This is a genomic window from Burkholderia sp. CpTa8-5, assembly GCF_017815045.1.
GTDB classification, from domain to species: Bacteria; Pseudomonadota; Gammaproteobacteria; order Burkholderiales; family Burkholderiaceae; genus Burkholderia; species Burkholderia sola.
This window is the reverse complement of sequence record NZ_JAGIQD010000001.1, coordinates 227031-284701: the sequence shown is the minus strand read 5'-3', so window position 1 is coordinate 284701 and position 57671 is coordinate 227031. Positions and strand designations below refer to the sequence as shown.

Below are 57671 nucleotides of genomic sequence, written 5' to 3'. Positions count from 1 at the left end.
GCACCGGCGCAATACCTTCCGTTGCTGAAGGGCACGCACCTGCTCGACGAAGCGGCCGCGAAGCGTGCGTTCCGCAAGGGAGACGGGCTCGATTCGATCTACGGCTCGACGCGAAATGCGAATGCATTCAACGTGCGTAACGCCGTGTACAAGCAGTCGCAGGACGTCGATGCGTATATCGATTCGCGGTTTATTGACGTGCATTGACGGCAGCATGCCCGCCGGCGCGGCGATGTACCGCGTCGCGCCGGTGGGCAACGCGCGTCGGCCGCATGCTTCGTACAGGAGTGACGTTCCGCCATGTGCCCGGTTGAATGGCTGCGACGCTGAATGACTATTGCGGCGAGGTGCGAACGGTAGCTTACGAGCCGTTGCCGACGCGGAAAGAAGGCGGCGTCGATGACCGCTGCCGACCCGAAGCGGACTTTCGCATTGCCGCTAGTGCAACGACTGCTTTCACGATGAAACTGCCGTCCGCACCATCAAGCGGGTAGGCGAGTCATCGATGCTTTTCGACCATTCGCTTTTAGCGAAACAGTCACTTAAAAACTCCCGATTCATCGGTTGACAATCCTGTTTGTCTACCTAATATGAATCGAGCGCGGCACGCTCGTGATCGCTGATTCGATAAAGACTCAGATTGTCGATTGGCCAACTGAGTCGTGTGAACCGAAGACTTCGATCGATTATCCGAAGTAGATTGCGAATTGCTCGGGATGCGCATTCAATGTGCGTATCGAGTGAAGCGACACGATGTGCATTGAAAGGACGGGGGCGTTTGAGTCGTTCGCAAACGCATAGTCAACGAAGCGTGGCCTACTGATGTCGGCGAAGAAAAATGAATACGCCTGGTCAGCCGTGGATGTTGGTGAAACACATTCTCGTTGGTGATCGAGAGCTCGGCGCCGCGCGTGCATATTGCCAGTCTCTGCTCGACGCGCCCGTGCATCGCCTGCCGCTGATCGCGTATCGGGAGGATAGTGCCCAAGGCCGGCGTCTCGTACGTATCGAGCGCTTTGTGGAAGATTTCGCCGAGCGGACCGGGATCGATCTGCATGCGCGCTGCAATGCGCTCGCGCGAGCGCTGTTCGAGCGTCCCTGCCTGCTATTCAAGGACAAGATCAATTTCCGCTACCCGGCCTCGCCAGGCTTTAGGGCGCATCAGGACGCCGCCGCGGGCTGGAATCGCTATGCGTCGCACTACGCGACCGTTGCTGTGCTGATTGAGGCGTCGCAGCCTGACAGCGGTGGCTTTGAATTCGCGACCGGGGCGTCGCCCGGCTTTCTTTATCCGAATCTGAACGGTCAACTCGACGACGCATTCTTCGCGTCGCTTTGCCCGCAATCACTCGATGTAGACGCAGGCGACGGACTGCTATTTGACGGCTATGCGGCGCATCGGACATATGCAAACCGAACGGGACATGTTGTCCCACATCTTTTTCTCACGTTCAATTGCGCCGACGAGGGCGATTTTCGCGACCGCTATTACGCGGAAAAGATCGCGGGCATGGCATCGCACGGCGACGGCTACGCGTTCCGACTGTTCGATTTCGGTCCCGAAGGAGCCATGCGATGACACGCTTCGTCGGCAACATCAGGGTCGAGTTTCTTGACCCCGCGCAACGGTCGGACGTTGTCTACCGGGGCCTCGAAACCGCGCTGTCGGCGAAGGATTCCCGACGTTTTCAGCGTGTGATGCTGGTGTCCCCCGGGGCGATCCTGTACCGTGGCGACCTGCCTCGCTGCACCTATCCATTGGGACTGGGCTATCTCGGTGCGATGCTCGAGCGCAATGGCTATGACGTACGGCTGCTAGACTGCCTGGTTGAGGGCTACGATCAGATTGAACCCGTCGACAACGCGGGCGAGTTCGTTCGCTACGGTCTCGGTGCCCGGTCGATCCGCGACGCGTTGCGCCGGTGGGAGCCGGACGTGATCGGCGTGTCCAGCATTTTCTCGAACCAGTCCGACATCATCGAGGAAATCTTCCGTATCGCGCGCGATACGGTTCCCGACGCGCTTCTGATCACGGGGGGTGCCCACGCACGGTATTTTCCGGAGCAGTATCTCGAGTCGCTTGACGCCGACGCGGTTTTTCTCGGCGAATCGGAAAACACGATCGTGGAATTCCTCGACTGGGCGAACGGCGCACGACCACTCGAGAGCCTGCAAGGCATCGTCGTGCGGCAGCGCAGCGTCAACCGGATCTTCTCGAACAAGTCGATGCCGCTCATCAAGGTTGCGCGAGCATGTTCGAGCGACCCGATCGCCGACCTCGACGTCATTCCCTATCCGGCCTGGCACCTATACAACATGGAGCGTTACTTCGAAATCGGCGCCTATCAGTCGCCCTATACGGTCGGATCGCGTGTGGCTCAGCTCTACACTAGCCGAGGATGTACCGCGAAATGCTCGTTCTGCACGACGACCAACTTCTGGGGCGGCAAGCTGCGCCGTCGCAGTCCGGAGAACGTGACGAATGAAATCCGTTCGCTCGTCGAGCACTACGGAATTGACGAATATCACATACAGGACGACAACATCACGAACGACAAAGAGCATGCGCGCATGTTGTTTCGTGCGCTGGCCGACATCAAGCTTCCGTGGTGCACGCCGCAAGGAACCGCGCTTTGGCGCATGGATGAAGGCCTGCTCGATCTGATGCGCGACGCGGGATGTTACCAAATCACGTTCGCGATCGAAAGCGGCGTGCAGCGCGTGCTGACCGAGCTGATCCGTAAGCCGCTCGATCTCGCGCGCACGCGTCATCTCGTGAGATACGCACGAGATATCGGGCTCGACGTACATGGCTTCTTCATCATCGGCATGCCGCCGATGTTCGGTTGCGATGGCGAAACGATCGACGAAATGCGCGAAACCTATCGCTTCGCATGCAACGCGGGCTTCACCAGCGCATCGTTTTTCACGGCAACGCCGATAGTCGGTTCGGAACTGCTGACGGAATGCTTGCGCCAAGGATTCGTTGCCCCGGACACACCGCTTTATAGAATGTCGTACAAGCAGGGGTTGATCGAAGTTCCCGGACTTTGGACCGGCACCGAGATCGCCGCACTCGCACACGAATTCAACACGTTGTTCAACAGAGGGAGTGTCAAGCATGGACGCCGATTCTGGAGCGAGCAGCAATACTGAATGTAATGGCGAAGGTACGCGGCCGCGGCCGGTCGTCTATGTCGCGATGTGCGCGGACGTGTTCCATGATGGTCACGTGAACGTGCTGCATCATGCGTCGACTTACGGCGACGTGATCGTGGGATTGATGACCGACGAGGCAATTGCGAGCTACAAGCGGATGCCGCTCTTCTCGTTCGAGCAGCGGCGTGCGGTCGTCGCGAGCAGTGTCTGGGTCAAGGATGTCGTGCCGCAGACGACACTCGACTTCCGCCCCAATCTACGCGAGCTTCGGCCCGAATTCGTTGTACATGGCGATGACTGGCGAGAAGGCGCACAGCGCGATACGCGTGCACAAGTTGTCGAGGTGTTGCGTGAGTGGAGCGGCACACTGATCGAAATACCCTATACGCACGGCGTATCGTCGACCTATGCCCAGCAACGCATCCGCCGAAACGGTATTGCACCGAGCGCGCGGCAAGCGCGTTTGCGCCACGCACTGCGCGTACGCCCGTTGATTCGCGTGCTCGAGGCCCATAGTCCGCTCGCTGCGCTGATCGTCGAGCGCGCGCAGGTTCGAGACGGTGGAGGCGTTCGCGAATTCGACGCGATCTGGTCGAGTAGCCTGACGGACTCGACAGTGCGCGGCAAGCCGGACATCGAAGTCGTGGATCTGTCGATGCGGTTGCAAACGATCAACGAAATGTTTGACGTGACGACGAAGCCACTCGTTTATGATGCGGACAGCGGAGGTCTGCCCGAGCATTTCGTGTTCACGGTGCGTGCGCTCGAGCGTGTCGGCGTGTCGGCCGTCGTGATCGAAGACAAGGTTGGCCTCAAGCGCAATTCCTTGTCGTCCGGCGTATCCGCCCAGAGCCAGAGCGACATCGCGGAATTTTGCGAGAAGATTGCCGCCGGCAAGGATGCGCAGGTTGACGACGCGTTCATGATCGTGGCACGGATCGAAAGCTTCATCCTGGGCGCGGGGATTGATGATGCACTTCAACGCGCGCATGCGTATGCGCAGGCGGGCGCCGACGCGGTATTGATCCACAGCCGCAACCACCAACCCGTCGAGGTACTGGACTTCTGTCGTGCGTTCCGGCTCGCCGATGCGCGGACGCCGATCTTTGCGATCCCGTCAACTTATGACATCGTCAGCGAGCACGACCTCGAGGTTGCCGGCGTAAACGGCGTGATTTACGCCAATCACCTGCTGCGCGCTGCGTATCCAGCAATGACGGCCGCCGCCGAGTCCATATTGCGCCATGGACGCGCGCACGAATGCGCGCGTGCGGGCGCGAGCCTGCACGACATTTTGTCCGTGGTGGCCGGCAATGTGGCCGATGCCGGCGCGCGGGCCGATGCGACGCCAAGAACCGGCGAAACCGTGTAAAGAGGTGGAACGACATGTCCGTACACCTGTCGCTCGTATTCCCGGGCGCCGCCGCGCACGTTCCGCAGCTTGTTCGCGAACTTGTCGCACGGCGGATCGCGGTGCTTCGCGGCCCTCGCTCGTTCGATCTGAGCGATGCGCAGGCATTGCTGCATCTCGGGGCCATGACGTGCGATCGCGTCGACTACGTCGTCGCCGACGCTTCCCCCACGCTGGAATCGATCGAGATGGCCGGCGCGTTCTTTGCGGCGAGCGGCGCGGACGCGATTCTTGCGATAGGCGGCGGGGCTGTCATCGATACGGCGAAAGGTGTCAGACGGATCGCCGCATGTCCGCACTTGTGCGCCGCCGATGCGCTACGTATGCGCGGCGGGTCTACCCGACGGCTTCCTGCTTGCATCGCGGTGCCAACCACGGCCGGGACGGGAAGCGAAGTCACGCCATTCGCGACGTTCTATGTCGGAGGCATCAAGCATTCGGTCGACCATCAGGACGCCATGCCGGACCGCGCCGTGGTCGATGCGCGATTGACGGGAAGCCTCGACGCACGCCAGACGGCCTGCTCCGGTGTCGACGCAATCTGCCACGGCATCGAGTCGATGTGGTCGAACGCGGCGACGGCGGAAAGCATCACGTATGCGAGCGATGCGCTGACGCTCTGTGGCAGGCATCTAGGCGACGCGATTCGCAAGGGAGACGCCAACGCACGTGCCGCCGTCATGTACGCTGCGCATCTGTCCGGCCGCGCGATCGCGATCACCCGCACAACCGCGGCACATGCGTTGTCGTACGCTCTGACGGCGCGGTTCGGTATCCCCCACGGTCATGCGGTCGGCCTGTTCATGGGGCCGGTGCTCGCCGAACACGCGCGTGCGGTTCATCGCGGCAAGGGCATTGCCGAATATCAGGAGACGATCCTGGCACGCCTCGCGTTGCCGAATGCACGCACGCCACGGCAGCGATGGGAGGCGCAGTTGCGTGAATGGGCGCTGCCCGCGACGCTCGCAGAGGCCGGCGTCCCGCGCTCGGCATACGCGGAACTCGTTGCGGAGGTGAATCTCGAACGGCTCGCCAATCATCCGGTACGCCTCGATCTGCAACATTTGCTCGATGCGTTGTAAGTACGGACCGCTGATCGATTTCAATCCAGATAATCGGCCCGCAACGCGGCATTTGCCCCCGACGCGTTGATCAGCGGACCACTTTACGGGGGCATGGAGAGCAAGTGATGAGCAAGCAACCCGAAGTGGTACATGCGAATTTCGATTTGTTCCAGAAGGAGGCGTCGACCCTGATCGGGTCGTTCTCGGAGGCGATCGCGCGCGTCGGCAGGGGGCCCGCGCCCAATCAGGCAGTGCTCAAGCAGGTGCTCGAGGCCTCGCTCGCGAACACACTGGCGTCACTCGCGGCGTCATTGGCGACGTCGATCTCCCACGTGTCGCGTGCCGATTCGTTCGCGAACAACGTAGGCCGTTTGCGTGAGCGTGTGCAGTCGCAAAGCAATTTGTTGATCAAGGCAAGCGAGATCAAGTGAAAGATGCGGCCTGGTTGAAACTAGGCCGCACTTGTGAGAGCACGCTCATCATGACCTCCGATTCGGGCACTTTTCAGGCGTTCTTGCGTCAGCAGATCGAACGGGAGCAGGCGCCCGTCTACAAGCCGATTCGCAGGCTGTCGACGCGCCTGTCGTGGCGCCTCGCGAAAGCGAACGTCCACCCCAACCTGCTGACGTTTCTCGGGGCGCTCGCGGCGCTCGCCGCCGCGACCCTGATGTCGTACGGGCAGCGTGGCGCGATGATGGCGGCAGCGGCGCTTATCGCGGTCGCGTATCTGTTCGACTGCATGGATGGTGAGGTTGCGCGAGCCGGCGGCCGGGCGTCCGCGTTCGGCGGACAGCTCGATCAGCTTTCGAATTGGGTGACGCTCGTCGCACTGCAGATCGGGCTGGCACTCGGCGCCTCCGTGCAGTCCGGCAACCCGTCGATGGCGACGTGGGGAATGTTTGCCTTGGCCGGCTGGTGCACGTTCTACTACCTGTACCTGCAACTCGCGAGCTGGGTGCCAGGCGACGGCCCGTTTGCGCTGCTGCGCAAGTTGTCGCGCATTCTCTTCGCGGCGATGCCGCTCGACGAGAATCTCGTGCTGCTTGCGGCGATCACGGGCCATGCGAAGATCGGTATCGTGGTATCGGCGATGCTGTCGCTGGCGCTGTCGGCGGTAGTTTGCGCGACTTACATCGCAGGCATGATCGCATCGATGCGCGAGACGCGCCAGGCGGATGCGGCATCAACGGCCCCCCCCTCCTGACGCGGCAATCCGGGCGACAGAAGGGATTTCCGGGATCGGCATCGACGTGGCAGGTTCACCGCACATGATTACCCGCATCTTGTGCCTACTACCCGTTCGCAACGGCGCGGAGCACCTGCAGGCATACTTCGATAACGTGCGGCGCTTCGCGTCCGGCATCGTCGCGCTGGACGATGGAAGTACGGACCAGACGCTCGACCTGCTGCGCCGGGAGGCACTTGTTCTTCAGGTGCTGCGCAATCCGCGACGATGGTCCTGTGCAGGATGGAACGACGCAGAGAACCGTCAAAGGTTGCTAGACGCTAGCGCCGTCCACGCACCCGACTGGATCGTCTGGCTCGACGCCGATGAACTCATCGCGGAACCCGACCTGCCTCTTCTGCGAACGCTGATCTCCGAAATCGCAAATCCGGGGCACGCTTATGCGTTCGAGGTTCTCAGAATGATCGGGGACTTGGCTCATTTCGACCAGCACCGACTTTGGGTGTATCGAATGTTCGGCTTCCGGGCCGGACAGCGTTTGCCTGCGGCGCGCCTGCACTTCCAGCCGATTCCGGACGACATCTCCCGGGAGCACATGCACCGGACCATCATTCGCATTCTGCACAAGGGCGGCATGACCCCGCAGGCAAGGCGCGCCAGATTTCTGAAATATCGAGAGGCCGATCCCGGGAAACTCTGGCAGGCGACGTATGCCAATCTCCTAGCAGGTCCGGGACATCTGTGGAGCCTGCGCGCGCATCCGAAAGACGCAGACATCGTCATCGAATGATCCCGCCTCTGGATTGCATCGATTTCCGTGACGGACCTAGCGAACGCTGCGGGACGCGACGATCGTTTCCGCGACCACATCCAGCGTATCCATCAACGGCTCCAGTTCTGCCGTCAACGCCGGGGTAATCATCAGTTGCTGTCCATCGGGTGAAAGCACAGCGAAGATACCTCGCTCGAGCAGTGACTGGATGATTTTTTTTGATCGGGACGCGTGCGCAAATTCGGGATCGCCTCCCCCGAGGTTGACCGCCATCGATAGCCCTACGCCATGGATGTCGAAGTGCCCCCCCAATTTTCGGCCGTTGGATTCGAATATCGCGGTCACGGCACTCGCCAGTTCGAGCGCACGGCTACCCAGGTCGGCGGCCTGGTGGAATGCAAGGGTCGACAACGCCGCTGCACAGCCCGCCGGCGACCCACCGTAAGTGGAAGCGAAAGAAGCTTCGTCCAAAAAGGATCGCAAATCGTTTGCCACGAGCGCGAGAGATAACGGGTAGAGCCCGTTTGTGAGTGCCTTTCCGCAAGTAATGACGTGCGGGCGAATGGGGCGGCCTTGGAATGACCATGGATGCCCCGTTCTGTTCATACCCGTCCCGATTTCATCACAGACCAACAGAAAGCCAAATTCGTCCGAAAGGCGCTGAAGCAGATTCAGGAATGCGTCCGGTACGACACGGCACCCGGCGTTGGTGAGGACGGTTTCGAACACGACCGCTCCTATGCTGTCTTCTCGCGTGAGTAACGCTTCGATCGTTGCAAGGTCCGCGTCCGAAACAGGAGCGGGCAGCGCGAAACGTCGATTATCGAGCCCCAGCGCATCAATGTGGTCGACAGGATATCCCGCGGCGAGCGCCGCGCCGAGCGTGCTTCCGTGATAGGCGTCGCCGACGCACGCGATTCCCCCTCTGCCGGTTATGACGCGGGCGACCTTGAGCGCGTTGTCGATCGCCTCACTGCCGCTGCATGACAGGATCGGAATGTATCCGGGAAAGATGCTGCCGAGCTGTTCCTTGAACCGCTCCTGGTTCGGATCCGTGCACCACGAGGGTCTGAAAGGGAGGGCTCTGGCGGCCTCGATCCAGTCCGTGAAGATCGCTTCGTTGTTCCAGCCGGCATTGGTGACGTTCCAACCGGAAGTCAGGTCGTAGTAGACACGCCCGTCGATGCCGATCAGTCGATCGTTCTTCGCGCCATGGAGCGCCAGCAGTTGTTCTCGGCCCATCTTTCGTCCTCGCTCACCATCGCCATTAGTCGTCTATCGCGCCCTCGGTCTTGTAGCAGTTGCGGCAGTGCGGCACGACCCGGCGCCCTGACGAGACGAGACTGGACCGGAACGCCTGACCTCGGCGCAGGATGTCGTCGACCTCTTCGCTGAAAATGTTTCCAATGACGCCACTCCGATCGAACGAGAGCATGCAGACATGCACATCGCCGGTTACCGTGATGCACATCGCGTTGCCTGCCCAGAAACAGGCTCCTTGAGGAAGGACGTCGGCCGCAAAGGGTATTTCCCGTCCTTCTCTGTCAATAGGGCAGACTCTGGTCCATGCGTCGCACCTGCGGGACAGGACGACAAGCTCACGATCGTAGATCGCGCCGCGCAGATAGGTGATCTCGTAGATTCCGACGCTCAAATGCGGCTCGCCTGCGGCATCTCGCGCATCCAGCAGCCTTTCCAAGCCGCGCAGCGTTGGTAACCACGGGCCGGGCCCCCGGTTGGCTTCGTGCAGGACTCGTCCACCCCCGTCTATGGACACGTATGCGAGATCTCCTTCGCGTGTTTGCCGAACAATCTCGGCACACGTGTCGTGCGAAAGCAGGAGCCCGTTAGTGTGGAACTCGAGTGGAACGCCAGGAGCGGTCGTATTGCGGATGCGAAGAAATTCGCCAAATCGCTTGTTTGTCAGCGGTTCACCGCGCCAGTTCAGATGGAGTTTCTCGATCGTGACGCCGGCGGCATTCAATTTTTCGAGCACGAGCGCGAAGTGATCCGTCGAGAGCAGGCGCGATGTATGGACATGCTTGGTATAGCAGTCGCGGCACGCCAGATTGCATGCCGCGGACAGATCCATCCAGATCCATAGGGGAACGGATCCTCGTTCCATTATCGGATTGCCCCCAAGGCACGCCAGTCGACCATGCGCAGGGTACTTCGCCGCCCGTCCAGCGCCCCCTCAATTTCACGCCATTGACGGTCCCAAATCGAAGTCGATCGAGGATCGACCCGGATGACCTTGCCTGCCGACGTAGACGCCCAGATCCACGATCCGTCCGGCAGGCACGCCGCGGCATGTTCGTGGATTCCGTCTTCGTCCCAGTCGAAAAAAGCCAACAGGCAGCGCTGCGCCGATACCATCTCCGTGGCTTGTACAGTAACGCCTTGGCGGCCTCTCGCCATTTGATCCGCAGTCATCCATGGAAGCTGCGCAACCGTGAGCCGCAGGCTCTTGCGAATGGCACGCATCAACAGACTCGAACAATCGATGCCGGTCGGCCCGCGGCCGCCGAACTTGTACGGGGCGCCAACCGAAGCCGCCAACCAGTGAGCGAGTCGAATCTCGTACCTGGCAATCGAGGCGATCATTCGAACGGCTGAACGCCCGAAACAAGAATGATTTTGTGGGCGAGCCGTGGGCTTCTGAGCGACGACGACGCCCCCACGACCATCGTTCCTGTAATGAGATCGTGCTGGTATTTGACGCTCGGCCACCATGGCGGGATATAAAGGATGGCTTCCACGCCGTCCTGGACAAGCAACCCGTCAGCGCCGGCTTCGGTAATGCTGACGACAGCCGGACTGCCGGGCTTGATCTTGCCAGCAACCGCCAGGCTTTCGCCCCCGATGTGCAGCTCGCCGCCAATGCCGGTCCGATTAGCCGTTTGCACCACTAATTGTGCGTCGCCGACCCGTAGCGGCGTTGATTTGATGTCGTCGGTGTGAACCGACAATGACAGATACCACGTTCCCCGGATTCGGACTGCCGCCATCGTTGCCCCCTTATGCGATAAGTGTGGTGGCTACTCGATAGAAACACGCAAAGAGCGTATCCATGTAGCGTTGCGTTGTCTACTATTAGATGCACCATCAACTCCGACCTGAGCAGGTGATGCATGGCACCGCGACCCTGCGACTTGCGTCGACAGGAGTGCGTTCGATGAAATCCGTCTCATCTGGCCAGACCCCAAACGAGTTACATCGATTCACCGGGACGCCCTCCCACCCCCTCCTCTGGGCCGTTCGTTGCTCTGGCGAAGTCTTCCGTGTCACGGCGACGGGAAAAATCACCGAGTCGTCCCTTCCGAAGGGATGGCATGCCGAGGAGGTCACGGTTGCCGCGCAGGGTAGGACCTGGGTCATGGCACGAAACGAATGTCACGCGAGATGGGGAGTCTGGCTGCGCGTTGCTGGCGGGGCTTCCTGGAAGCTGGTGATCGAGTTGGAACAGCATGCTGCGATTGCTGCAGCAAGGTCAGGCGTATGGGTGCTGGCAGGACACCGGCTGGACTTGATTGGCGACGACGGTCGTATTCTGCAATCCAATGGTCTCGAATTCGACGCGGTTGGCGTCTGTGAAGGTCCCGATGAGTCGCTGTGGTTGTTGGGGGGCCTTGCACGCTTGGGGGGAAAGCCGATTCGGAGACGAGGCGCAGGGGCGACGTGTTGGCACGAGATGCCAGAACCCATCGCGGCGACACAAATTGCTTGCGCACCGGACGGATGCGCGTGGACGGTCAACTCGCGAGGAGACCTTTGGCGGCTTCACCCGGACGGCCCCGGTCACTTCGCCGAGTGCCGTCAATCGGCAAACTGCCGCAACTGCCTGAAATCGCCTCGCGCCGGCATGGTCATCCGCGTCTGTGTCGGAACCGACGGTCAGGTCTGGTGTTTGACCCCAAAAACGGTACCAGGAGGATATTGCATCGCCAGACTGGCGCCCGGAAGCCGCCGCATGACTGAACTTCCCGGCCAGGTTGGCGCGATCAGCATCGCCGCTGCCACCGGTTGGCCTGACGGCGAGTAAGTGTCCAAAGCAGCATATCGGCGTCGGGCCGATGTTCCGCACCAATGTCAGCCCGGAAGCAATTCAGCCGATGGCGCTCTAGTGAAGCGGACATGCGACCTGGTCGATTTTTGGCGGAGACGAGTTAATCCGCTTTGGGCGACCGCACGACGCGCATCATTGGTACGCGAGCGGCCGGTAAGTCCTTGAAAAGCCGACACCCGAATGTCAGATCCCCTTACGCGAAGAATGGCGCTTCCTCGCCGATAGCGGCCTCTCGCCACACCGCCAACCGCAAGCCCGGCGAATCATTCCCCTGCCCGCGCTCCCCGCCTCATATGCCCCTCGGCAACCGCACCGTAAAAACGGTTTCCGTCTGATCCGACCGCGCATCAATCCGGCCGCGATGCGCCTTGGCGATTTCGTTGGCGATAAACAACCCGAGCCCTAGACCGGCATCATCCCCCGTCCGTCGCGAACGATCAGCCTCCCCGCGCTCGAGCGGATCGAAAATACGGTCGAGCGTGCGCGGATCGATCGCCGGCCCGCTGTTGCCGACCTCGACGACCACGTCGGCGCCCGTCGTCGCGGCCACCACCCGCACCGGTGTATCGCGCGCACCGTACTTGACGGCATTGCTCACCAGATTGCTCAGCAACTGCTGCATGCGCTGGTCGTCCCACTCGCCCCGGAGATCCCCACGCATATCGACGGTGATTTCGCGATCCGGATGACCTGCCCGCAGCTCGTCCACCACATTGACGAGCACATGCGCGAGGTCGATAGGACCGGGAACGACGTTGATGCCCAGCCCGAGCTGGGTTCGATTGAAATCGCAGAGATCATCGAGAAGGCCCTGCATGCGACCACCGCTTCTGATCAGCCGAGCGGCGGCCTCCGATACCTCCTCACCCGCATTGAGCGCGGCAAGATACGACGCCGTGAGCTGGATCGTCTGCAGCGGCGTGCGCATGTCATGGCTCAGCATGCCGAGAAACAAGTTACGAGCCTGTTCGACCTGTTCGGTAAAAAACGAGACGGATTCCGCCAGCGCCTGATCGATCGCTTCGTTGAAGCGAATCATGTCGTCCATGTCGACCGGGCCCGGCTGACACGCGTCGATCCACAGGCGCAGCACGCTGGCACGCAGCGCCCGATACTCGGCCGCCAACTGGTTGATGTTGAAACCCCGCTGGGCGCGCAAAACGGCATGCGTCTGCGCGGCCGTCTCGCTGGCGTTCGCCGGCTCGGGTGCGCGCCCCAGCGATTTTTCGTGTTGCGCTTTCCTCGTCTGCGGGGTCGCGATGTCCTTGGCGACGGCGATCAGGATCTCGCGCGCGTGGTCGCGTAGTCCGTGCGAGGTCATGTGCCTCGCGGCCGGTAACAGCGTGGCAGCAAACGCTTCCCACTGCACCAGGATCGGTTCCATGTTCCGTACGATGAAATCGGAAAGACGCATGTCGCCCCTCACAACGGAATGAACGGTGGACGCTTCTGTCGAACCGCAAGATATCACGTGAATGACGGCGAGGCCCGAAGCGGGCTTCGATTCGCACGCCCGTCACGTCGGGCGGCCACTATCGTCGATAATCGATCCGCGTCATTCCGGTTCCGCAGGGCGCCACACCTTTCAATTGCCGCGACGCCGGCAGCACGAACCTTGCTTCGCGCCCGTTCGACCTCCATCCGACGGTGGGATCGGCCGCCTCTTCCTGTCACGGCCGGCCGCCGGCACGAGATTGCACATGCCCAGGAAAAAATCCAGCCTCTGGTTGCGACATCTTGAACTGTTTTCCGCGGCGGCCGGCGCACGTCCGAAGAAGCGCGCCGGCAAGCCGCGGCCGGCCGCCAAAAAACCCGCCACCAAGCTCACTCAACGGCCCGCCAAGCCGGCCGCCCCCGCCCGCGCCGCCAAACGGACGGGTATCGCACGCGCGCCGTCGGCCCGGCCGCCCGGCACCTGGCTCCGCTCGTTTCATTCGGCCGGCCCGAGCGCCGGCCGGCTCGTGAACCATCTGGCGTACGCGTTGTATCTTCCCGCGGCACCGGCCGCAACCGCGGGCATGCCGGCCGTCGTCATGCTGCATGGCTGCAAGCAAACCGCCGAATCGTTCGCCGCGGGCACGCGCATCTGCCGTCTCGCGGAGCGCTCGGGGTTCGCCGTGCTGTTCCCCGAGCAGGCCAAGACGGCCCATGCGCACCGTTGCTGGCACTGGCATGGCGACGCGACCCAGTCGGAAGCCGCGTCCGTCGCGTCGCTGGTCGACGCCATCGCGCAGCGCCACGGCTTCGATCGCGACCGGATCTACGTGGCCGGCCTATCCGCCGGCGCGGGGCTCGCCGCGGCGCTGGCGCTCCGGTATCCCGACCGCTTCGCGGCCATCGGCCTGCACTCCGGGCCGGCCATCGCGCCGCCGTCGTCGACGATGGCCGCGATGAGCCTGATGCGTCGCGGCCTCCGCGACGATCCGATTCACGCGCTCGACGCGTGCGCCGACGTCGCGTCCTATCCCGGCATGCCGGCCTTGGTCATCCATGGTCGGCTCGATACGGTCGTGACCGACCGGAACGCGACGCAGCTCGGCATCGCGTTCGCGCGGCTCAACCGGCTCGTCGACGAACACGGTGCGATCCGCGTCGGCGAACAACGCAGCTACGCGCACGACGATGCAGACTACGTCGACTATTTGAAGGGTGGACGGCTGGTCGTCAGGGTGTGCATCGTCCGCGGGCTGCCGCATGCATGGAGCGGCGGCGATCCGGGCGAGCCGTTCCATTCCGCCACCGGCCCGGACGCGACCGCGATGTTCTGGCATTTCTTTCGTCGTCAGCGCCGCAAGCGACTGGCGTGACGCGCGACGCTCGCGCCCGTCGCCATCGCGTCGTCATGCCCGTTGCTCCAACGCCGCCGCGTTCGCACGATCGCCGGCACGCCGAACCGGCAACCGTATCCGGAAGGTCGTGCCGCGTCCCGGCTCGCTGGTCACGTCGATGGTGCCGCGATGACGCTCGACGATGCCGTGCGATACCGACAGCCCGAGCCCCGTGCCCTGCCCGACCGGTTTCGTGGTGAAGAACGGATCGAAGATCCGCCGGACGACGTCGGGCGTCATGCCGGCGCCGGTGTCGCTGATCGCGATCGATACCTGGTCGCCGTCGCTCGACGTACGGATCGTGATCACGCCGCGCTCCGGAATCGCCTGCGCCGCGTTGACCAGCAGGTTCATGAACACCTGGTTCAACTGCGACGGCAAGCATTCGACGTGCGGGACGTCGCCGTAATCGCGCACGATGTCGGCCTTGTACTTGAGCTCGTTGTGGACGACGTTGAGCGTGCTCTCGAGGCCCGCATGCAGATCGACCACGCTCCATTCGTCGCTGGCCGGGCGCGAGAAATCGCGCAAATCCTGCACGATGCGCCGCACGCGCAGCGCGCCGTCGATCGATTCGTCGATCAGCATCGCGATCTCGTCGCGGACGTAGTCGAGATCCGCGACACGGTGCACGGCCGTCAGCGCGTCACGGGTGGCCGGATCGAGCTGCGGCAGCGTGGCCTCATGCGCCGCGACCACGTCGAGCAGGCTGCGCACCCACGTCTTCAGCGTATTGAGGTTCGCGCTGACGAAGCCGATCGGATTGTTGATCTCGTGCGCGACACCGGCCGCGAGCTGCCCGATCGACGCGAGCTTTTCCGACTGCAGCAATTGCTCGTGCGTTTCCTCGAGCGCATGCAGCAGGCGCCGCTGTTCGTCCTTCTCCTGTTCGAGCAGCGCGTGCGCGGCCTTGCGTTCGTCGATCTCGGTCGCCATGTTCTCGCGCGTACGTTGCAGCATCTGCGTCGTCTGCTCGTAGCGATGCAGTGCGCGTTCAAGTTCGCCGGTTCGCAACCGCACGAGTCGCTCCAGCGTGTCGGTCATCCCGCGCAGGAACGTTGTGCGCGCATCGAAACGGCACACCAGCAGCGTGACGACCAGCGTCGCCATCGTGAACAACGCGACCGTCGTCGCGAGCCACGGTGCGTCGACGTCGTTCGCGGCGCCGCACCGCGCATCCGGCGCGAAATGCGCGGCCGCCATCGCCGTGTAGTGCATGCCGGTAATCGCCATGCCCATGATGACGGCCGCGCCGATGCGCTGCGCGGTCGCGTAGCGTGCCTGCTGCATGCGCAACGCCTGCGCGATCCACAGCGCGGCCGTCGACGCGATCACCGCGATGCCGATCGACGCGGCGAACAGCAACGCATCGTAGCGAATGCCGGGCTGCATGTGCATCGCGGCCATCCCGGTGTAATGCATGCCGGCGATCCCGCCGCCCATCAGCACGCCGCCCGCGCACAGCCGCCGCCAGCCCAGCCGTGCGCGCGTGACGACGTTCAGCGCGAAATACGACACCAGCACCGCGATCGCCAGCGAGGCGCCGGTTTCCTGCCATGCATAGCCGAGCGGCACCGGCAACGAAAACGCGAGCATGCCGACGAAATGCATCGACCAGATGCCGGTGCCCATCGCCGCCGCGCCACCGCCCAGCCACGCGCGCTTGAGCTTCGGATTGTCGAGCAGCGAAATGAACGCGGCGAGGTCGAGCGTCGTATAGGAGGCCAGCGTCGCGATCGCGAGCGACAGCAGGACGAGCGGAACGTTGTAGATGCCATGCATGATCGGACGCCCGGAACGGGTTGATTGCATCGCCGCGGTGCGGGCGCTCGCGCGCACCGCGGCCATCAGGCCGCCGTTCGACGTCAGGCAGGCGGCGCGCCTGGGTGGGGGGCGTGCGCGTGCCCCGCCGGACGGGCCAGCACGAGAATGTCGAACGGCGTGCCCTCCCGCGTTTCGAAGCGGCGCACGAGTTCGATCTGGTGCGCGGACATCACGCTGCCCTTCGTCATCAACAACACGCCGCGATGCGTGCGCAGATCGTCGGCGAGTTCCATTCCTTCGCGCAGTTGAGCCGACTGGATTTCCGCGACGGACGCCGCGATGCCGAGGCTCGCCGGATCCCGCATCAACTCGACGAAGCGTGCGACCAGTTGCGGGTCGTAACGCACGCCTGCTTGCGAGTGCAACACGTCGATCGCCTGCTCGATCGAATGCGGCGCCCCGATTTCGCCGTGGCGCAGCCCTTCGAAATCGCGCGCGATCGCGACGATCCGCGACCCGACCGGGATCGCGTCGCCGACCAGCCCATCCGGCGTGCCGCGGCCGTTGAAGCGCTCGTACTGGTGCAGCACGATCGACGCGACCTTGTGCAACTGGGCGACCGGCGTCAGCACCATCTGCGCGCGCAGCGGATGCTCCTGGAACACCCGGTGCTCGTCCGTCGTCATCCGCGTGAGCGGCTTGTGCAGCAATTCGTCCGGCAGCGACAGCTTGCCGATGCCGTGCAACAGCCCCGCGAAATAGACGTCCTGCGCATGCAGTTCGCTCATCCCGTCGGCGAGCGCGAGCCGGCGCGCGATCTCGCCGACGCGCATCGCATGCCCGCTCGCGGCCCCGCAGCGCAGCTCGATCATGCTTGCGCACACCTGAACCATCGCCGTGAAGCTGCTTTTCAGGTCCCGCTGCGCCGCTTCGAGGAACATCACCGTCTGGCCGAGCTCCTCGGTTCGCGCGCGAACCTGCGTTTCGAGATCCGTGTTGAAACGGCGCAGCGCTTCGTTCTGCGCTTCCGTCAGCGCCGCCAGCCGGGCCGCTTCGCCGCGCAAACGGCGCTGCTCCAGCGCGTGCTCGATCGTCAGCAGCAGGTCGTGATCGTCCCACGGCTTGTTCAGGTAGCGATACACGCCGCCTTCGTTGACGGCCTGCATGACCGACGCGATCTCCGCATAACCGGTCAGCAGAATGCGCATCGTGTCCGGGTACAGCGCCCGCGCGCGCGCCAGGAATTCCGCGCCGCTCATGCGCGGCATCCGCATGTCGGACACGATCAGGTCGATTTCCGTCGACGCCAGGATCTCGAGCGCGGCCTCGCCGCTGTCGGCGGTCACGATGTCGTAGCCGGTGGGCCGGAACACGCGCCTGAGCGCGGACAGCACGTTCGGTTCGTCGTCGACCAGCAGGATCGACGGTACGCGCGCCGCGTCGCCGGATGCCGCGGCGGTGTCGGACGTTTCGGGCGGCACGGCATTCACGCCGTTTGTTGCAGATGTCGTCATAATCGGCCTCGGATCCATTATTTACGCCCTCTCTGCAACATCGGCCGGTGCCGCGTTTTCCACATTGGTGAAAACGCTAATGCGTGCGTGTCGATTTCGACCGGAATGCATCACGCGAGTGCTACGTCGTTGCCGCGCCCGGTTCGCGGCGGTAGGTGATGTCCCATTCCGCTTCGTCGGTTCGCACGAAGCCGTGCCGTTCGTAGAAGCGGTTCGAATCGCTGCCGCGCAAAGCGCCGACGCGAACGGTCATTCGATGTTCGTCGGCGTCGGCCAGGATCGCGCGCAGCACGGCGGCGCCGATGCCTTTGCGCTGATGCGCGGGCACGGGCCACCGGACATCGAGGACGCGTGATCGCTTCAGCGCGCCTCGATGCCTTGCGCTTGCATGAACTGACTCCGGACATCTTCGCTCAACACGGACTTCGGCGGCACACCTCTCGTCGATCGGCGAGCGCGAAGCAAGCGAGCCGATGCGATCGGCTCAAGGAATAAAAAACGCTGGCCAGTAAGCTGGCCAGCAAAAGGTTCTGGCGATCCGAGGTTGAGTGTGCCAGAACCGCATACATTGACCGGCGTACGTGTACAAACGGACGGAGACGGCAAACGACCTGCCCCAAAGATCGGGACGCCCGGCCCGACCCCGCGCAACAATCTGTGATCGCAGTTTAGGCCAAGCTCACGGATGCTGCCACGCGAGCGTTCACGCCCGCAAGCTCGAACGCATCGTCGGCATTCGGCCCTTCCCATGTCGCGATCATCGCATCGGTCGGCAGATAGTCGGGATCGGCCGACGCGACGCCGGCCCACAGTCCTTGAGACACCTGTCTGCCATGGAGATAAAAGTGCAGCTCCCGGCCAGCGCGCTCGCAAGTACACCGGATTCTCTCCACCGATTGGCCCAGCCCTCTGATCTGTGCGACCTGGTTGCGATCCAGCTCGAACATGGCGCTCACCACCCCGTCGCAATCGACAATGCCGATCATGTTGCTGTCATCGGTGAATGTCCACGACGGATGCGGCGTGCCCAAACGCAGCATGAAAAAATCTGCGGATTCTGAACCAATCATCATGTTTCTCCTGCAACGATACGCCGTTCTACTAACTGTAACTCGATAAAGACACGCGCTCATCCAATGCCCTATCCTCGCCGTGCCTGGATGCGCGAGTGGCGGTACGCCAGCGCGTTGCAACAGGCGGGCGCAACATGGAAACGCGCACCGCCCGTCGCTTCCGGAGCCCCTACACGCTTGCCCGGCCCGCCACGGTTTCCGCGGCCGTACTCTCCGAACCGGAAAGCTTCACCGCCACGGCCGCGGCCGCCGTGCTCCCGTAGACGTTGAGCGCGGTTCTTCCCATGTCGAAAAACGCGTCGACGCCCAACAGCAGCAGCACCGCATCGGCCGGCAATCCGATCGACGTGAGAACGATGGTGATCGCGACGATCGCGCCGGACGGCACGTTGGCTGCTCCGTCGATGGTGACGATCGTCAAGATCAGAATCGTGATCACCAGCGGCCAGGACCAGACGAGGTGATAGGCGTCGGCCAGATACCCGACCGCGAGGGCCGTGTAGAGCACCGCGCCGTCGCGATTGAAAATATAGGCGAGCGGCAAGATCGTGGACGCCACGCCATAGGGCACGCCCAGTTCAACCAGCTTCTTCAGGTGCAACGGATAGGTAATTTCGGACGAACGCGTCGTGAACCCCAGGATCAGCGGCTCCTTCACCTTCCTGAGCACGGCGAGCGGCGACTGACCGGCGACGCGAATGACGATGGTCAGCACGACCGCCAGAATCGCCATGCCGAGATAGGCCACGCCCAGCAGCTCGATGAGCGAGTGCGCGCCCGTGAAGCCCTTGGCTGCCAACAACTGCGCGATCGCGGCGAAGATCGCGAGCGGCGACCATGCGATCACCCACTGGATCATCTTGAACAGCCCCGACAGCAGCGCCTCGAAAACGGCAATCGCAGGCTCGGCCCGCTCCGGGGCGGCCGACAATGCGGCGCCGAAAATGACGCCGAAAACGAGCACCGGGAGCGAATTCCCCGCAGCAAGCGCAGCGACGATGTTGGCGGGGATCAAATCGACGAGGAATTTCGTCCAGTCGATGCTGGAAGCAAGCGCGGCGGGCATCGATCCGGAGTGAGTCAGGCTCGCGCCGAGACCCGGTCGAAATGCAAAGTTGAGCAGCAGGCCGCACGATGCAGCCAGGCCCGTCATCAAAATGAAGAAGGCGATACTGGACAGGGCGACCTTGCCAAGCCGCTCGCGAAGCCGGCCCGCACGGAAGACCCCGACCGTGACCGACAGGAAGATCAACGGCATGACGACCATCTTGATCGCGTGGCCGAATATCGTGCCGAGAAAGCCCAGCTTCGCGGCGAAGCCCGGCGCAAACACGCCGCAAGCGACGCCCAGCACCAGTCCGCCAAACATTTGCATCGGGAGGGAAAGCCCTTTATTTTTCGTGTTCATGCCGTGCCTTTAGCAGTTTTATCCGTGCCGGCGTGCCGTCAACGATGTGATTCCACATATGCTGACGCGCAAGCTCGCCGTCGTTCGCTTCGATTGCGTGAAAGATGTGCAGGTGCTCGATCGTGCCGCGCCGAACGGTTTCCGCGTCGCCACGCGGGAGTTCGTTCAGGGCCAGGGTCTGGGCCCGCAATAAACCATACGCCGACGAGATCCGGACGTTCCGTGCGGCAGCAAACAACTCTTGATGAAACACCCAACCGATACGTTGCTCGAGCATGATGTCCGCGACGTCCCGGTCGATCAGTTCCCGCATTTTTGCCGCGGCCTCGCGAAGGCCTGCCGTTACGCCGGACTTCGCTGCGAGAAACGCTGCGGTACTCTCGAGGGCCAGCCGCATTTCAAAAATTTCGCGAAGATCGCTGGTCGTCGGCGACGCGACATAGGTGCCGCTCTTTTCGATCACGACGACCAGCCCTTCGGATTCGAGCAAATGCAATGCGCTGCGCACCGGCATCTGGCCGAAACCCAGTTCGTCCGACAGGCCTCGGTGAGATACTTTCTGCCCAGGCGCAAGACGGCCGTCAAAGATCCGCGATCGGATCTCGTCGTAGGCCAGTTCTGCATCTGTCGATACTTTCAACGTCATCTGTGATCGCAGTTAGCGTATGATTCAAAAAACAAAACAGGTAGGAAATTACCCTTACTCGCCATGCCCGGCAACTGCTAATTTTGCGAGTGGGTATGTCGAAAGAGAATTGGAAGAAAATCCGCGTTACGAAGAGAGCCGATAATTATATGATTTCACAAGATGTGCGCTTTACCATCTGTGCCGTCCGTGCGGAAGAAACCTATCCCCTCAGGGCCGCCATCCTGATGGCGGGAGATGAAGAGGGAAGCGCGCTACACGGAGATCACGCCCCAACGACGATGCACTTTGCCGTTCGTGACAACGACAGGATCGTTGCGGTGGCATCGGTGTGTAAAGAAGCACAATCCGGCGCTTTGAACACTGAAATGTGGCGCCTTCGCGGCATGGCCGTCGATCCGTCGGTACGCGGCCTGGGATTCGGACGCCTGCTGGTCAATCTGTCCATTCGCCATGTGCGCGAACAGCGCGGCGTGCTGCTCTGGTGCACGGCGCGCGAATCGGCATACCCGTTCTATGAAATGCTCGGCTTTGAGCGGGACCCGATACCGATTTCAATGCATGGCCGCGACGACATGAAATTCTATTTAATGCAACGCCGGATCGAATACTGAGTTTCGTCCGAGATTGACGTTCGATTGGAATCGGACGCCGAGGTCAGGCGCTGGCTGCCGACCCGGAAAACCGGTTCGTCCGGCGTCCGCATGAGCCGGTTCGCCCGCGTAAAACTATCCGCCGCTCAGCGACACGCGGAAAACCCGCTTGCGGCCAATCGCACCGACATTCAACAATCGCCTTCTCTGTTTCGATTATTGCAACCCGGGAATAAATAGAACGATTACAACCGGGACTGCATGATCGTTGCCCGTCGTGCCAGCCCTTCAAGCCGATTATTCCCTCCCCCACCCCACCTGAATTCGCTTGCCGTGGTCGAGATCGTCAGCGCGATGGCGCGGATCTCGATAACACGTCGCCTTCGTGCCGGTTCTTATAGGGGAAATCCCGTAAGGCGCCCGACGATCAGACGAGATTAACTTATATCAAACAAATTTTGACCGGCATTTATGTTCCTGATATGGTCCTTCCACTTGCAAAGTGCGGCCAGGCCGTATCGGCGCCCGTCGCCGGCGGCTGAACCGGACGCCTGGCCAGTCCGCAAGGACGACCGATGCGACAACCGAGCAAGGGAAATTGTAAGGATCACGAAGTGAGCCGATCCGGCATGACGATGTGGCGAACATGACGCCGGCCGTCGCGACCGAAACGACGCGCAGGCCATGCGCCGCCCGCTGCATCCGGATACGACGAAAGCCGTTTCACCCCATCCCGAAACTACTCCTGACAGTGAAATGCAGATGAAAAACAAAAAAATCAACATCAGCGTTATCGCTGTTGCCGCCTTCGCAGCATCGTCGGCAGCAATGGCACAGTCGTCGATCACCCTGTACGGCATGCTCGATGCAGGTATCGGTTACACGTCGAACATCAATGGCCACAGTCGGTACGGCCTCGATGGCGGCGCCTCGGGTTCGAACAAGTGGGGCCTCAGAGGCCAGGAGGATCTCGGCGGCGGCCTGCAGGCGGTATTCAAGATCGAGAATGGTTTCAACATCGGGACGGGCGGCATCGGCGGCCAGGGGCCGATCGGTAACACGCGTTCGCTGTTCAACCGCCAGGCGTACGTGGGCCTCGCGTCCAATCAGTACGGCGCGTTGCGCATGGGGCGCCAGCTCGACGCCGTGACGGAAATGGTTCAGGTCCTGACGGGCGACGCCATTTCGGCGTCGACCTTCTCGACGCCGGGCGACGTCGACAACAACGACAACACGACGAACCAGAACAACGCGGTGAAGTACATTTCGCCGATCATCCACGGCTTCCAGGCCGAAGCCGCGTACTCGTTCGGCGGCGTGGCCGGTGCAACGGGTTCGGGGCAATCGTGGTCGGCGGCCGCGACCTACGCTCAAGGTGGCCTGACGGTCGCCGGCGGCTACTTCCGTGCGGCCAACCAGGGCGAGAACGGATGGGTGAACGCAACCGCACAACCGAGTTTCGGCGGCGCGCTCGGCTATCCGAGTTCGGGCTACAACGGCGGCAATGCGTTCAAGAGCGCGGGCATCGCGCAAGTCGCCGCGCAATACGAGGTCGGTCCGTACACGGCCGGGCTGCGCTACTCGAACGCCCAGTACAAGGGCAACGATGGCCAGCCGTCAATCCACTTCAACGTGCTCGGTGCGCTGCTGCAGTACCGCGTCACGCCGGCGCTGTCGCTGGCGACCGGCTACACGTATGTCTACGGTTCCGCAGCCACGCCCACGCAAGCGGCCGAGGGTCGCACGATGGCCTCGATCAACCAGGTGTCGCTGGGTGCGACGTACTCGCTGTCGAAGAGTACCGCGCTGTATGCGATGGGCGCCTACGTGCATGCGAAGGGTGCGCAGGCTTCCGCTGCCGACTTCGGCAACACGTCGTCGGGCGGCAACCAGGTTCAGGTCAACATCGGCATGTTCCACGGCTTCTGATCGCCGACTCGCGACACCGGAGCAGTGGCGGCATGGCTCCGGTGTCGTACCTCGCCCGGCCTGATCGGCGAACCTAGCCGCCCTCCTGACTCGCCATGCCTTCCATCCACGCCTCGAACGCGGACACGGCCGCATCGTCGGCGCGATCGGCGTTCGTCACCAGCATGTAGTCGTCGGCACGCCAGACGGGCGATGCGATGGGACACACGAGGCGCCCTTCGGCAAGATCGCGCCCGATCAGCGGCAGCGATGCCAACGCCACGCCGAGTCCCTCGATCGCCGCGCCCAGCTGAAGATTCACGTGATCGAATTCGACGTGGCGCGCGGCGCGCAGATCGGGCGCACCCGCTTCCTTCAACCAGTGCGACCACGCGGAACGCGTCGTGGCCGAATGCAGCAGCGTGTGATGACGCAGGTCGGTCACGCTCTGTATCGGATGCTGGCGCAGCAAGGCGGGATTGCAAGCCGGCACGCGCGGGTCGGGCATCAACGAACGCGAGACGACGCCCGCGCCTTGCTCGGGACCGGAGCGAACGCCGATATCGAACGCATCGGCGACATAGCGCAGCTTGCGCGACGTCGTCGACACCCTGACGTCGATGTCGGGGTACCGCGCATGGAAATCGGCGAGCCGCGGCAGCAGCCAGCACAGCGCAAAGCTCATCGGCACGTTCACCCGCACGACGCCCGATATCCGGTGCGCGAACGGATTGTGGCGCAGCCGCACCACCGCGGTGCCGAGGCGCTCGAACGCGTGGCTGACGTCGCTCAGCAACGCGGCCCCTTCGTCGGTGAGCACGACGCCACGCGGACGACGATCGAACAACGGCAGGCCGAACCAGTCCTCCAGCAACCGGATCTGTTTTCCGACAGCCCAATGGGTGACGTGCAGTTCCGCCGCGGCGCCGGCGAAGCTGCCGTGCCGCGCAACCGCATCGAAAGCGCGCAGCGCATTGAGCGGGGGGAGTTCGTCCCGGTGCGTCGAAGCACCTCGGCTTTCGTCCATGACGTGACTTTTTCTCTCTGTTGACGGGATTTTAGCTCAATTGAAATGCCTGACATCCCGGTCATAAAATTGCCACGTCGAGCCTGAAAACCACACCGCGAGCGCCTTCCATGCATCGCTCGTACGGAGAGAATGACAATGCGCTTGCCCGTTTTTTCCCCGCCCGTCGCGCGAGAGACTGCACCGTCGAGGCCGCGCGTGCTGTGGCTCTCCTGCGTTGCGCACGCCATACACGACGGCTATACGGACATGATCTACGCGCTGCTACCCGTGTGGCAGTCGGAATTCGGGCTCGACTTCGCGGCCCTGGCTATCCTGCGCGGCGTCTATGCGGGCACGATGGCAACGCTGCAGTTGTCCGCGGGGCGTGTCGCGCAACGTCTGGGCAGCGGCGCGACGCTCGCAATCGGTACGCTGCTCGCCGCGCTCGGCTATGCGATCGCGGGCATGTCCGGCGGCCTGCTCGGGCTGGGCGTCGCGCTCGCGATCTCGGGCGTCGGCTCCAGCACGCAGCATCCGATCGCGTCGGGCGCCGTCTCCCGCGTCTATGGGCGCGACGCGAGAGGTCCGCTGAGCATCTACAACTTTTCCGGCGATCTGGGGAAATCCGCGCTGCCGGCCGCCATTTCGCTGCTCGTCACCATGATGCCGTGGCGTCATGCGCTATGGATCGTCGCCGGGCTGGGCTGCGTCGTGGCCGCCGGCATCGCGCTGTGGTTTCCCGCCGTGCCGCGCGCCGCCGCGCAGACGACGGCAAAAGAGCAAGCGCACGCTCGACGCAGTGGCACAGGGAGAGGCGGATTCTCCGCGCTGTTTTCCATCGGCGTGCTCGATACGGCCGTACGCATGGGACTGCTTACCTTCCTGCCTTTCCTGCTGAAGGCAAAGGGCGTTTCTCCGCAACTGCTGGGAACGGCGCTTGCACTCGTTTTCATTGGCGGTGCGGCCGGCAAATTCATGTGCGGCTGGCTCGGCGCGCGGATGGGGACGGTGAGGACGGTGCTGCTCACCGAGGGCGGTACGGCCGCGTGCATCGTCGCGGTGATCTATCTTCCGTTGACGCTTACCATGGTGCTGCTGCCGATCCTGGGCATGATGCTCAACGGCACGTCGTCGGTGCTGTACGGAACCGTCCCGGAGATGTCCGCGCCCGAGCGCACCGAGCGCGCATTCGCGATTTTCTATACCGGGACGATCGCATCAGGCGCGTTATCGCCCGTCCTCTACGGTTTCCTCGGCGACCGGATCGGTGTGCACGGCGCCACGTATGCGACCGCGTTGACCGCGCTGGCGATTTTTCCGCTCGCTCTCGCACTGCGCTCGCATCTGACAGACCACTCACAGGATGAACGCCATGACGAAGCCTGACTATCCGCGCGTCGCTCTCGTCGGTCCCGGTGCAATCGGAACGACCGTCGCCGCGGCCCTTCACGAAGCCGGCCGCACGCCAGTGATCTGCGGCCGCTCGGCGCACGAGCAGTTGACGTTGCGCTTCGACGGCGGCGAGATCGTCGTGCCCGGGCCCGTGCTGACCGATCCGCAAGCCGTCAATCAAAGGTTCGACCTCGTATTCGTTGCGGTCAAGTCGACGCAGATACCGAGTGCGGCACCGTGGGTCTCCGCGCTATGCGATACGAATACCGTCGTCTGCGTGCTGCAAAACGGCGTCGAGCAGAAAGCCGCCTTCGCGCCGTATGCGGCCGGCGCCACGATCGTGCCGTCGATCGTCTGGTTTCCCGCGCAACGCGAATCGGGCACGTCGGTGTGGCTGCGCGGCAAGCCTCGGCTCACGCTGCCCGATACGCCCGCGAGCGACGTGGTGGTTTCGGCTTTGCGCGGCACGCGATGCTCGCCCGAGGTGGCGGAGGATTTCATCTCGCTCGCGTGGCGCAAGCTGTTGCAGAACGCGGTGGCGGGGCTGATGGTACTGACCGGTCGCCGCGCCGGCATGTTCGCGCGAAGCGACATCACCGACCTGTCGCTCGCGTACTTGCGGGAATGTCTCGAGGTCGCGCGTGCGGAGGGGGCGAAGCTCGGCGATGAAGTGCCGCAGGAGATCGTCGATGGATTCCACGGCTTTCCGCCCGATTTGGGAACGTCGATTCTTGCCGACCGGCAAGGCAACCGTCCGCTCGAATGGGACTGCCGGAATGGCGTCGTGCAGCGATACGGACGCACGCACGGCATTCCGACGCCGATCAGCGATCTGGTCGTGCCGCTTCTCGCGGCCGCGAGCGATGGTCCGGGCTAATGCCTCGCCCAGAGCGGGGAACGGGCGATCCAGCCGAGCCGCCCGAATCCGCGCTGGACACGACGTCGATGGCACATGCCACCGCGGCGCTGCTAACGTCTGACAAAAGAGCCGGCTCCCGCCTCCGCAGGAAGCAATCGCCCCTCGCCACCCCCGGCGCGCGCCGCTGCGACATCAATCCCGGAAAAAACTGACCGACCTAACAAATACTTACCGTTCGTTTCAAATATGCCCAGATAGTGAGCTACGGCCGGGCTATTCTTCCGTCACCCACAATAACGATCCCACTGGGGGTGACATATGAACAACATGATCAAGAGCGCCCTGTGCGCTGCCTTCGTACCATTCATTCTCGCCGGTTGCGGCGGCGGCGACGACGGTGGCGGCACGCAAACCGGTACGCTGCACGTCGCGATGACGGATGCGCCATCGTGCGGCTTCGACCACGTGTACGTCACCGTCTCGCAAGTCCGCGTCAACGCCAACGCGAACGCCAATGACAACGACGCCGGCTGGTCGACCGTGTCCCTCGCGACGCCGCAGAAGATCGACCTGCTGTCGCTGACCAACGGCGTGCTCGCCGATCTCGGCCAGACCGCGCTGCCGGCCGGCCAGTATCAGCAAGTCCGGCTCGTGCTCGCGCAGAACCAAGGCAACACCCTCGCCAACTCGGTCGTCCCGACCGGCGGCACCGAACAGGCGCTCGCCACGCCGAGCGCGACGCAAAGCGGTTACAAGATCATCCAGCCGTTCACGGTCCAGCCCAACACCCTCGTCGATCTCGTGCTCGACTTCAACGCATGCAAGTCGATCGTCCAGCGCGGCAACGGCTCGTACGCGCTGAAACCCGTCGTCACCGCGATCCCGACCGTCGTGAGCGGCGCGATCTCCGGTTACGTCGCCTCCGCCGAAGCCGGCGCGACCGTCTATGCCGAACAAGGCGGCAAGGTCGTCCGCGGCACGGTGGCCGACAGCTCCGGGAAGTTCGTGCTGTCGCCGCTGATCCAGAGCTCGACGCAGGGCAACTACGATGTCGTGATCGTGCAGAACAACTTCGCGTCGGGCATCGTCCGCTCGGTTCCGGTGGTCGTGAACGCGACCACGGCGGTGTCGGCGTCCGCCGCACCGATCACGCTGCCGGCCTCGACGATGAGCACCGTCAGCGGTACGGTCACCGCAAGCGCGAACGCCTTCGTGCGCGCGCTGCAGACGATCGACGCGCACGCCTACGAGATCACGTCGATCAACGCGAACATGGACACCGGCGCCTATGCGCTGTCCGTGCCTGTGGCTGCACCGATCGTCGGCACCTACTCGGGCTCGCTGCCGGTCACGCTGGCCGCGGCGCCGGCCGCCGCAGGCCAATACACGATCGAGGCCGACGCGACATCGGGCGCGACCCAGTCGGCCAACGTGAACGCAACGACCAGTCAGTCCAACGTCAACTTCAGTTTCTGACGCGCTGACCGCATCATCGAAAGGGCCGAACGGCCCTTTCCTACCAACGGGAGAACGAAGTGAAAAAAGGGGTGATCGCAGTGCTCGCAGCGGCGAGCATGGTGGGCGCGCTCAGCGGGTGCGTCGCCTATGTTCCGGGCCCACCGGTCGTGGTCGCGCCGCAAGGCGGGCCGGGGAATGGATTCTGTCCGCCGGGACAGGCCAAGAAAGGCAACTGTTGACGAAATGCCCGCGCATCGCGGGCATTTTTTCATCCGTCGAATCCGCCATTTCCCGCGTCGTCACTCCGCCATCTTCGGCGGCCATGCATGGCCTTCGGCCTGACAATGCCTACACCACGCGTAAAGCGCGTCGTACATGACCAGACCATGCTCGAGCATGTCGTGATCGTCGGCAAACATGTCCGACAGTCCGAGCGAAATCGCATAAAGGCCGCTCGACTGCGGCGTCAGGTCGAGCCGCGACGTATCCGCGCCGCGAATGATGCGGGCCATGTGCTGCAACGCCCGATCGTCGGTCAGACCATACTTGTCGAGAAACGCGTCGAAGCTGCATTGCTCGCCGACGTGCGTCAACTCCACGCCCGGAATGTCGTACGGAATCGCCCCGGTCTCGTCGGCGATCCGCAGCACGTCGCCCGGCGGGACGTACAGAAATTCGGGCGTCTCGTCGATAAAACGGGCAATGAGCCAGGGGCACGCCACCCGGTCGATTTTCGGACGTTGTCGCGTAATCCATTGCATGGCGGCCTCCACGATCAGTGATGCAACAGCGGGTACACGATCAGGCCGATCACGGCGGCCCCGCCCACGACCACCGGCTCCGACAGCTTCCTGAACCTGACCAGCAGCACGATCGTCGCGAGCGCCATCAACGCGGTGGGCACGTCGACGATCGAACGCCGGGCCAGCACGATCACCGATCCCGTGATCGCGCCGACGGCCGCGGCCGTCACGCCGTCGACGAATGCCAGGATCGCCGGCAGCCTGCCGTACTTCTTGAAGTACGGCGCCGGCAACACCGTGAACAGATAGCACGGCAGGAACGTGCCGGCTGCCGCCACGCACGCGCCCGGCAGCCCCGCCACCAGATAGCCGATGAAGCCGACCGTGATGACGACCGGGCCCGGCGTGATCATCGCGACCGCCACGGCGTCGACGAACTGCTTCTCGTTGAGCCAATGGTGCTCGGTGACCACGCCGCCATAGAGGAACGGCACGATCGCGAGCCCCGAGCCGAACACGAACGCGCCCGCCTTCGCGAAGAAGACGGCGAGTTGCGCGAGCTGCGGCCAGTCGACGATACCGAGCCATGCGCCGGTGGCGGACACGGGCAACGCCACGGCCGCATTGACGCGCCGCTGGCGCAACCACCTCGGCGGCGCGCGCGTGAACCAGACGAGCACGCCGGCCGCGAGAAACAGCCACGCCACTTCGGATTCCGTGATCACCGTCACGGCGACCAGCGCGAGATAGATCGCCCAAAGGAGCTTGTCGCGACCGACGCTTTTCGCGGTCAGCTTGCGTGCGCTGATCGCGATGATGCCGATCACCGCCGCGCCGACGCCGTAGAACACCGACTGCATCCACGTGAGGCCGCCGAAGCGCGTGTACGCGTAGCCGAGCAGCACCACCATCAGAAACGACGGCAGCACGAACGCGATCCCGACCATCGTGGCGCCGACGATCCGGTAGTGCACGTAGCCGAGATAGATCGCCAGTTGCGCGGCAAGCGGGCCGGGAGCCAGCTGCGCGAGCGCCAGGCCTTCCTTGTAGTCCGCGTCCGCGATCCAGCGGCGCGTGTCCACGAGGTCCCGATGCATGTAGCCGGCCAGCGCGACGGGCCCGCCGAAACCCGTCGCGCCGAGCCACGCGAAGTACAGGATCAGTTGCCCCAGCGTATAGGCCGGACGGTCGCGATGTGTATTCATGTCGAGGCGGGCAGCGAGGTCAGGGTTTGCGGTTGCCGCGCAAATGCACGTACAACGAATCGAGTACCGCGCCGATCTCCATCAGCAACGCATCGTCGTCGGCCAGACGCTTGCGGGCGCCCGCGAGAATGGCCTCGAATCCGGCGGCTTCCGGCACGGTGGCGCCGCCCACGTCCAGCGCATGCACCATGGCCCCCAGCCGGACGAGTCCGTCGTTGTCGCCAAGCCCGAAGCTCGCGACCAGGACCTCGAACGACACGCGATCGCCCACATGCGTGAACGGCGCGCCGTCGAAATCGAAGCCGAGCGCGTCAGCCGGACAATCGGCAAGGTTGTCCAGCCACACGAAGCGCGCATGCGGATCGATGAAACGCCGAATCAGCCACGCGCTGGCGACGCGATCGACCCACAGGTGACGGCGCGTCGCCCACACCCTGCCCTGATACTGCGCGGGGTCGCGACGGGGAATGCCGCGTTGGGCGGCATGCGGCTCGCCGGGAGAGCGCCGCGCTTCGATCGCGGCGGTGAAATCCCGCCATTGCGCCTGCGCGCGCAGCGACGTTTCGCCGGGAAAGAAATCGATGCTTCGAATGGCGTCGTACGTGCGCGCGTGGCGGCGTTGCAGGCGATTGAGATCGGCTGCCGCCAGATCGGACAGCGCCTTGCGCGCCTCCGAAAGCTCGGCAAGCCAGTCTGCGTAATCGCCCGCGCGATCGAACAGCGACTTGTATGCTTGTTCGTCCGCGGGATCGTCCGCATGGACATCCAGCAGCCACGCGTGGCCGTCGCCGTTACGCGCGTCGTCGGCCAGCTCGCGCAACTGCGCCGCCTGCTCGGCATGCGCGGGCAACAGGTAGGCACCGTCGCGCAACGCGCCGCAGCCGAGCGCCTTGACGGTACGCCAGATGCGCATGCGCGCAGTCGCGCCGGAAGTCGGCAGACTGACGATCAGCAGGAGCCACGACGTCGGCGCAGGATTCATGACGGCAGCATAATGGGCCGTCACGAGCACTGCAATTCAGTAGATATCGCTACAACACTTCGGTGGCAGGCAGTTCCGCTCGACGCGCGGAGCGAGCGCTCGGCCTGACGGCCGGATCGCGTCGTCGCCGGACCGACGCCGCGGGACATCGTTGCGATATCCTGCGAATCGAGCGGTTCAACGCATAAACTGAAAGCACGCCACGGCGAACGCCCCTCGCTCCATCGCACGCTTTCGCCGACACCGCTCCGAATGCAGCCGGACGGCAAACGCAGGCCCACACATGAAACGGCCCCAATGACCATCGATCCCGGCTCCATTCCTTACTATCTCGTCCTTCGGGCCGGCTGGCCACCTTATGTGTTGAATGCGGATCGTCAAGTGCTGCGCCGCCAGGCGAGTCCGCTATTGCTGGCATTCGCGCGCACGCGCGGCGCGATCGCCCATGTCGACGACAGCGCGTGGAACGTCTTCTCCGACAGCGAGGGGCTCACGGTCGTCGAACGTCGCGAGACCGGGTTCTTTTCGCTGGTCGCGGGAAACGAGACCGAACGTCAGTTGCAGTTGCTGACGACGCTCTGACGTCGCCGCCGGGCGTGCCCGTGCGTGCGCCAACCCCGGAATAAATCGACCGCTCGGCAAACGATGCGCGTATGATGAGTTCATCCGCGCGATCAGCCGTCCTTTGACCGTTCGCCCCTCCACCCGCCCGCTTGCTGCATCGCCCCCCCCTTCGCGCTGCAACGTTGTCCCCTTCACCCATCGGCCCGCCCCATAACGGGAATACCGGCCGGATGTGTTCGCCCATGCGACTCGTCGTGGCCGAACGCCAGGAGTTCGTCATGAGCATGCACGTCTATCGTGGATTCGAGATTTATCCACTCATTTATCCTCACGTTGCCGCGCTGAACGGCAGCCCGCATAACTACGATGCCGGGTTCGACGCGGCCGTCAAGATTTGCCTGCGCGGCACCACCGATACGCTGACGCAGAGCCAGACCTTCAGATTGCGCGACACGTCCCCGTTCGATAACGCCGGTGACGCGCGTCGAGCGTCGGTGCGCTATGCCGAGAACATCATCGACGACAATCGTGGCAAACAGGGATTCTTCGCCAGCGCGTGCTGACGCGGCTCGTCAACGCCACATAGTGTGTTGGTATTTTGGAGGTCGAAATGATCATCGACGAACTGCTCGGCTTGATCAGCCGGCGTGAAGTCACCCGGATCGACACCGCCGTGCCTGCCGGCCTCGCCGATTCGGCGATGTGCCATCAACCCGAGCTGCACATGTTCATGGCGGTACGTGCGCTATCGATCGGCGCAGGCTATTCGGAATTCGAATCCGACGAGATAGCCAGCGCCGTCATGACGCGGCTCGGCTAGCTTTCCGTTCCCACCTCTTTCCAGACAGAATCTACATGACGACAATCACGCCGAAGCTGAACGAACCGATCGATGTCACGCTGCGGCGATTCCGGCGCGACATCGAGAAAACCGGACTGATTCGCGAGCTGCGCAGTCGCACGAGCTACGAGAAGCCGACGACGGAGCGCAAGCGGAAAAAAGCCAGCGCCGTTGCCCGACAGCGCTTGCAGGCGAAGCGCCTGTTGCCGCCCCGAAAAATGTACTAGGCGCGCATCGTGGACGACATGCCGGCCGAGGCGCCTCCGTTCTTCCCGCTGACGAGATGCGAAGTCGATTTCGATCCGAAGAACGACAGCGTGACACTGCTCCCGAGCTTCTATGCGTTCGGGTGCGAGTACACCAGCCGCGGGTTTCTGATCGCGCGCAGCGATGCGTTCAAGCTGATTGCCGCGATCGAGAAGGCGCTCAGCATTCAGGGGTGAGCCGACACCGGCGCAATCGCAAGTATCGCCCCTCACAAGACGGACCAGGCACGGCCGGACGAACCAGATAGACGCCCGCGGCGTCACCCAGCTGCCACTCCCCGGAAGCGGCCGGCGGCCGTATTGACATATCGGTAAATGTCGATATGATCACGCCATGGAATTGCTCGATATCTTCAAAGCCCTCTCGAACCGGACACGCCTTGAAATCCTGCGGGGTTTGAAGGATCCCGGGAAGCACTTCCCGCCGCAGGACGAAGGGGACGTTCACACGGTGGGCGTCTGCGTCAGCAGCATTCAGGAAGGCGTCGGGCTGTCGCAGTCGACGGTGTCCGATTATCTGGCGACGCTGCAACGTGCCGGCCTGGTCGAAGTCCGGCGCATCGGCCAGTGGACGTACTACAAGCGAAACGAAGCGGCGATCCGTGCGCTTGCCGAGCGCATCGGCACGGAGCTGTAATTTTTTACCCGAATATATCGATAATTCCCGATATCCCTTTTTATCGAAACGAGGACGTGCGATGCAAGCAATGCGACTCAAATCATTTGGCGGTCCGGATGCGTTCGAACCGTGCGATGTGCCCACGCCCGTACCGCATGCGGGACAAGTCCTGGTCCGGGTACATGCCACCTCGATCAATCCGCTGGATTACCAGGTCCGGCGGGGCGATTATCCCGACCTGGTGCCGCTGCCCGCCATCACCGGGCATGACGTGTCCGGCGTGGTCGAAGCGGTCGGGCCGGGCGTGACGAATTTCTCGCCGGGAGACGCAGTCTGGTATACCCCGCAGATCTTCGACGGACCCGGCAGTTATGCCGAGTTCCACGTCGCGGCCGAAAGCATCGTCGGGAAGAAGCCCTCGTCACTGAGCCATCTCGAGGCGGCCAGCCTGACGCTGGTGGGCGGAACGGCGTGGGAAGCCCTGGTCGTGCGGGCGGCGCTCAGGGTGGGCGAAAGCATTCTGGTGCACGGCGGCGCGGGCGGCGTCGGCCACGTGGCGATCCAGCTCGCCAAAGCGATCGGAGCCCGGGTGTTCACGACCGTGCGCGAAGCCAACTTCGCGTTCGCACGAAGCCTGGGCGCCGATGAGGTCATCGACTACCGGCACGAGGACTACGTCGACGCGATCATGCGGGAAACGGGCGGCCGCGGCGTCGATGTCGTGTTCGACACCGTCGGCGGCAACACGTTGTCGCGCAGCCCCGACGCGCTCGCCCAGCTTGGCCGCGTCGTCACGATCGTCGACATCGCACAGCCACAAAACCTGCTTCAGGCGTGGGGCAAGAACGCGAGTTATCACTTCGTCTTCACGCGGCAAAACCGCGGCAAGCTCGACGAGTTGAGGGCGTTGGTCGAGCGCGGCCAGTTGCGGCCGCACATCGGCGCCGTCTATTCGCTTGCCGACATTCCGCTCGCCCATGCGCGGCTGGAGCGCCCCGACAACGGCATTCGCGGAAAAATCGCGATTGCGGTCGAACCGTCCGCGCACCTCGCTGCCGACCGGAGCCGGAACGCATAGCGGGGTGGTCGTGCGCCCGGGACACTGTGTGGCGAGCGACCGCGAAGCGGTCGCGCCAGCTCGAGGTTTCGACGCCGGAACGCCCCGCGACACGCTCCCCCCGACGTCCGGTGATAAGCTCGACGTCGACGCGCCGTCGCGCATCCCGTCACCCGACTGACCCTACGCCTCCCGCGAGTCCGCCCATGCCCATCGCTCCAGCTGTCGTCTCCGCCTTCACCCCCACCGGCAAGCTCCGCGCCTCGATCAACCTCGGCAACCCGATCCTCGCGAACCGCGACCCGGCAACGGGCGAACCGTTCGGCGTATCGATCGACCTCGCCCGTGCATTCGCCGAGCGCCTGTCGGTCGACCTCGAACTCGTCGTGTTCGACGCCGCCGGCAAGTCGGTGCAGGCGCTGACCGACGAGCGCGCCGATTTCGGCTTCTTCGCGGTCGATCCGTTGCGCGGCGAAACGGTCGCGTTCACCGCGCCGTACGTGCTGATCGAAGGCTTCTATCTCGTGCCGGACGCATCGCCGATCCGCACCAACGCGGACGTCGACCAGCCGCACAACCGCGTGGCCGTCGGCAAGGGCAGCGCGTACGACCTATTCCTCACCCGCGAACTGAAGGCCGCGACGATCGTGCGCGCACCGACGTCGCAAGCCGTCGTGGCGACGTTCGTCGAGCAGCAACTGGAAGTGGCGGCCGGCGTGAAGCAGCAGCTCGAAACCGATGCCGCGAAAACGCCCGGCCTGCGCCTGCTCGACGAACGCTTCATGGTGATCCGGCAGGCGATGGGCGTGCCGAAGAGCCGTGGCGACGCCGCCGCCGCGGCACTGAGCGCCTTCGTCGAGGAAATGAAGGCGTCGGGCTTCGTCGCCGATTCGCTGCGCCGGCACGGCATCACGGGCGCATCGCTCGCGCCGGCGGCCTGATCGAAAACCGCGTGCCGTCGCGCTGGCCGCCGAGATCGTCCGGCTCGCGGCGCAGGCGTGCGATTTCAGCACGCGCCTGCCCGATCCTCGCGCGCATGACGAGTGCAACGTCGCGGCAACGCAGCATCGCCCGCCTATAGGCACAGCACAGGCGCAAATGGCGCAGCGGCGCAGGTCGTCCCGATCCGGCGACCGCCGAACAGGCGACGTGCTGCTCCGCACAAACCGGTAGCCGGTTGCGCCGGCTTCGGTCGCGGAGCGCCACCGGCGCAGCCGCCGTCGCCCGATCGGCCGTTACCCGGCGCTAGCGCAAACCCGAACCCGGTTGCACTGTTCATCGCCATTCTGGTCCTGTATCGTCCTCCCATCCCCGATTGCGAAACCGCTGCATGGGAGGCTTACGATGCGAAAAAAGAATGCTGCAGCCGTCTGGATCCTGATCGCGATGGTGGCAGGCATCGCGATCGGCTACATGGTCTTCACGAGCTTTCCGGACAAGAAGGCCGCCGCTGAAATCGCCGGGTACATCTCGCTCGTCTCCGACGTGTTCCTGCGCCTGATCAAGATGGTGATCGGCCCGCTCGTCTTCTCCACGCTGGTGGTCGGCATCGCGCACATGGGCGACGCGGCCTCGGTCGGACGCGTGTTCGCGAAAGCGTTCGGCTGGTTCGTCACCGCGTCGCTGGTCTCGCTGCTGCTCGGGCTGCTGATGGCGAACCTGCTGCGGCCCGGCGACAATCTCGGCTTGCCGCTGCCGGACATCGGCGCATCGGCGAACCTCGCGACGTCCAAGTTCACGTTGAAGGATTTCGTCGGCCACATGGTGCCGAAGTCGTTCGCCGAGGCGATGGCGAACAACGAAATCCTGCAGATCGTCGTGTTCTCGATGTTCTTCGGCGTCGCGCTCGCCGCGCTCGGCGAGCGCGGGAAGATCCTCATCGCCGCGATCGACCAGTTGTCGCACGTGATGCTCAAGATCACCGGCTACGTGATGAAGCTCGCGCCGCTCGCGGTGATGGCCGCGATGGCCGCGACCGTCGCGGTCAACGGGCTGTCGGTGCTGCTGAAGTTCGCGGTGTTCATGGGCGACTTCTACGTCAGCCTGTTCCTGCTCTGGGCATTGCTCGTGTGTGCCGGGCTGCTGTTCCTCGGCCGTCGCGTGTTCAAGCTGCTGCTGCTGATCAAGGAAGCGTTCATGCTGTCGTTCGCGACGGCCAGCTCCGAAGCCGCGTATCCGAAGATCCTCGACGCGCTCGACCGCTTCGGCGTGAAGCGCAAGATTTCGAGCTTCGTGATGCCGATGGGGTACTCGTTCAATCTCGACGGCTCGATGATGTACTGCACGTTCGCGTCGCTGTTCATCGCACAGGCGTACAACATCCACCTGTCGCTCGGCACGCAGATCACGATGCTGCTGGTGCTGATGCTCACGTCGAAGGGGATGGCCGGCGTGCCGCGCGCGTCGCTCGTCGTGATCGCGGCCACGCTGCACCAGTTCGGGCTGCCGGAGGCCGGCCTGCTGCTGATTCTCGGCGTCGACACGTTCCTCGACATGGGCCGCTCGGCCACGAACGCGGTCGGCAACTCGATCGCGAGCGCGGTGGTCGCGAAATGGGAAGGCCAGCTGCTGTCGGAAGCGGAAGCCGAAGCCAACGCGGCGCGCATCGAAGCGGAACAGGAAGCGACGATCGCACATCCGACCGAAGTCTGACGGAGGCCCGGCGATGAAGATGCAGCGATTCTGGCGTGCGCTCGCGCTCGCGGGCCTGCTTGCCGCGGGCGCGACCACGCACGCGGAAGATGCACCGTCGACGCTGCCGCGCGTCGAACCGTTCGCGCCGGCCCAACTGACCGGCACGCTCGCGAAGGTGCGCGGCAGCGGCACGATCGCGCTCGGCTATCGCGACGCGTCGATCCCGTTCTCGTACCTGAACGCGCGCAACCAGCCGATCGGCTATTCGATCGAGCTGTGCAAGGCGCTCGTGTCGTCGATCGAGGATGCGATCAACAAGAGCCTGACGATCCGCTGGGTGCCGGTCACGTCCGACAACCGCATCGACGCGGTGGTCAGCGGCAAGGTCGATCTGGAATGCGGCTCCACGACCAGCAACCTCGAGCGCCAGAAGCGCGTGGCGTTCTCGCCGATCTTCTTCGTGGCCGGCACGAAGGTGATGGTGAAACGCGGCGCGCCGATCCGCTCGTTCCGCGATCTCGCAGGCAAGAAGGTCGCGGTGACGGCCGGTACGACCAACGAGAAGGCGCTGCGCGACCTGAACGAGCGGTTCAGGCTCGGGATCCAGCTCCAGGTGGTGCCCGATCATGCGCAGGGCTTCGCGCTCGTCGCGAACGGCGGCGCCGACGCGTTCGCGACGGACGACGTGCTGCTGTACGGCCTGATCGCCGAGAACGCGAGCAAGGGCGGCCAGTACGACGTGGTGGGCGATTTTCTGTCCTACGACCCGTACGGCATCATGTTCCGCAAGGACGATCCGCAGCTCGCGCAGGTCGTGAAAACCACGTTCCAGGAACTGGCCGCCGACGGCGAGATCGCGCGGCAGTACAAGCGCTGGTTCCTGCGTCCGCTTCCGTCGGGCTTGAGTCTCAACCTGCCGATGAGCCCGCAACTGGAGACGATCATCGAGGCGATCGGCGTCAACGGGAATTGAGCGCGGCGCCGTCGTCGACATGAATGACGAAACGAGAGCGGCCCCGATGCCTCACCCGGCACCGGGGCCGCTTGCCGGATGCAACGCGCTCAGCCGACCCGCGCCGCGCCCTGCTGCGCCGCTTCCGCACCTTCGCTGGCCGTTCGCGCCAGCACCGGCTTCAGCGCCTGCCCGGTATGGCTCGCGCTCACCTTCGCGAGCGCTTCCGGCGGCGCCGCCGCGACGATCGTGCCGCCGCCCACGCCGCCCTCCGGGCCGAGATCGATGATCCAGTCGGCTTCCGCGATCACGTCGAGGTCGTGCTCGATCACGACGACGCTATGCCCCGCATCGACCAGCCGGTGCAGCACGCGAATCAGCTTCGCGACGTCGGCCATGTGCAGGCCGACCGTCGGCTCGTCGAGCACGTACAGCGTGTGTGGCGCCTTCTGGCCGCGGCGCGTGATGTCGTCGCGCACCTTCGTCAGTTCGGTGACGAGCTTGATGCGCTGCGCCTCGCCGCCGGACAGCGTCGGCGACGGCTGGCCGAGCGTCAGGTAGCCGAGCCCGACATCCTTCATCAGTTGCAGCGGATGCGCGATGTTCGAGATCGGCGCGAAAAATTCCACCGCCTCGTCGATCTCCATCGTCAGCACGTCGCCGATGTTCCGGCCGCGCCACGTGACGGCGAGCGTTTCCGGATTGAAACGCTGCCCGTGGCACACGTCGCACGGCACCTTCACGTCGGGCAGGAAGCTCATGCCGATCGTGCGCACGCCTTGCCCTTCGCACGCGGGGCAACGCCCGTCGCCGGTATTGAAAGAGAAACGCGACGCCGTATAGCCGCGGGCGCGCGCTTCGAGCGTATCCGCGAACAGCTTGCGGATCGTGTCCCACACGCCGATGTAGGTGGCCGGGCACGAACGCGGCGTCTTGCCGATCGGCGTCTGGTCGACTTCGAGCACGCGATCGATCTGCTCCCAGCCGCTCAGCGACTCGCAGCCCTGCCACGCATGCGTGACGTTCAGCGACGGCCGCGGTGCGCTGCGCGCGAGCACGCTCGAACGGCGGTTCGTGGCCGTCGCATCCTGCTGCGCGGCCTTGCGCGCACGCCGCGTGGCCGGCGACGACAGTACCGAGCGGCCGACCGCGTCGAGCAGGTTCGTCATCAGCACGTCGCGCGCGAGCGTCGACTTGCCCGAGCCGCTGACGCCCGTCACCGCGACGAGCCGCGCGAGCGGAATGCCGACGGTGACGTCGCGCAGGTTGTGCAGTCTCGCGCCATGCACGGTCAGCCACGCTTCCGGCACGGCTTCACCGCCCTTCTTGCCCGGCAGGCTCACGCTGCGGCGTGGTTGCAGCGGGTGCAGCATCGGCTGCGCGAGCAGGCGCCCCGTGACCGAATCCGGCTGCGCGGCCAGATCGCCCACCGCGCCTTCGGCGACCAGCTTGCCGCCGCGCTTGCCTGCGCCCGGGCCGATATCGATGATGTGATCGGCACGGCGGATCGTGTCCTCGTCATGCTCGACGACGACGAGCGTGTTGCCCTTGTCGCCGAGCTTGCGCAATGCGTCGAGCAGGATCTGGTTGTCGCGCGGATGCAGGCCGATCGTCGGCTCGTCGAGTACGTAGCACACGCCCTGCAGGTTGCTGCCGAGCTGCGCGGCCAGCCGGATCCGCTGCGCTTCGCCGCCCGACAGGCTCGGCGCCGCGCGGTCGAGGCTCAGGTAGCCGAGCCCGACTTCCTCGAGAAACGCGAGGCGGCTGCCGATCTCGCTGACGATGTCGCGCGCGATCTGCGCGTCGCGCCCGGTGAGTTCGAGCGCGTCGATCCAGCGGCGCGTGTCCGACACCGTCCACTGCGCGACCTCGACGATCGGATGCGCGTCGAACGTGACCGCGCGCGCGGACGGGTTCAGCCGCGTGCCCTGGCAATCCGGACAGGGCTCGTTGCCGACGCCTTCCGGCTCCTGCTCGTCCGACGGCAAGGTTTGCTCGCGGCCGCGATCGTCGCCGGCGAGCACCGTGTCGTCGTATGCGGCGCGCTGTTCGCGCGTGAGCGTGACGCCGGTGCCGACGCAGGTCGTGCACCAGCCGTGCTTGCTGTTGTACGAGAACATCCGCGGGTCGAGCTCCGGATAGCTCGTGCCGCACACCGGGCACGCGCGCTTGACCGACAGCACCTTGACCGCGCCGACCTGCGCGGTCGAATGATCGTTCTGCATCGCATGGTGCAACCCGTCGAGCGGCGCGAGCAGATGCATCACGCCCTTGCCGAGCTCGAGCGTCTCGTCGAGCCTGCGCCGCAACTCGGCCTCGTTGTCCGGCGACACGACGAGATCGGCCACCGGCAATTCGATCGTGTGCTCGCGGAAGCGGTCGAGCTTCGGCCACGGGTCGACCGTGACGAATTCGCCGTCGACGCGCAGATGCGTGCTGCCGCGCGCCTTCGCCCACTTCGCGAGATCCGTATATACGCCCTTGCGGTTGACGACGAGCGGCGCGAGCAGCCCCACGTGTTCGCCGCGATGATCGCGCAGCAGTTGCGCGGCGATCGATTCGACGGACTGCGACGTGACCGGCGTGCCGTCGTGGATGCAGTGCTGCAGGCCGAGCTTCACATACAGCAGCCGCAGGAAGTGCCATACCTCGGACGTGGTCGCGACCGTGCTCTTGCGGCCGCCGCGCGACAGCCGCTGCTCGATCGCGACGGTCGGCGGAATGCCGTACACCGCGTCGACCTCGGGGCGGCCGGCCGGCTGCACGATCGAGCGCGCATACGCGTTCAGCGATTCGAGATAGCGGCGCTGGCCTTCGTGGAACAGGATGTCGAACGCGAGCGTCGACTTGCCGGAACCCGACACGCCGGTGATCACGTTGAACTTGCCGTGCGGGATGTCGACGTCGAGCGCCTTCAGATTGTGCTCGCGCGCGTTGACGATGCGCACGACGTCCTCGCCTTCGATCGCCCGGCGCGCGCGCGCCGCGTTCAGCACGGCCTGCAGCGGTACACCTTCGTCGGCGCGCACTGCGTCGCCATCCATCTCGCGGTCGTACTGCAGCAGCGCCACGCCGGTATGCGATTCGGCGCACGCCTTCACGTCGTCGGGCGTGCCCGCGCACAGCACGAGGCCGCCGCCGTCGCCGCCTTCCGGGCCGAGATCGATCAGCCAGTCGGCCGCGCAGATCACGTCGAGGTTGTGCTCGATCACGATCAGCGAATGGCCGGCCGCGAGCAGCTTGCCGAACGCCTGCATCAGCTTCGCGATGTCGTCGAAGTGCAGGCCGGTGGTCGGCTCGTCGAACATGAACAGCTTCGCGCGTGCGATGCGCGCCTCTTCCGTCGCGACCCGGCGCCCGTTGGCCGCCGCCGCCGATTCGGCGAGGAAGCCGGCGAGCTTCAGGCGCTGCGCTTCGCCGCCCGACAGCGTCGGCACCGGCTGGCCGAGCTTCACGTATTCGAGGCCGACGTCGACGATCGGCTGCAGCACGCGCAGCACCTCGGCATCGGTCGCGAAGAACGCCGCCGCTTCGCTGACGGTGAGATCGAGCACGTCGGCGATGTTCAGCGCGCGGCCGTCGCGCTCGATGCGCACTTCGAGGATCTCGGCGCGATAGCGGCTGCCGTCGCAGTCCGGGCAGCGCAGGTAGACGTCGCTCAGGAACTGCATTTCGATATGTTCGAAGCCCGAGCCGCCGCAGGTCGGGCAACGGCCATCGCCCGAGTTGAAGCTGAACGTGCCCGCACCGTAGCCGCGTTGCAACGCGAGCGGCGCCTTCGCGAACAGCTTGCGGATTTCGTCGAACGCGCCGACGTAGCTCGCCGGGTTCGAGCGCGTGGTCTTGCCGATCGGCGACTGGTCGACGAACACGACGTCGCCGACCTGGTCGGCGCCCGTGAGGCTGCGGTACGCGCCCGGCGATTCGGTCGCCTTGCCGTGGTGCCGCGCCATCGCCGGATACAGCACGTCCTGCAGCAGCGTGGATTTGCCGGAGCCGGACACGCCCGTCACGCAGACGAGCCGCTGCAGCGGAATCTCGACCGTCACGTCGCGCAGGTTGTGCTCGGTCGCGCCTTCGAGCACGATGCGCGGCGTATTCGCGTCGACCGGGCGACGCGCCCAGTTCGACGCATGCGCGACCTGCTTGCGGCCGCCGAGATACTCGCCCGTCAGCGTGTGCGCGGAACGAATGTCGCCCGGCGTGCCGTCGTACACGATCGTGCCGCCGCGCTCGCCCGGGCCGGGCCCCATGTCGATCAATCGATCGGCCGCGAGCATCACCGACGGATCGTGCTCGACCACGACCAACGTATTGCCCGCGTCGCGCAGCCGCTGCATCGCCTCGACGATCCGCGTGAGATCGCGCGGATGCAGCCCGATGCTCGGCTCGTCGAGCACGAACAGGGTTTTCGTGAGCGACGTGCCGAGCGCGGTCGTCAGGTTGATCCGCTGCACCTCGCCGCCCGACAGCGTGCGGCTCTGGCGATCGAGCGTCAGGTAGCCGAGCCCGACGTCGCACAGGTATTTCAGGCGCGTGCGCACTTCGGCGAGCAGCAGCTTCAGCGCATCGTCGAGCAGCGCGCTCGGCAGAACGATATCGTCGAAGAAGCGGCGGATGCGCTCGATCGGCAGCAGCATCAGGTCGTGCACGGTCAGGCCCGGCAGCGCTTCGAGCTGCGCGCGGCTCCAGTCGACGCCGCGCGGCATGAAGCGATCGGCCGGCGCGAGCACGCCGTCGGCATTCTCTTTCGAGCCGAGCCGCCATTGCAGCGATTCCGTCTTCAGGCGCGCGCCGCCGCACACGTCGCACGGCGTGTAGCTGCGGTATTTCGACAGCAGCACGCGGATGTGCATCTTGTACGCTTTCGATTCGAGGTAACCGAAGAAGCGCTTCACGCCGTACCACTGGCTCTGCCACTTGCCGTTCCAGTCCGGCGAGCCGTTGACGACCCAGTCGCGCTCGGCGTCCGTCAGCTCGGACCACGCCACGTCGCGCCGGATGCCGGCCTTCGCCGCGTAGCGCATCAGGTCGTCCTGGCACTCTTTCCACGCAGGCGTCTGCATCGGCTTGACCGCGCCGCCGCGCAGCGTCTTGCGCGCGTCGGGAATCACGAGGCCGAGATCGACGCCGATCACGCGGCCGAAGCCGCGGCACGTTTCGCACGCGCCGTATGCGGAGTTGAACGAGAACAGCGCGGCTTGCGGCTCCGCGTAGCGCAAGTCGCTGTCGGGATCGTGCAGCCCGGTGGAGAAACGCCAGATCACCGGCTCCGCCACTGCGTTTTCCGCTTCGGGCGCGAGCACATACACGTTCACGCGGCCACCGCCGCGCTTCAGCGACGCCTCGATCGCCTCGACCACGCGCACCTTGTCGGCCTGCTGCACGCGGAAGCGGTCGGCCACCACGTCGAGCAGCTTGCGCGGCCCGGTGGGGGACGCTACCTCGCGCTGCGCCTGCACGCGCGTGTAGCCGCTCGCCGACAGCCACTGCGCGATTTCCTCGTCGGACACCGCTTCCGGCAATTCGACCGGGAATGTGACGACGACGCGCGGATCGTCCGCCTGCGTGCGCGCGACGAGTTCCGCGTAGATCGTTTCGGGCGTGTCGTGCCGCACCCGCCGCGCGGTCTTGCGGTCGAACAGCTCCGCCGCGCGCGCGTACAGCAGTTTCAGGTGATCGTTCAGCTCGGTCATCGTGCCGACGGTCGAGCGCGAACTGCGCACCGGGTTGGTCTGGTCGATCGCGATCGCGGGCGGCACGCCGTCGACGCGCTCGACCTGCGGGCGATCCATCCGGTCGAGGAACTGCCGCGCATACGCGCTGAAGGTTTCGACGTAGCGCCGCTGGCCTTCCGCGTACAGCGTGTCGAACACGAGACTCGACTTGCCGGAGCCCGACGGGCCGGTGACGACCGTCATTTCGCCGGTGCGCAGGTCGAGATCGAGATTCTTGAGGTTGTGCTGACGTGCTCCGCGAATGCGGATCAGAGTGCTGGATGACAATTTGCCTGCCCGTCTGAATGAGTTAGCCGGAAGTCACGGTGCCGGAACGCTGCGGCGGATGCCGCACAGGTGATGCCCGCGCCGATCGAGTTCGACGGATACTATACTGTACATTCATACAGTTTTCCATTGACGGCTGCTGCCATCCGCAAGACCGGCGCAGACCGCCGTATGACTGCGACATGCTGCGCCGCGGTGGCCCGAATTCGCCGTTCAATCTACTAGCGCGCCGCCCGGGCAAGTAAAAAATTCCACAAAAAAGACGGGTTCCGTCTCTTTTTACCCATTGCGTAATTCATACGACGAATTCACAAAATGTCACAATCTTGTTCATTACCGATGACTTATATTCCTTAACCGTTTGTTTCAATCGCATCAAAAAGCAAACGTTTGCCTGCTCGCGAAGCCGACGTTTTCGGTTTCAACCGAGCAGGCCGATCATGATACCCGGGGGCACGCATGCGCATATTGGTTGTGGAGGACGATCCCGTTCAGGCGGAGGAAGTGCAAAGTGCACTCTCCCCCTTTTGCCACACGATCAAGGTCGTGGTCGACGGAGAGCAGGCGCTGCGTTACCTGCGATCCGAATCCGTCGACGCCGTCGTGCTCGATTGGCACTTGCCGAGCCTGACCGGCATCGAAGTCCTGAACTGGATCCGTACGCGTGCGGATGTCGAATACGGTGTGCTGTTCCTCACCAGCCGCGTGGACGAACTCGATGTCGTCAGGGCGCTGGAGGCCGGCGCCGACGACTATCTGAGCAAACCGTTCCGCGCCGAAGAGCTCGCCGCGCGGGTCAACGCGCTGTTGCGCCGCGTCGCGCGCAACGTGAGGCGCGACGAGCCGATCCGGGCGGGCGCGTACGTGCTGGACCCGGTGGAGCGCGCGGTCCGGCTTCGCGATGCCAAGATCGAATTGACGACGAAGGAATTTCAGCTCGTTGCATGCCTGTTTCAGAATCTCGGCAAGATCATGTCGCGCGAGTTGCTGGCAACCACGGCGTGGGGGCGCGAACTGGGAACAGAGTCGCGTTCGCTCGATACCCACATCTACAGGATTCGGCAAAAACTGAAGCTCGGGATCGAGAATGGCCTGCGCCTTTCCGCAATTTATACGCTCGGTTATCGACTGGATCAGATCAAGCCTTCCACCGAAGCTTCCGCCGACGTTCGCCGCGACGCGGGCATGCTGCTGGAAAGCCGCGTGTGAGTGTCGTTGCATGTGGGTGGCGCCTCCGGCAGGAGGCGCGGCTCCCGGCATGCTCCGACGTCATGCGCAGGCGCTTCGTTACGCGACAGAGCTGGCTTCCGAAGCGTTGGCAATCGCGTGGCGACGCCGCAACGGCATTGCCGATGCTGATCGTGCATTCACGCGCCACGACGAGTAGCGTGCGCCCGGAACCTGGTATCCGCTGACCGACGCCACCGATTCCGGTGCGCCGCTCGCCGACGCAAGAATCGCCCCGCATTCACTTCGCATTCCTATTCATTCGGAACACCGGCTGGCAACCGGCTCCCCGACGCCTTTCGACGTTTTTACACCGATTCGGGTCCGCGGCAGATCGGCCGTGCCATCTACGTGCGATCCCATGCAATCCATCGCAATGAGGCAGCGTCGTCACACGTTAACAATCCTTCAAAACGTGACAAATGTTTTCTTTTTGATTCGAAGGTCCTCTCCTAATATCTAGCATCACAAGGATCATGCAATTAAATACGCTTATATCGTTTATCCGATCATCGCCCCGTTACCCATAAATCGATGATCTTCGATTAAAAAAATCCATGCTGGATCGTACTGGCGACGCCATTAAAAAAACCTGATTTTCTCGCTTCAAGAATCGAGATCGCGCATTGAATTCTCAGATTGTTCTGCTTCCCCTATTACAGTAACGGCGGCCTGCCGCCGAGCAAGCACTTCTCACGCCGAGATATAGAAATGGAAAATCTCATGAAGCGATCCATGATCGACGCGGACGCGTGTCGTCGTCACGCGATCGACTTGCCCGGCCCGACGACGCGCCGGATTCGCCCCGCCCCGACTCGTGCCCGGCCCGACACATTCTCGTGGTCGCACATGCTCATTTCATTCCCGCAATAAATATGGATCAGACGCGCATACCGTGAATTTTATTTTCACAACACATTTAGTACCACTACCAAATCAAGCCTGATAGATCTTCTTATTTTATAGGGGTTGTCACGATGAAAAGAGTGCACAAGGTCATATGGAGCAAGGCGCGCGGGGCACTCGTCGCCGTGTCGGAAATCGATACGGGCGGCGGAAAAGGAAAACCGGGATCGTCGTCGGGCGCCGTTGACGAGCGCTGTGCGCCAGGTCGACCGAACCTGCGCGGCACGCGATGCGCAGCAGCAATCATGTCAGTGTTGCTCGGCGCAGCCACCCTACCCGAGCAGGCCATTGCGCAGTATCAGGCCGGACCGGGCGCGAGCGCCACCGGAACCGCAGCAACGGCGGTCGGCCCCAACACGGTCGCATCGGGCCCGGGAACCAGCGCATTCGGTCAAGCCGCGACGGCAACCAACAGCAGCTCGACAGCCATCGGCAGCAATAGCACGGCGAGCGGCATCGGTTCGAGCGCATTGGGACAACAGGCGCTGGCGACCGGCACCAACGCTTCCGCGATCGGTATCTGGTCAGCCGCGACTGCGGAAAACGCCAGTGCACTGGGCGATTTCTCGACGGCGTCCGGTGTCGGCAGCACGGCGTTAGGTGCGGGCGCCCGTTCGACCGCCGACCATGCCTTGGCCGCCGGACTGAATGCAACCGCGTCCGGCACGTCGTCGGTTTCCCTCGGCAACGCGTCGGTTGCCTCCAACAATTCCGCGACGACGCTCGGCGCCGGCGGTACCGCATCGGGCGACCACTCGACCGCGCTCGGGACGCTGGCGACCGCGGCCGGTAGCTACTCGATCGCCGCGGGCTTCGAATCGATCACCACCAACACCGCCGACGCCGGCATCGCGCTGGGTTCGGGCGCGTCGGTCAGCGGCGCGTCCGGCGTCGCGATCGGCGTCAACAGCGGCGCGTCGGGCGTCAACGCGGTCGCGCTCGGCCCGGGCGGCACAGCGGGCGTGCCCGGTTCCGGCACGCAGGCGACGGGCGCCCAGGCCGTATCCATCGGCTACAACGCGCTCGCGAGCAACACCTACGCACAGGCGTTCGGCAGCCAGGCGACGGCGAGCGGCACGAGTTCGATCGCGATCGGCAACACGGCCACGGCGTCCACCCTGTTCGGCATTGCGCTCGGCAACCTGGCGACGGCTTCCGGCATTTCCGGCGTCGCGCTGGGCGCCGGCGCGACCGCAGGCGGCGACAACTCGGTGGCCCTTGGCGTGAATGCCGGGGTATCGGCATACGGCGGCGTCGCGATCGGCACCGGCTCGCAAGCGCTGGCCGGTTCTACCGTCGCGTTCGGCGACACCAGCACGGTGGCCGCGGCCGCAGGCGCGGGTTCCATTGCCGGCGGTCACAACTCGCAGGTAAGCGGCGGCACCGGTGCGGTCGCACTCGGCGAAGGGCAGACCGCGAACGGTAACGGCGCGGTGGCGATCGGCGATCCGAACACGGCCACCGGCAACGGCGCGGTGGCCGTAGGCGCCAACAACACCGCGAACGGCAATGGCGCGATCGCGCTGGGCAATACGAACGTCGCGACCGGGCAGGGCTCCGTCGCGCTCGGCAACGCATCGCAGGCCAATGTCGCGGGCGCGATCGCGATCGGCGATTCGGCCAACGTCCAGGCCGCCGCAACCGGCGGCGTCGCGATCGGCTCGGGCGCGATCGCGAGCGTGGCCAACAGCGTCGCGCTCGGCGCGAATTCGTCGACCGTCGCCGCCACACCGACTTCGAGCGCGGTCATTGGCGGCGTGACCTACAACTTCGCGGGCGCCGCCCCCTCCGGCGTCGTGAGCGTCGGTGCGCCGGACGCGGAACGCCAGATCCAGAACGTCGCGGCCGGCCAATTGAGCGGCGCCAGCACCGACGCGGTCAACGGTTCGCAGTTGTTCGCGACCAACCAGCAAGTAACGGCGAACACGACCGCGATCTCGAACATCAACAATGGCGCAGGCATCAAGTACTTCCACGCGAACTCGACGCTGGCCGACAGTCAGGCGACCGGGACGGACAGCATCGCCGTCGGCCCTCAGGCAGTCGCGAGCGCGGCCAGCAGCCTCGCAGCCGGCACCGGCGCGCAGTCGAGCGCGGCGAACGGCGTGGCGCTCGGCGCGCAGACGGCCGTTTCGATAGCCGGCGGCGTCGCGATCGGTTCGGGCGCCGTATCGGATCGCGCCATCGCGGCCGGCAGCGGCACGATTCCGGCCGGCAGCCACACCGTCCCGTTCAATACGTCCGACGCGACGCTGCTGGGCGCCGTGTCGTTCGGCAGCGCGTCGGGCAACACGTACCGGCAACTGATCAACGTCGCCGACGGGACCGACGCGCACGATGCGGTCACGGTCCGGCAGTTGACCGGTGCGCTGCAATCGTTCGCCGTCACGCCGACGATGTACTTCCATGCCAACTCGACCGCCGCCGATTCGCTCGCGGTGGGCGCCGAGTCGATCGCGGTGGGGCCGACCACCGTCGTCAACGGAGACAACGGCGTCGGCATCGGCAACGGTGCGATCGTGCAGCAAACGGCGCCCGGCGGCGTCGCCATCGGCCAGGCCGCGAATTCCGGGCAGGCCGATGCCATCGCGCTGGGCAGCGGCGCGAACGCGACCGGGCCGCAATCGATCGCGCAAGGCGCGAACGCGGTTGCCAGCACGTCCGGCGGTATCGCGATCGGCTCAGGCGCGAACAGCAGCGCAGCCGACGCCATCGCTCTGGGCTCGGGCGCCAGCGCGAGCTTCGCGAACAGCATCGCGCTCGGCGCCGGCTCCGTCACGACGGTGGGCGCGCAGTCCAACTACATTGCATACGGCTTGAGCAGCCCACAGTCGTCGGCCGGCGAAATCAACATCGGCAACCGCAAGATCACCGGTCTCGCGGCCGGGTCGGCCGGCACCGACGCGGTCAACGTCAGCCAGCTCGACGCCGTCAACCAGAACCTGACGACGCTGATCCAGAACCTCAGCAATACCAACGGTGGTGGCGGCTTCCCGTCGACGCCGGGCTCGTCGACCCCGCCGGCATCGACGGGCTCGAACTCGTCGGCTGGCGGCAACGGCGCGGTCGCGTCCGGCTCGAACAGCACGGCGGTCGGCAACGGCTCGACCGCATCGGGCACCGGCTCGACGACGATCGGTGCGGGTTCGACGTCGTCCGGCAACGGCTCCGTGGCCATCGGCTCCGGCAGCAACGACGGCGGGCGCAACAACGTCGTGTCGATCGGCACGGCGACTTCGACGCGGCAGCTCACGAACGTCGCCGCCGGCACCGCCCCCACCGATGGCGTCAACGTCCAGCAACTGAATGCCGCGGTCGGCAACGCGAACGCGTACACCGACGCGAAGATCCAGTCGCTGCGACGCGACGCGGACGGCGGCACCGCGAGTGCGATGGCCGTCGCGGGCCTGCCGCAACCGTCCGGGCCCGGCAAGAGCATGGTCGCGATCGCCGGCAGCGTCTATCGCAGCCAGTCGGGACAGGCGATCGGCATCTCGACGATCTCCGAAAACAATCACTGGATCTATAAGGCCGCCATCACGACCAACACGCGCAACGACTACGGCGCCGTGATCGGCGCGGGTTATCAGTGGTGATGGCGGAATAAACGGCTGCACTGCAGCGATAGGCGGCGGCTGCGCGTAACGATCGATCGTTGCCGCAGCGCCTGATACGCGGCTCCTTATACGATGAGAGACTGATCATGAAAATCCAATGGGCACTTGCGCTGTCCGTCAGTGTGCTTTCCGTTGCATCCCTGCAAGGCTGTGCGACCAACGGGCCGCCCCGCTTCCCGGATCCGCAATCCGCCAGCCCGAAGGGTGGCACGTTCGTGAGCGTGGCGAACCTGCGTAACGTCGGGCCCGGCCTGAACAAGGACCAGATGTACGACCTGCTCGGCCCCCCTCACTTCAACGAGTGGTTCGTCGGCAGCCACACGTGGAACTACCTGTTCGACTTCCGCCGCGGCAACGAAGTCGTCTCGTGCCAGTACCAGGTGCGCTACGACGAGCACATGAAGGTGAGCAATACCTACTGGCGCGACCCCGCCTGTGCGGACTTCGTGCGTCCGCAATCCGCCGCGCCGGCAGCCGCGGCAGAGCCGCCGGCCGCACCGATCGAGCAATTCACGCTGCAGAGCGATGCGCTGTTCGCGTTCGGCCAATCGAGCCTCGAATCGATGCAGCCCGGCGGCCAGGCGCAACTCGACGATGCGGTCGAGCGGATCAAGCGCCACAAGGCGATCACGCGAATCGTCGTGGTCGGGCACACCGACCGGATCGGCACCCCCGCGGTGAATGACCCGCTGTCGCGCGCGCGGGCCCAAACGGTTCGCCGTTATCTGATCGCGCATGGCCTGGACGGCAACGTCATCGAGGCGGACGGCGTGGGATCGCGCGAACCCGTCACGCATTGCCCGCCCGGCCAGAGCCGCGCCGTGATCGCGTGCCTGCAGCCCGATCGCCGGGTCACGATCGCGGTCAGCGGCCGCGACTGACGGGCCGCGACGCGGGTGGCGTCATTCACGCGATGCCCGCGTGACAGGCGCCACCGTTGACCGACCGGCAAACCGGCAGCGCGCACCGGCTGGCGGCGACGCGCGCGTCGTGCTTCCCGGCAGCGCGCGCGGCATTCCGTTTCCCGCCGTATCGGCGCCGGGCCGGCACGATCGTGCGGCCGCCAACCGCCGTACCCGTGCAGAAAGCGCGCGACGCGGCACGACGGCACTTGATTCGAACACCTGAGCGACGAGCTACCAGCAATCCGGATGACGACGATGAGAAGGGTCGGGGTGTACGTGGATGGAAGCAGCATGGACGCGAATGGCGGCCACCTGATGCGATACGACGTGCTGCGCGCGCTCGCCGGTCGGGCCGGCGCCACGATTCAGCGGCTGCACGCGTACCTGAGTTTCGACGCGCGCCGCGCCGCGCGCTCCGCCGATTACGACGCGCGGATCAAGGGCTATCAGGCGGCGCTGCGCGACAAGGGATTCCGCGTCACGGTCAAGCCGCTCAGACACTTCGCCGACGAGGACGGCACCGAAACCGTCAAATCCAATTCGGATCTCGGCATGGCCATCGACGCGCTATCCGAATCGGACCGGCTCGACACCGTGCTCGTCGCCACCAGCGACGGCGATTTCGTCGAAGTCGTGCGCGCGCTGCAGAAGAAGGGATGCCGGGTCGAAGTCCTCGGTTTCGACAACGTGCCGCTCGAGTTGCGCGATGCGGCCGACCAGTTCATCAGCGGCTATCTGGTACCGGGCCTGCTGCCGGTCCGCGATGCGGCCGCCGGCTCGCCAGCCTGGGGCCAGGTCGGGTCCCGCGTGCGCGGCGTCTGCAACCGGTTCGAGCCGGACGACGGATACGGCTTCATCGCGTTCTGGGCCGCGTTGCCCGATACGCCGCTGCTTGCGGCAGCCGAGACCAGCCCTGCCTACTTTCGCGGCAGCAGTTTTCAGGATCCGTCGATCCTCGCCCGGCTGCCGTCCCGCAGCACGATCCTCGAATTCGACCTCGCAACGCCCGCGAAACACGCGGGCGCGCCGGAAGCGCGCCGGATCCAGATCGTGTCCGCTGCATAGCCGGCGATCGGTCGGCGGCGGCCGAATCAGCGGCGCATCAGTGCCCCAGCGCCGCGTCGTGATCGTGCTTCGACAGCAACATGAGGAAGGTCGTCCCTTCGCCGAGCGTCGAGCGGACCTGCAGCTTTCCGCCGAGCGAATCGACGACCGTCTTGACGAACGCCAGGCCCAGACCATGCCCGGACATCGACGCGCCGCCGTCCAGTTGCGTGAATTCGCGAAACAGCTTTTCCTGATCGCGCTCGGATATGCCGACGCCGTAATCGGTCACGGCGATCTTCACGTGCCGGTCCGTGGCCGACAGTTCCACGTCGACCGTGGAGGCTTCGCGACCGAACTTGATCGCGTTGCCGATCAGATTGACGAACGCCCGCCGCAGCAATTGCACGTCGGCGATCGTACTCAGCCCCGGCTCCGCCGTGAGATTGACGGTCGTCGATTTCGCACTCGCCTGCGGCAGCAGATCGTCGACGGCATCGCCGAGCACCAGCGCGGGATCGACCGCGGCCAGCTTCGGCGGCAGATTCTCGGCCCGGGCAAGAAAGAGAAAATCGTCGGACAGGCTGAGTGCGCGCGTCGCATACTGTGATACCAGTTCGGCGAAGCGCTGCGGCGTGTACCGCGACGGCTCCCGCTGAATCTGCGAAACGAGCGCGAGAATCGACGCCTGCGGAGACCGCATGTCATGCGACAGGAATCGCAGCGCCATGTCGCGCTGCCGCTCGGCCATCCGGACGGACGAGACGTCCGCGACATGAAAGACCAGCGCACGCTCGCCGTAGACGGACGGGCGGATCGGCGCGCACTTGATCAGCAGCGAACGACCGCACCGGGCATTGGCGATCTCGATCCCCTGATCGAGTTGGGATTTCGTCTGGGCCGACAGCGCGTCGCCGTCAGACCAGTGATCGAGCGACGTCAACGCCTGCGCGGCGAATTCATTCGCCCGATGCGAAGCGGTGATTTGAAACAGCACGTCCGAAACCGGACGCCCCACCGGCGCCCGCCCAGCCCCAGGATGCTCGTCGGGCTCCGCGCACCACGCGGCAATCCGCTGGTTCGCCAGCAGCACCACGCCGGCAGCCGACGCAATCAACGTCGCTTCCGGAAGACTGTCGACCCATGCGTCGATCAGCGCACGATAGCGACGTACCTGCGCATCCAGATTCGCAGTCCTCTCCAGTTGCCGCCGAACCGGGTCGATGTACGGCGCGGTGTTCGCCGATTCCGCATGCAGCGACGGATCGGCCGCCATCCGGTCGCCCAGGAGGCCGATGAAGCGCAACGACACTTCGGTACGCCGCCAGAACACCAGCAGGCAGGCGAGCACGCACATCAGCATGCCGATGGCGGGCGGCAGCGCCTCGCCGCCGACCGCGAACATCACATACGCGATCGCTGCAACCGCGCCTGTGACGGCGAACGACGCAACGAGGCCGGCGCGGGGACCGAACCGGTAGAGCAACGCGCAGATCACGCAGACGACGATCTCGTTGAACAGCAACGTCCATGCGAAACCCGTCTGGTGAAGCGGTACCGTCATGGCCAGCCCAGCCGATGCATTCGCTGTCGCGGCTGTGTCTCCGCTCGGCAGCGTGCCGGCCGACGACACGCCGGGCCGGCCGTGCCCGAGGTCGACCGCCGCGCGAATCAGGACCGCGCGGCCGCTCAGCCGGCTCGACGGCACCGCGCCGTCCAGCACATTGACGTACGAGTAGCGCTCGCAAGGCCCATTCCAGCGAAATGCAGCATCGCGCGCGCAGGCTTGGCCGGTATTGCCGACGTTGCCGGTCCCCGCCTCCATGCGTGCAGTGCCGTGGCTTGCCGTCTCGCCGGCTGCCCGGCGCCCGGCGCGCGTGCGCGCGGCGTCCCGCAAACCGGTCAGGTCGATACTGACGACTGCGACGCCACTTCCGGCAAGCCGCTCCATCATCCGTTCGCGTGTTTCGATGCTGAACGGCCAGTTGCCCAGACGCGCGGTCGTGCGTTCGTCGACCACGATCATCGCCAGCGGCTTGACGGGCCCGCGGCGAACCGACTGCGAAACGAATGCGAACCACGCGCGGTCGACACGATGCAACGCCTCTGTCGCCGTGAGCACCGCGCAGACCAGCACCAGCGCAAACGTCAGGCGTATCCAGTCGGTCGCACAATGCGCGGACACGTTCCCGGCCATCTGTCTGCCCTCGTCACATGAACGGCGCCGCCACAGCCCCAAAAATCTTCCGAACATGTCGATCAGATGATGCTCCATCGATATCGCATTGATCGGCATCTGCCATGCCTGCATCAAACACCGCAACCTACTTCAGACAGCGTTGACGGGCGCCGCAGGCGTCGGCCCCCCCTTCACCTGCCGATCGCCCGCCCTGCAGACCCACGCCGACGTACCGGGCCGATCGGCCAGCCACAATGAACCGGAATTTAAGATGTAGAAATTATACTGCAATTTTTATATGAATAATGTAAGGCATATATTGTAATTGCACTTGCATTCATTTCGAATTCGCGCCCGCCTTTCTCACCAGCAAAAATTACCGCCTCAATGCCATTTCCGTCATTTATTCGGATGATTCGTACCCGCCAGCGGCTGGCATACCCGCGGCGCAAGACCGACATCACCGAAATGATTAATGATTTGGATTTTCCAATATGGAAATACAATAACCGGATACGATTTTCACGAAATAACCGCCAACATAAATCTACAACCAATATACAAATCAATATACAAATCAATATACGAATTTACATTTGTTTGTTTTTCGCGAGTTGAAAATTTGCGTTCCGCTCAATAGAATCGATCAATCAGAGACATGCGGCCGACACTTCAATCGGCTTACCTGGACATTCATGAATTCCCCCTTTGCGTCCCCCGATCCGCTCGACGATGCCGAACGCGGACTTCGTCAGGACGAGTTCTTTTTCCTCCTGCAACCCAAGTTCGCACTCCGGGGGATTCGTCTGGCCGGGTTCGAATGTCTGATGCGCTGGCATCATCCGGCGCGCGGCATCCTGGAGCCGGCGTCGTTCATCAGCCTGATCGAGGATTCATGCCTGGCCACCCGCTTCACGGACCTGCTCACCCGGCGCGCGGCGCACCTGCTCGCGCAGTGGAAGGCAGCCGGTCGCGGCGAGTTGTCGCTCGCGATCAATCTGTCTCCGTCGGAGCTGGGCCACCCGGATTTTCCCGCGCAGCTTTCCGCGCTGCTGACGTCGCTCGCGCTCGAACCGGCTCGCGTCGAAATCGAGCTGACCGATGTCGTTCCGCCTGCCCGGCTCGACTGGCTCGTGGAGGCCATCCACGCGACGCAGGCAATCGGCGTGCGCGTCGCGCTGGACGACTTCGGCGCAGGCTTCAATTCGCTGACGCTGTTGCAGCAGTTGCCGGTGGATATCGTCAAGTTCGATCGCTCGCTGATCCGCGATGTCCTGCAGAACAGCGAATCCATGCGGGTCGTTGAAACCCTGGTGCAGATCGCGCAAGGTCATGGCAAGCATATCGTGATGACCGGCATCGAAACCGCCGAGCAGTTCGAGTGGGCTGGCACGCTGCCGGACGTCGACGGCCAAGGCTTCTACCTCGGCGAGCCGCTGCACGAAGCGGCGGTCGCGACGTTCATCACCGATTACCATGCGCGGATCCCCTCGTAGCCCTGCGTGCACCGGTCGCGCCATGGGCGACGGGTAGGCGCCATTCGTGCTTCAGGCTCGCGGCTGCATGCGTCATGCGCCGGGCCGGCATGCCGGACGCCGCAGCATCCCGGGATTCATCCAGAACATCGACGGCCATCTACGCTCCGATCGGGCTGTTTGTTCGCGCCGCCGTGTGCGACATGCAGCCAGCATAGAACGGCGGCCCGAGCGCTCAAAGTGAACTTTTGTCACTTTCGCGAGCATTTCCACAGCGCGCCCACATTTCGGGAAAGGCGCCGATCGGCCGCGCACCGGCGCGCGCCGGTGCGTCGCGCGTGAATCACCAGCGAATCAACGCCGAGCCCCACGTGAAGCCCGAGCCCATTGCGGGCGTCAGGACGAGGTCGTTCTCCTTGATGCGCCCGTCGGATACCGCTTCGCTGAGCGCGAGCGGAATCGACGCCGCCGACGTGTTGCCGTGTTTGCTGACGGTAAGCACGACCTTCTCCATCGGCAGATTCAACTTCGTGCCGACGGTTTGCACGATGCGCTGGTTCGCCTGATGCGGAACGATCCAGTCGACGTCGTCCCGGCTCAGGCCATTCGCCTCCAGCGCTTCCTGCGACGCGTCGGCGAGATTGACCACCGCATGCAGGAATACGTCGCGGCCCTCCAGATGCATCTTGCCGGCGCTCTGCGTCGACGACACCCCGCCGTCCGTGTGAATCTTGTCCCAGTACCGCCCGTCCGAATGCAGATGCGTGGAGAGCACGCCGCGCGGCTTGTCGCCTTCGCGCCGTTCGCCGCGCAACACCAGCGCGCCCGCACCGTCGCCGAACAGCACGCAGCTGTTGCGGTCCTGCCAGTCGACGATACGCGACATCGTTTCCGCGCCGATCACCAGCGCTGTGCGCGCCTGGCCGAGCCGGATCATGTTGTCGGCGACCGAAAGCGCGAAAACGAAACCGGAACAGACGGCCTGCACATCGAACGCGGCGCCGCGCGGCATGCCGATCGCCTCCTGAACGCGCACGGCCGTCGCGGGCATCGTGCGGTCCGGCGTGCAGGTCGCGAGCACGATGAGATCGACGTCCGTCGCGGCGATCCCGGCGTGACTCAGTGCGGCGCGGGCCGCGCCGATCGCGAGATCGGACGTGTTCTCGCCGGGCGCCGCGATCCTGCGCTCCTTGATGCCGGTGCGCTGCGTGATCCACTCGTCCGTGGTGTCGACCCTGAGCGCGATGTCATGATTCGTCATGCGGTGCTCGGGCAACGCGGAACCGCAGCCGACGACGCGCGACGTCCAGTGGCCCGCGCGATTGATTTCCACCATCTTCTGTACTCCGATCAAAGTCGATGACGCGCCGGCCGCCCGATGTCTCGAACCGGCGCCGTGGCGTTACCAGCTTCCGACGCTCGCGTCTTCGCCCGGCCTGGCGGCAGCGCTCGTGTCCTGCCGTTGCAGCGAGACGAGATGCTCGGCCAGCGCATTGAAGGTCGGATAGTCGTAAAGGACGGTATCGTCGATCTTGATGTTGAGACGCTCTTCGAGGAAGAACGCGAGTTCGACGGAATGCATCGAATCGAAACCGGCGTCGGCGAAAGTCTGTTCGAGATCGGTCGGCACCTGCAGATTGTTCGCTTCGGTCCACTCCTGGATCCACGCGAGAATGGTTGCGGCGGTGACCGTCGGCGCGTTGACGGTGGCGGCTTGAATGTGATCGCTCATGGCATCGATTCCTTGAAGTCGGGTTGAGAACGATGAAGGCGCGGCGGCGACGCCGCACCGGGAAAACGGCAAGGGAGCGTCTATGCGGGCGTCGCGCGCATCAGCGGTTCTGGCTCGGCATGCGGCTCATCGGTATCGCGTCCACCGAAAAGGTGCGCCAGGCGCCGCACCGAAGGTTCACGCACGATGGAGTTGTGGTCGTCATCGAACACGCTGACCGTGACGCCGCCGTGCCCGAGACGGCCCAGTTGCTGCTCTGCCAGCATGCTCGACATCCCGCGCTTGTCGCGTGCAGCGAGCGCGTATCCGATGCGCGTTTGCACCTGTTTCGGGTGATGGCGTGCGAGCGCCACCGCGCTCACGGCATGCAGCCGCGCGATGTGGTCGAACATCGCGGGCTGGGCCCGGCGGCGCACGTCGGCGAGATAGAAGTCCTGGTCGAGCATTGCATCGAAACGCGGGTCGGCCAGCCATCGCTCGACTGCCTGCGCGCCGTCGTCCGGCGCAAGATCAGCGGCCAGTGCGCGCAACCGCGTGGCGAATTCGCCGTCGTGGAGCGGGCTGTCGACGATCATCAACGGCGGGGCGCTCTCGCCCTCCGACTCCCA

The 57671-nt window shown here is 64.5% G+C and carries 49 protein-coding genes and 1 pseudogene (2 of these 50 cut by a window edge); 30 read left to right on the top strand and 20 right to left on the bottom strand.

Features of this window, described 5'->3' with window-relative positions:
* The 8 genes from J8I35_RS01300 to J8I35_RS01265 all read left to right on the top strand — a co-directional run.
* Window positions 1-207 carry the 3' end of an ABC transporter substrate-binding protein gene (locus tag J8I35_RS01300; protein WP_209924256.1) on the top strand. 816 nt of this gene lie to the left of the window's left edge, so 207 of the gene's 1023 nt are visible here — the last part of the coding sequence; its start codon lies beyond the left edge, outside the window; the stop codon is at window positions 205-207.
* Between the two features lie 631 nt (window positions 208-838).
* Window positions 839-1579, top strand: a complete 741-nt coding sequence (locus J8I35_RS01295) for a phytanoyl-CoA dioxygenase family protein (protein WP_209924255.1) — start codon at window positions 839-841, stop codon at window positions 1577-1579.
* Window positions 1576-3156 carry a cobalamin-dependent protein gene (locus tag J8I35_RS01290; RefSeq protein ID WP_209924254.1) on the top strand — a complete coding sequence of 527 codons (1581 nt, stop codon included), beginning with the start codon at window positions 1576-1578 and terminating at the stop codon, window positions 3154-3156. Before J8I35_RS01295 ends, J8I35_RS01290 begins: the two co-directional genes overlap by 4 nt.
* Window positions 3122-4531 (top strand): phosphoenolpyruvate mutase, encoded by a 1410-nt coding sequence (gene aepX, locus J8I35_RS01285; RefSeq protein WP_124630106.1) that lies wholly within the window; start codon window positions 3122-3124, stop codon window positions 4529-4531. The genes J8I35_RS01290 and aepX overlap by 35 nt, the downstream gene beginning before the upstream one ends.
* A 14-nt stretch (window positions 4532-4545) precedes the next feature.
* Window positions 4546-5652: a phosphonoacetaldehyde reductase gene (locus J8I35_RS01280; RefSeq protein WP_185722562.1), complete on the top strand. Its 1107-nt coding sequence runs from the start codon at window positions 4546-4548 to the stop codon at window positions 5650-5652.
* 107 nt (window positions 5653-5759) lie between these two features.
* Window positions 5760-6065, top strand: a complete 306-nt coding sequence (locus J8I35_RS01275; RefSeq protein ID WP_124630104.1) for a hypothetical protein — start codon at window positions 5760-5762, stop codon at window positions 6063-6065.
* Window positions 6066-6115: 50 nt separating this feature from the next.
* Complete coding sequence (locus J8I35_RS01270) at window positions 6116-6838, top strand: CDP-alcohol phosphatidyltransferase family protein (protein WP_124630103.1); 723 nt, start codon at window positions 6116-6118, stop codon at window positions 6836-6838.
* A gap of 64 nt (window positions 6839-6902) precedes the next feature.
* Entirely contained in the window at window positions 6903-7610 is a 708-nt protein-coding gene (locus tag J8I35_RS01265) for a glycosyltransferase family 2 protein (protein ID WP_185722560.1), read from the top strand.
* Between the two features lie 36 nt (window positions 7611-7646).
* Here J8I35_RS01265 and J8I35_RS01260 read toward each other — a convergent pair whose 3' ends face one another.
* From J8I35_RS01260 to J8I35_RS01245, 4 genes are read right to left on the bottom strand one after another with little or no spacing between them, the layout of a single operon-like run.
* Window positions 7647-8834 carry an aminotransferase class III-fold pyridoxal phosphate-dependent enzyme gene (locus J8I35_RS01260; protein ID WP_209924253.1) on the bottom strand — a complete coding sequence of 396 codons (1188 nt, stop codon included), beginning with the start codon at window positions 8832-8834 and terminating at the stop codon, window positions 7647-7649.
* A gap of 25 nt (window positions 8835-8859) precedes the next feature.
* Window positions 8860-9684, bottom strand: a complete 825-nt coding sequence (locus tag J8I35_RS01255) for a radical SAM protein (RefSeq protein WP_209924252.1) — start codon at window positions 9682-9684, stop codon at window positions 8860-8862.
* Between the two features lie 32 nt (window positions 9685-9716).
* On the bottom strand, window positions 9717-10196 hold the full coding sequence (locus J8I35_RS01250; protein ID WP_185722556.1) for an NlpC/P60 family protein: 480 nt from the start codon (window positions 10194-10196) through the stop codon (window positions 9717-9719).
* Window positions 10193-10600, bottom strand: a complete 408-nt coding sequence (locus J8I35_RS01245; protein ID WP_185722554.1) for a hypothetical protein — start codon at window positions 10598-10600, stop codon at window positions 10193-10195. Before J8I35_RS01245 ends, J8I35_RS01250 begins: the two co-directional genes overlap by 4 nt.
* 368 nt (window positions 10601-10968) lie before the next feature.
* Here J8I35_RS01245 and J8I35_RS01240 point away from each other — a divergent pair, with 368 nt between their 5' ends.
* A complete protein-coding gene (locus tag J8I35_RS01240; protein ID WP_124637496.1) occupies window positions 10969-11634 on the top strand; it encodes a hypothetical protein in 666 nt (221 codons plus the stop codon).
* A 313-nt stretch (window positions 11635-11947) separates the two neighbouring features.
* Here the strand turns inward: J8I35_RS01240 and J8I35_RS01235 are convergent, their stop codons facing one another.
* Window positions 11948-13072 (bottom strand): sensor histidine kinase, encoded by a 1125-nt coding sequence (locus J8I35_RS01235; RefSeq protein ID WP_209924251.1) that lies wholly within the window; start codon window positions 13070-13072, stop codon window positions 11948-11950.
* 286 nt (window positions 13073-13358) lie between these two features.
* Here J8I35_RS01235 and J8I35_RS01230 point away from each other — a divergent pair, with 286 nt between their 5' ends.
* Window positions 13359-14465 carry a PHB depolymerase family esterase gene (locus J8I35_RS01230; protein ID WP_209924250.1) on the top strand — a complete coding sequence of 369 codons (1107 nt, stop codon included), beginning with the start codon at window positions 13359-13361 and terminating at the stop codon, window positions 14463-14465.
* 33 nt (window positions 14466-14498) lie between these two features.
* Here J8I35_RS01230 and J8I35_RS01225 read toward each other — a convergent pair whose 3' ends face one another.
* The 6 genes and pseudogenes from J8I35_RS01225 to J8I35_RS01200 form a co-directional block, all read right to left on the bottom strand.
* A complete protein-coding gene (locus J8I35_RS01225; RefSeq protein ID WP_209924249.1) occupies window positions 14499-16268 on the bottom strand; it encodes a histidine kinase in 1770 nt (589 codons plus the stop codon).
* A gap of 83 nt (window positions 16269-16351) precedes the next feature.
* Window positions 16352-17764 carry an HD domain-containing phosphohydrolase gene (locus J8I35_RS01220; protein WP_209924248.1) on the bottom strand — a complete coding sequence of 471 codons (1413 nt, stop codon included), beginning with the start codon at window positions 17762-17764 and terminating at the stop codon, window positions 16352-16354.
* Between the two features lie 121 nt (window positions 17765-17885).
* Window positions 17886-18113 (bottom strand): annotated as a pseudogene (locus J8I35_RS01215) (GNAT family N-acetyltransferase); the annotation flags it as partial.
* Window positions 18114-18432: 319 nt separating this feature from the next.
* Window positions 18433-18837 carry a hypothetical protein gene (locus tag J8I35_RS01210; protein WP_124592639.1) on the bottom strand — a complete coding sequence of 135 codons (405 nt, stop codon included), beginning with the start codon at window positions 18835-18837 and terminating at the stop codon, window positions 18433-18435.
* 169 nt (window positions 18838-19006) lie between these two features.
* Complete coding sequence (locus J8I35_RS01205) at window positions 19007-20245, bottom strand: dicarboxylate/amino acid:cation symporter (protein ID WP_209924247.1); 1239 nt, start codon at window positions 20243-20245, stop codon at window positions 19007-19009.
* The gene (locus J8I35_RS01200; protein WP_050013504.1) at window positions 20229-20891 is read right to left on the bottom strand and encodes a GntR family transcriptional regulator; all 663 of its coding nucleotides are present in this window, start codon (window positions 20889-20891) and stop codon (window positions 20229-20231) included. The genes J8I35_RS01205 and J8I35_RS01200 overlap by 17 nt, the downstream gene beginning before the upstream one ends.
* Before the next feature lie 149 nt (window positions 20892-21040).
* Between J8I35_RS01200 and J8I35_RS01195 the strand changes: the two genes are divergently transcribed.
* Both J8I35_RS01195 and J8I35_RS01190 read left to right on the top strand, forming a co-directional pair.
* Entirely contained in the window at window positions 21041-21505 is a 465-nt protein-coding gene (locus J8I35_RS01195; protein ID WP_209924486.1) for a GNAT family N-acetyltransferase, read from the top strand.
* A gap of 741 nt (window positions 21506-22246) precedes the next feature.
* The gene (locus J8I35_RS01190) at window positions 22247-23413 is read left to right on the top strand and encodes a porin (protein ID WP_050013642.1); all 1167 of its coding nucleotides are present in this window, start codon (window positions 22247-22249) and stop codon (window positions 23411-23413) included.
* A 73-nt stretch (window positions 23414-23486) separates the two neighbouring features.
* Here J8I35_RS01190 and gcvA read toward each other — a convergent pair whose 3' ends face one another.
* On the bottom strand, window positions 23487-24419 hold the full coding sequence (gene gcvA / locus J8I35_RS01185) for a transcriptional regulator GcvA (RefSeq protein ID WP_050013506.1): 933 nt from the start codon (window positions 24417-24419) through the stop codon (window positions 23487-23489).
* 138 nt (window positions 24420-24557) lie between these two features.
* Between gcvA and J8I35_RS01180 the strand changes: the two genes are divergently transcribed.
* From J8I35_RS01180 to J8I35_RS01170, 3 genes are all read left to right on the top strand, one after another.
* Window positions 24558-25787, top strand: a complete 1230-nt coding sequence (locus tag J8I35_RS01180; protein ID WP_209924246.1) for an MFS transporter — start codon at window positions 24558-24560, stop codon at window positions 25785-25787.
* The gene (locus J8I35_RS01175; protein WP_124630091.1) at window positions 25774-26670 is read left to right on the top strand and encodes an oxidoreductase; all 897 of its coding nucleotides are present in this window, start codon (window positions 25774-25776) and stop codon (window positions 26668-26670) included. The genes J8I35_RS01180 and J8I35_RS01175 overlap by 14 nt, the downstream gene beginning before the upstream one ends.
* A gap of 300 nt (window positions 26671-26970) precedes the next feature.
* Window positions 26971-28128 (top strand): DUF4382 domain-containing protein, encoded by a 1158-nt coding sequence (locus J8I35_RS01170; RefSeq protein WP_209924245.1) that lies wholly within the window; start codon window positions 26971-26973, stop codon window positions 28126-28128.
* A gap of 281 nt (window positions 28129-28409) precedes the next feature.
* On the opposite strand, the gene J8I35_RS01165 is transcribed toward J8I35_RS01170, so the two are convergent.
* From J8I35_RS01165 to J8I35_RS01155, 3 genes are read right to left on the bottom strand one after another with little or no spacing between them, the layout of a single operon-like run.
* Window positions 28410-28871, bottom strand: a complete 462-nt coding sequence (locus tag J8I35_RS01165; RefSeq protein WP_050013510.1) for a chromate resistance protein ChrB domain-containing protein — start codon at window positions 28869-28871, stop codon at window positions 28410-28412.
* Between the two features lie 14 nt (window positions 28872-28885).
* Window positions 28886-30058 (bottom strand): chromate transporter, encoded by a 1173-nt coding sequence (locus J8I35_RS01160; RefSeq protein WP_209924244.1) that lies wholly within the window; start codon window positions 30056-30058, stop codon window positions 28886-28888.
* A 19-nt stretch (window positions 30059-30077) separates the two neighbouring features.
* Window positions 30078-31040, bottom strand: coding sequence for a chromate resistance protein ChrB domain-containing protein (locus tag J8I35_RS01155; protein ID WP_089490070.1), 963 nt, complete (start codon window positions 31038-31040; stop codon window positions 30078-30080).
* 297 nt (window positions 31041-31337) lie between these two features.
* On the opposite strand from J8I35_RS01155, the gene J8I35_RS01150 reads away from it, so the two are divergent.
* From J8I35_RS01150 to J8I35_RS01105, 10 genes are all read left to right on the top strand, one after another.
* Complete coding sequence (locus J8I35_RS01150; RefSeq protein ID WP_050013512.1) at window positions 31338-31622, top strand: hypothetical protein; 285 nt, start codon at window positions 31338-31340, stop codon at window positions 31620-31622.
* Window positions 31623-31882: 260 nt separating this feature from the next.
* Complete coding sequence (locus tag J8I35_RS01145; protein WP_050013644.1) at window positions 31883-32167, top strand: hypothetical protein; 285 nt, start codon at window positions 31883-31885, stop codon at window positions 32165-32167.
* Window positions 32168-32214: 47 nt separating this feature from the next.
* Complete coding sequence (locus tag J8I35_RS01140; protein WP_050013513.1) at window positions 32215-32424, top strand: hypothetical protein; 210 nt, start codon at window positions 32215-32217, stop codon at window positions 32422-32424.
* 35 nt (window positions 32425-32459) lie between these two features.
* Window positions 32460-32672: a 30S ribosomal protein S21 gene (gene rpsU, locus J8I35_RS01135; protein ID WP_050013514.1), complete on the top strand. Its 213-nt coding sequence runs from the start codon at window positions 32460-32462 to the stop codon at window positions 32670-32672.
* A 9-nt stretch (window positions 32673-32681) separates the two neighbouring features.
* Window positions 32682-32888: a hypothetical protein gene (locus J8I35_RS01130; RefSeq protein WP_124652351.1), complete on the top strand. Its 207-nt coding sequence runs from the start codon at window positions 32682-32684 to the stop codon at window positions 32886-32888.
* A 157-nt stretch (window positions 32889-33045) separates the two neighbouring features.
* Window positions 33046-33348, top strand: a complete 303-nt coding sequence (locus J8I35_RS01125) for a metalloregulator ArsR/SmtB family transcription factor (protein WP_124652349.1) — start codon at window positions 33046-33048, stop codon at window positions 33346-33348.
* Between the two features lie 61 nt (window positions 33349-33409).
* Window positions 33410-34408: a zinc-dependent alcohol dehydrogenase family protein gene (locus J8I35_RS01120; protein WP_124652346.1), complete on the top strand. Its 999-nt coding sequence runs from the start codon at window positions 33410-33412 to the stop codon at window positions 34406-34408.
* Window positions 34409-34593: 185 nt separating this feature from the next.
* Complete coding sequence (locus J8I35_RS01115; protein WP_209924243.1) at window positions 34594-35328, top strand: ABC transporter substrate-binding protein; 735 nt, start codon at window positions 34594-34596, stop codon at window positions 35326-35328.
* A gap of 403 nt (window positions 35329-35731) precedes the next feature.
* Window positions 35732-37039: a dicarboxylate/amino acid:cation symporter gene (locus tag J8I35_RS01110; protein WP_050013516.1), complete on the top strand. Its 1308-nt coding sequence runs from the start codon at window positions 35732-35734 to the stop codon at window positions 37037-37039.
* A gap of 13 nt (window positions 37040-37052) precedes the next feature.
* The gene (locus tag J8I35_RS01105) at window positions 37053-37994 is read left to right on the top strand and encodes an amino acid ABC transporter substrate-binding protein (protein WP_209924242.1); all 942 of its coding nucleotides are present in this window, start codon (window positions 37053-37055) and stop codon (window positions 37992-37994) included.
* Between the two features lie 89 nt (window positions 37995-38083).
* Here J8I35_RS01105 and uvrA read toward each other — a convergent pair whose 3' ends face one another.
* The gene (gene uvrA, locus J8I35_RS01100) at window positions 38084-43978 is read right to left on the bottom strand and encodes an excinuclease ABC subunit UvrA (RefSeq protein ID WP_209924241.1); all 5895 of its coding nucleotides are present in this window, start codon (window positions 43976-43978) and stop codon (window positions 38084-38086) included.
* A gap of 459 nt (window positions 43979-44437) precedes the next feature.
* Between uvrA and J8I35_RS01095 the strand changes: the two genes are divergently transcribed.
* The 4 genes from J8I35_RS01095 to J8I35_RS01080 all read left to right on the top strand — a co-directional run bounded on the left by J8I35_RS01095 (window position 44438) and on the right by J8I35_RS01080 (window position 51698).
* Entirely contained in the window at window positions 44438-45187 is a 750-nt protein-coding gene (locus tag J8I35_RS01095; protein ID WP_124555066.1) for a response regulator transcription factor, read from the top strand.
* A gap of 995 nt (window positions 45188-46182) precedes the next feature.
* Complete coding sequence (locus J8I35_RS01090; RefSeq protein WP_209924240.1) at window positions 46183-49707, top strand: YadA-like family protein; 3525 nt, start codon at window positions 46183-46185, stop codon at window positions 49705-49707.
* Window positions 49708-49766: 59 nt separating this feature from the next.
* Window positions 49767-50609, top strand: a complete 843-nt coding sequence (locus J8I35_RS01085; RefSeq protein WP_245170044.1) for an OmpA family protein — start codon at window positions 49767-49769, stop codon at window positions 50607-50609.
* A gap of 270 nt (window positions 50610-50879) precedes the next feature.
* Complete coding sequence (locus J8I35_RS01080; RefSeq protein WP_124630080.1) at window positions 50880-51698, top strand: NYN domain-containing protein; 819 nt, start codon at window positions 50880-50882, stop codon at window positions 51696-51698.
* Between the two features lie 37 nt (window positions 51699-51735).
* Here the strand turns inward: J8I35_RS01080 and J8I35_RS01075 are convergent, their stop codons facing one another.
* Complete coding sequence (locus tag J8I35_RS01075) at window positions 51736-53874, bottom strand: HAMP domain-containing sensor histidine kinase (RefSeq protein ID WP_245170043.1); 2139 nt, start codon at window positions 53872-53874, stop codon at window positions 51736-51738.
* A 677-nt stretch (window positions 53875-54551) separates the two neighbouring features.
* Here J8I35_RS01075 and J8I35_RS01070 point away from each other — a divergent pair.
* Window positions 54552-55352, top strand: coding sequence for an EAL domain-containing protein (locus J8I35_RS01070; RefSeq protein WP_209924239.1), 801 nt, complete (start codon window positions 54552-54554; stop codon window positions 55350-55352).
* 322 nt (window positions 55353-55674) lie between these two features.
* Here the strand turns inward: J8I35_RS01070 and J8I35_RS01065 are convergent, their stop codons facing one another.
* From J8I35_RS01065 to J8I35_RS01055, 3 genes are all read right to left on the bottom strand, one after another.
* Complete coding sequence (locus J8I35_RS01065; protein WP_089490075.1) at window positions 55675-56667, bottom strand: beta-ketoacyl-ACP synthase III; 993 nt, start codon at window positions 56665-56667, stop codon at window positions 55675-55677.
* Window positions 56668-56733: 66 nt separating this feature from the next.
* A complete protein-coding gene (locus tag J8I35_RS01060; RefSeq protein ID WP_050013525.1) occupies window positions 56734-57063 on the bottom strand; it encodes an acyl carrier protein in 330 nt (109 codons plus the stop codon).
* 80 nt (window positions 57064-57143) lie between these two features.
* Window positions 57144-57671, bottom strand: partial view of a type I polyketide synthase gene (locus J8I35_RS01055; RefSeq protein ID WP_209924238.1) — the final stretch only. Its footprint extends 3351 nt past the window's final position; the window shows 528 of its 3879 coding nt (coding positions 3352-3879); its start codon lies off the right edge, out of view; its stop codon occupies window positions 57144-57146.

Excerpts from the sequence above, each read along its gene's own strand:
- J8I35_RS01220 (WP_209924248.1), bottom strand. The coding sequence starts at position 17,764 with ATGACGACATCTGCAACAAACGGCGTGAATGCCGTGCCGCCCGAAACG.
- J8I35_RS01115 (WP_209924243.1), top strand. The coding sequence starts at position 34,594 with ATGCCCATCGCTCCAGCTGTCGTCTCCGCCTTCACCCCCACCGGCAAG.
- J8I35_RS01075 (WP_245170043.1), bottom strand. The coding sequence starts at position 53,874 with ATGGCCGGGAACGTGTCCGCGCATTGTGCGACCGACTGGATACGCCTG.
- gcvA (WP_050013506.1), bottom strand. The coding sequence starts at position 24,419 with ATGGACGAAAGCCGAGGTGCTTCGACGCACCGGGACGAACTCCCCCCG.
- J8I35_RS01260 (WP_209924253.1), bottom strand. The coding sequence starts at position 8,834 with ATGGGCCGAGAACAACTGCTGGCGCTCCATGGCGCGAAGAACGATCGA.
- J8I35_RS01110 (WP_050013516.1), top strand. The coding sequence starts at position 35,732 with ATGCGAAAAAAGAATGCTGCAGCCGTCTGGATCCTGATCGCGATGGTG.
- J8I35_RS01235 (WP_209924251.1), bottom strand. The coding sequence starts at position 13,072 with ATGCGTCTTTCCGATTTCATCGTACGGAACATGGAACCGATCCTGGTG.
- J8I35_RS01090 (WP_209924240.1), top strand. The coding sequence starts at position 46,183 with ATGAAAAGAGTGCACAAGGTCATATGGAGCAAGGCGCGCGGGGCACTC.
- J8I35_RS01190 (WP_050013642.1), top strand. The coding sequence starts at position 22,247 with ATGAAAAACAAAAAAATCAACATCAGCGTTATCGCTGTTGCCGCCTTC.
- J8I35_RS01160 (WP_209924244.1), bottom strand. The coding sequence starts at position 30,058 with ATGAATACACATCGCGACCGTCCGGCCTATACGCTGGGGCAACTGATC.
- J8I35_RS01205 (WP_209924247.1), bottom strand. The coding sequence starts at position 20,245 with ATGAACACGAAAAATAAAGGGCTTTCCCTCCCGATGCAAATGTTTGGC.
- J8I35_RS01060 (WP_050013525.1), bottom strand. The coding sequence starts at position 57,063 with ATGAGCGATCACATTCAAGCCGCCACCGTCAACGCGCCGACGGTCACC.
- J8I35_RS01140 (WP_050013513.1), top strand. The coding sequence starts at position 32,215 with ATGATCATCGACGAACTGCTCGGCTTGATCAGCCGGCGTGAAGTCACC.
- J8I35_RS01295 (WP_209924255.1), top strand. The coding sequence starts at position 839 with ATGAATACGCCTGGTCAGCCGTGGATGTTGGTGAAACACATTCTCGTT.
- J8I35_RS01180 (WP_209924246.1), top strand. The coding sequence starts at position 24,558 with ATGCGCTTGCCCGTTTTTTCCCCGCCCGTCGCGCGAGAGACTGCACCG.
- J8I35_RS01105 (WP_209924242.1), top strand. The coding sequence starts at position 37,053 with ATGAAGATGCAGCGATTCTGGCGTGCGCTCGCGCTCGCGGGCCTGCTT.
- J8I35_RS01275 (WP_124630104.1), top strand. The coding sequence starts at position 5,760 with ATGAGCAAGCAACCCGAAGTGGTACATGCGAATTTCGATTTGTTCCAG.
- J8I35_RS01165 (WP_050013510.1), bottom strand. The coding sequence starts at position 28,871 with ATGCAATGGATTACGCGACAACGTCCGAAAATCGACCGGGTGGCGTGC.
- J8I35_RS01170 (WP_209924245.1), top strand. The coding sequence starts at position 26,971 with ATGAACAACATGATCAAGAGCGCCCTGTGCGCTGCCTTCGTACCATTC.
- J8I35_RS01200 (WP_050013504.1), bottom strand. The coding sequence starts at position 20,891 with ATGACGTTGAAAGTATCGACAGATGCAGAACTGGCCTACGACGAGATC.
- J8I35_RS01065 (WP_089490075.1), bottom strand. The coding sequence starts at position 56,667 with ATGGTGGAAATCAATCGCGCGGGCCACTGGACGTCGCGCGTCGTCGGC.
- J8I35_RS01280 (WP_185722562.1), top strand. The coding sequence starts at position 4,546 with ATGTCCGTACACCTGTCGCTCGTATTCCCGGGCGCCGCCGCGCACGTT.
- J8I35_RS01255 (WP_209924252.1), bottom strand. The coding sequence starts at position 9,684 with ATGGATCTGTCCGCGGCATGCAATCTGGCGTGCCGCGACTGCTATACC.
- J8I35_RS01070 (WP_209924239.1), top strand. The coding sequence starts at position 54,552 with ATGAATTCCCCCTTTGCGTCCCCCGATCCGCTCGACGATGCCGAACGC.
- J8I35_RS01145 (WP_050013644.1), top strand. The coding sequence starts at position 31,883 with ATGAGCATGCACGTCTATCGTGGATTCGAGATTTATCCACTCATTTAT.
- J8I35_RS01120 (WP_124652346.1), top strand. The coding sequence starts at position 33,410 with ATGCAAGCAATGCGACTCAAATCATTTGGCGGTCCGGATGCGTTCGAA.
- J8I35_RS01230 (WP_209924250.1), top strand. The coding sequence starts at position 13,359 with ATGCCCAGGAAAAAATCCAGCCTCTGGTTGCGACATCTTGAACTGTTT.
- J8I35_RS01175 (WP_124630091.1), top strand. The coding sequence starts at position 25,774 with ATGACGAAGCCTGACTATCCGCGCGTCGCTCTCGTCGGTCCCGGTGCA.
- J8I35_RS01290 (WP_209924254.1), top strand. The coding sequence starts at position 1,576 with ATGACACGCTTCGTCGGCAACATCAGGGTCGAGTTTCTTGACCCCGCG.
- aepX (WP_124630106.1), top strand. The coding sequence starts at position 3,122 with ATGGACGCCGATTCTGGAGCGAGCAGCAATACTGAATGTAATGGCGAA.
- J8I35_RS01240 (WP_124637496.1), top strand. The coding sequence starts at position 10,969 with ATGGCACGAAACGAATGTCACGCGAGATGGGGAGTCTGGCTGCGCGTT.
- J8I35_RS01250 (WP_185722556.1), bottom strand. The coding sequence starts at position 10,196 with ATGATCGCCTCGATTGCCAGGTACGAGATTCGACTCGCTCACTGGTTG.
- J8I35_RS01080 (WP_124630080.1), top strand. The coding sequence starts at position 50,880 with ATGACGACGATGAGAAGGGTCGGGGTGTACGTGGATGGAAGCAGCATG.
- J8I35_RS01245 (WP_185722554.1), bottom strand. The coding sequence starts at position 10,600 with ATGGCGGCAGTCCGAATCCGGGGAACGTGGTATCTGTCATTGTCGGTT.
- J8I35_RS01155 (WP_089490070.1), bottom strand. The coding sequence starts at position 31,040 with ATGAATCCTGCGCCGACGTCGTGGCTCCTGCTGATCGTCAGTCTGCCG.
- J8I35_RS01270 (WP_124630103.1), top strand. The coding sequence starts at position 6,116 with ATGACCTCCGATTCGGGCACTTTTCAGGCGTTCTTGCGTCAGCAGATC.
- J8I35_RS01150 (WP_050013512.1), top strand. The coding sequence starts at position 31,338 with ATGACCATCGATCCCGGCTCCATTCCTTACTATCTCGTCCTTCGGGCC.
- J8I35_RS01225 (WP_209924249.1), bottom strand. The coding sequence starts at position 16,268 with ATGCATGGCATCTACAACGTTCCGCTCGTCCTGCTGTCGCTCGCGATC.
- J8I35_RS01210 (WP_124592639.1), bottom strand. The coding sequence starts at position 18,837 with ATGATGATTGGTTCAGAATCCGCAGATTTTTTCATGCTGCGTTTGGGC.
- J8I35_RS01125 (WP_124652349.1), top strand. The coding sequence starts at position 33,046 with ATGGAATTGCTCGATATCTTCAAAGCCCTCTCGAACCGGACACGCCTT.
- rpsU (WP_050013514.1), top strand. The coding sequence starts at position 32,460 with ATGACGACAATCACGCCGAAGCTGAACGAACCGATCGATGTCACGCTG.
- J8I35_RS01195 (WP_209924486.1), top strand. The coding sequence starts at position 21,041 with ATGATTTCACAAGATGTGCGCTTTACCATCTGTGCCGTCCGTGCGGAA.
- J8I35_RS01095 (WP_124555066.1), top strand. The coding sequence starts at position 44,438 with ATGCGCATATTGGTTGTGGAGGACGATCCCGTTCAGGCGGAGGAAGTG.
- J8I35_RS01265 (WP_185722560.1), top strand. The coding sequence starts at position 6,903 with ATGATTACCCGCATCTTGTGCCTACTACCCGTTCGCAACGGCGCGGAG.